Origin of the sequence: Saccharopolyspora shandongensis, assembly GCF_900106995.1 — a bacterium.
Taxonomy (GTDB): Bacteria; Actinomycetota; Actinomycetes; order Mycobacteriales; family Pseudonocardiaceae; genus Saccharopolyspora; species Saccharopolyspora shandongensis.
This window is the reverse complement of record NZ_FNOK01000064.1, coordinates 1-51,981: the sequence shown is the minus strand read 5'-3', so window position 1 is coordinate 51,981 and position 51,981 is coordinate 1. Positions and strand designations below refer to the sequence as shown.

51 protein-coding genes are annotated in these 51,981 nt (G+C 71.4%); 29 read left to right on the top strand and 22 right to left on the bottom strand.

Annotated features, from left to right (window positions below; genetic code table 11):
* Window positions 1–159: transposase (locus tag BLW84_RS50545; RefSeq protein WP_425441817.1), on the bottom strand; the 159-nt coding region annotated here is incomplete at its 3' end.
* A 181-nt stretch (window positions 160–340) separates the two neighbouring features.
* Between BLW84_RS50545 and BLW84_RS39540 the strand changes: the two genes are divergently transcribed.
* Window positions 341–679, top strand: a complete 339-nt coding sequence (locus BLW84_RS39540; RefSeq protein WP_093276568.1) for a transposase — start codon at window positions 341–343, stop codon at window positions 677–679.
* Between the two features lie 54 nt (window positions 680–733).
* Here BLW84_RS39540 and BLW84_RS39535 read toward each other — a convergent pair whose 3' ends face one another.
* From BLW84_RS39535 to BLW84_RS39505, 7 genes are all read right to left on the bottom strand, one after another.
* Window positions 734–1,606 (bottom strand): LysR family transcriptional regulator, encoded by an 873-nt coding sequence (locus BLW84_RS39535; protein ID WP_093276565.1) that lies wholly within the window; start codon window positions 1,604–1,606, stop codon window positions 734–736.
* Window positions 1,607–1,896: 290 nt separating this feature from the next.
* On the bottom strand, window positions 1,897–2,469 hold the full coding sequence (locus tag BLW84_RS39530; protein WP_245761702.1) for a GNAT family N-acetyltransferase: 573 nt from the start codon (window positions 2,467–2,469) through the stop codon (window positions 1,897–1,899).
* 58 nt (window positions 2,470–2,527) lie between these two features.
* Entirely contained in the window at window positions 2,528–3,673 is a 1,146-nt protein-coding gene (locus BLW84_RS39525) for an acyl-CoA dehydrogenase family protein (protein ID WP_093276563.1), read from the bottom strand.
* Window positions 3,674–3,850: 177 nt separating this feature from the next.
* Entirely contained in the window at window positions 3,851–4,987 is a 1,137-nt protein-coding gene (locus BLW84_RS39520; RefSeq protein WP_093276560.1) for a thiolase family protein, read from the bottom strand.
* Between the two features lie 114 nt (window positions 4,988–5,101).
* On the bottom strand, window positions 5,102–6,637 hold the full coding sequence (locus BLW84_RS39515) for an AMP-binding protein (RefSeq protein WP_093276558.1): 1,536 nt from the start codon (window positions 6,635–6,637) through the stop codon (window positions 5,102–5,104).
* 377 nt (window positions 6,638–7,014) lie between these two features.
* Window positions 7,015–8,325, bottom strand: a complete 1,311-nt coding sequence (locus BLW84_RS39510) for an MFS transporter (protein WP_245761701.1) — start codon at window positions 8,323–8,325, stop codon at window positions 7,015–7,017.
* Between the two features lie 179 nt (window positions 8,326–8,504).
* The gene (locus BLW84_RS39505; RefSeq protein WP_245761700.1) at window positions 8,505–9,797 is read right to left on the bottom strand and encodes an MFS transporter; all 1,293 of its coding nucleotides are present in this window, start codon (window positions 9,795–9,797) and stop codon (window positions 8,505–8,507) included.
* A 470-nt stretch (window positions 9,798–10,267) separates the two neighbouring features.
* Here BLW84_RS39505 and BLW84_RS39500 point away from each other — a divergent pair, with 470 nt between their 5' ends.
* From BLW84_RS39500 to BLW84_RS39490, 3 genes are read left to right on the top strand one after another with little or no spacing between them, the layout of a single operon-like run.
* Entirely contained in the window at window positions 10,268–11,416 is a 1,149-nt protein-coding gene (locus BLW84_RS39500) for a lytic transglycosylase domain-containing protein (protein ID WP_093276553.1), read from the top strand.
* A gap of 17 nt (window positions 11,417–11,433) precedes the next feature.
* Window positions 11,434–12,303 carry a helix-turn-helix domain-containing protein gene (locus tag BLW84_RS39495; protein ID WP_093276550.1) on the top strand — a complete coding sequence of 290 codons (870 nt, stop codon included), beginning with the start codon at window positions 11,434–11,436 and terminating at the stop codon, window positions 12,301–12,303.
* On the top strand, window positions 12,278–12,721 hold the full coding sequence (locus tag BLW84_RS39490) for an acyl-CoA thioesterase (protein WP_093276548.1): 444 nt from the start codon (window positions 12,278–12,280) through the stop codon (window positions 12,719–12,721). The genes BLW84_RS39495 and BLW84_RS39490 overlap by 26 nt, the downstream gene beginning before the upstream one ends.
* Window positions 12,722–12,817: 96 nt before the next feature.
* On the opposite strand, the gene BLW84_RS39485 is transcribed toward BLW84_RS39490, so the two are convergent.
* Together BLW84_RS39485 and BLW84_RS39480 are read right to left on the bottom strand one after the other, a co-directional pair.
* Window positions 12,818–13,513 (bottom strand): DUF2306 domain-containing protein, encoded by a 696-nt coding sequence (locus BLW84_RS39485; protein ID WP_093276545.1) that lies wholly within the window; start codon window positions 13,511–13,513, stop codon window positions 12,818–12,820.
* Between the two features lie 56 nt (window positions 13,514–13,569).
* A complete protein-coding gene (locus tag BLW84_RS39480; protein ID WP_093276542.1) occupies window positions 13,570–13,827 on the bottom strand; it encodes an SHOCT domain-containing protein in 258 nt (85 codons plus the stop codon).
* A gap of 238 nt (window positions 13,828–14,065) precedes the next feature.
* Between BLW84_RS39480 and BLW84_RS39475 the strand changes: the two genes are divergently transcribed.
* The 3 genes from BLW84_RS39475 to BLW84_RS39465 all read left to right on the top strand — a co-directional run bounded on the left by BLW84_RS39475 (window position 14,066) and on the right by BLW84_RS39465 (window position 17,020).
* Window positions 14,066–15,058: an NAD(P)-dependent oxidoreductase gene (locus BLW84_RS39475; protein ID WP_093276540.1), complete on the top strand. Its 993-nt coding sequence runs from the start codon at window positions 14,066–14,068 to the stop codon at window positions 15,056–15,058.
* On the top strand, window positions 15,055–16,047 hold the full coding sequence (locus BLW84_RS39470) for a DUF1015 family protein (protein ID WP_093276537.1): 993 nt from the start codon (window positions 15,055–15,057) through the stop codon (window positions 16,045–16,047). The genes BLW84_RS39475 and BLW84_RS39470 overlap by 4 nt, the downstream gene beginning before the upstream one ends.
* Before the next feature lie 232 nt (window positions 16,048–16,279).
* Window positions 16,280–17,020, top strand: a complete 741-nt coding sequence (locus tag BLW84_RS39465; protein WP_245761699.1) for an NPP1 family protein — start codon at window positions 16,280–16,282, stop codon at window positions 17,018–17,020.
* On the opposite strand, the gene BLW84_RS39460 is transcribed toward BLW84_RS39465, so the two are convergent.
* Both BLW84_RS39460 and BLW84_RS39455 read right to left on the bottom strand, forming a co-directional pair.
* Entirely contained in the window at window positions 17,021–17,866 is an 846-nt protein-coding gene (locus tag BLW84_RS39460) for an alpha/beta fold hydrolase (RefSeq protein WP_093276580.1), read from the bottom strand.
* A gap of 416 nt (window positions 17,867–18,282) precedes the next feature.
* Window positions 18,283–18,474: a hypothetical protein gene (locus BLW84_RS39455; protein ID WP_245761698.1), complete on the bottom strand. Its 192-nt coding sequence runs from the start codon at window positions 18,472–18,474 to the stop codon at window positions 18,283–18,285.
* 118 nt (window positions 18,475–18,592) lie between these two features.
* On the opposite strand from BLW84_RS39455, the gene BLW84_RS39450 reads away from it, so the two are divergent.
* Window positions 18,593–19,555, top strand: a complete 963-nt coding sequence (locus BLW84_RS39450; RefSeq protein ID WP_093276532.1) for a GlxA family transcriptional regulator — start codon at window positions 18,593–18,595, stop codon at window positions 19,553–19,555.
* A gap of 4 nt (window positions 19,556–19,559) precedes the next feature.
* Here BLW84_RS39450 and BLW84_RS39445 read toward each other — a convergent pair whose 3' ends face one another.
* From BLW84_RS39445 to BLW84_RS39425, 5 genes are all read right to left on the bottom strand, one after another.
* The gene (locus tag BLW84_RS39445) at window positions 19,560–19,943 is read right to left on the bottom strand and encodes a TraR/DksA family transcriptional regulator (RefSeq protein WP_093276530.1); all 384 of its coding nucleotides are present in this window, start codon (window positions 19,941–19,943) and stop codon (window positions 19,560–19,562) included.
* A gap of 41 nt (window positions 19,944–19,984) precedes the next feature.
* Window positions 19,985–21,001 carry a TerC family protein gene (locus BLW84_RS39440; protein WP_093276528.1) on the bottom strand — a complete coding sequence of 339 codons (1,017 nt, stop codon included), beginning with the start codon at window positions 20,999–21,001 and terminating at the stop codon, window positions 19,985–19,987.
* A gap of 311 nt (window positions 21,002–21,312) precedes the next feature.
* Window positions 21,313–21,996, bottom strand: coding sequence for a class I SAM-dependent methyltransferase (locus BLW84_RS39435; protein WP_093276525.1), 684 nt, complete (start codon window positions 21,994–21,996; stop codon window positions 21,313–21,315).
* Window positions 21,993–22,691, bottom strand: a complete 699-nt coding sequence (locus BLW84_RS39430) for a TIGR04282 family arsenosugar biosynthesis glycosyltransferase (RefSeq protein ID WP_177226948.1) — start codon at window positions 22,689–22,691, stop codon at window positions 21,993–21,995. Before BLW84_RS39430 ends, BLW84_RS39435 begins: the two co-directional genes overlap by 4 nt.
* Window positions 22,685–23,338, bottom strand: coding sequence for a glycosyltransferase family 2 protein (locus tag BLW84_RS39425; RefSeq protein ID WP_093276522.1), 654 nt, complete (start codon window positions 23,336–23,338; stop codon window positions 22,685–22,687). Before BLW84_RS39425 ends, BLW84_RS39430 begins: the two co-directional genes overlap by 7 nt.
* Before the next feature lie 143 nt (window positions 23,339–23,481).
* Here BLW84_RS39425 and BLW84_RS39420 point away from each other — a divergent pair, with 143 nt between their 5' ends.
* The 3 genes from BLW84_RS39420 to BLW84_RS39410 are packed head-to-tail and all read left to right on the top strand — an operon-like array spanning window position 23,482 to window position 26,588.
* Window positions 23,482–24,807, top strand: coding sequence for a hypothetical protein (locus BLW84_RS39420; protein ID WP_245761696.1), 1,326 nt, complete (start codon window positions 23,482–23,484; stop codon window positions 24,805–24,807).
* A 4-nt stretch (window positions 24,808–24,811) separates the two neighbouring features.
* Window positions 24,812–25,516, top strand: a complete 705-nt coding sequence (locus BLW84_RS39415; RefSeq protein WP_093276516.1) for a response regulator transcription factor — start codon at window positions 24,812–24,814, stop codon at window positions 25,514–25,516.
* Between the two features lie 43 nt (window positions 25,517–25,559).
* On the top strand, window positions 25,560–26,588 hold the full coding sequence (locus BLW84_RS39410) for a sensor histidine kinase (protein WP_093276512.1): 1,029 nt from the start codon (window positions 25,560–25,562) through the stop codon (window positions 26,586–26,588).
* Here BLW84_RS39410 and BLW84_RS50540 read toward each other — a convergent pair.
* Window positions 26,550–26,765: a hypothetical protein gene (locus BLW84_RS50540; RefSeq protein ID WP_093276509.1), complete on the bottom strand. Its 216-nt coding sequence runs from the start codon at window positions 26,763–26,765 to the stop codon at window positions 26,550–26,552. The genes BLW84_RS39410 and BLW84_RS50540 overlap by 39 nt on opposite strands.
* A 193-nt stretch (window positions 26,766–26,958) precedes the next feature.
* On the opposite strand from BLW84_RS50540, the gene BLW84_RS39400 reads away from it, so the two are divergent.
* Both BLW84_RS39400 and BLW84_RS39395 read left to right on the top strand, forming a co-directional pair.
* Entirely contained in the window at window positions 26,959–28,482 is a 1,524-nt protein-coding gene (locus tag BLW84_RS39400) for a molybdopterin-dependent oxidoreductase (RefSeq protein WP_093276507.1), read from the top strand.
* A gap of 107 nt (window positions 28,483–28,589) precedes the next feature.
* Complete coding sequence (locus BLW84_RS39395) at window positions 28,590–29,186, top strand: TetR/AcrR family transcriptional regulator (protein WP_093276504.1); 597 nt, start codon at window positions 28,590–28,592, stop codon at window positions 29,184–29,186.
* Between the two features lie 4 nt (window positions 29,187–29,190).
* Here the strand turns inward: BLW84_RS39395 and BLW84_RS39390 are convergent, their stop codons facing one another.
* Together BLW84_RS39390 and BLW84_RS39385 are read right to left on the bottom strand one after the other, a co-directional pair.
* Window positions 29,191–30,117 carry an alpha/beta hydrolase gene (locus tag BLW84_RS39390; RefSeq protein ID WP_093276503.1) on the bottom strand — a complete coding sequence of 309 codons (927 nt, stop codon included), beginning with the start codon at window positions 30,115–30,117 and terminating at the stop codon, window positions 29,191–29,193.
* Entirely contained in the window at window positions 30,117–31,052 is a 936-nt protein-coding gene (locus tag BLW84_RS39385) for an SDR family NAD(P)-dependent oxidoreductase (protein ID WP_093276501.1), read from the bottom strand. The genes BLW84_RS39390 and BLW84_RS39385 overlap by 1 nt, the downstream gene beginning before the upstream one ends.
* A 298-nt stretch (window positions 31,053–31,350) precedes the next feature.
* Between BLW84_RS39385 and BLW84_RS39380 the strand changes: the two genes are divergently transcribed.
* From BLW84_RS39380 to BLW84_RS48045, 4 genes are all read left to right on the top strand, one after another.
* On the top strand, window positions 31,351–33,288 hold the full coding sequence (locus BLW84_RS39380; RefSeq protein WP_093276499.1) for a flavin-containing monooxygenase: 1,938 nt from the start codon (window positions 31,351–31,353) through the stop codon (window positions 33,286–33,288).
* Window positions 33,289–33,335: 47 nt separating this feature from the next.
* Window positions 33,336–34,787 carry an MFS transporter gene (locus BLW84_RS39375; protein WP_093276496.1) on the top strand — a complete coding sequence of 484 codons (1,452 nt, stop codon included), beginning with the start codon at window positions 33,336–33,338 and terminating at the stop codon, window positions 34,785–34,787.
* A complete protein-coding gene (locus tag BLW84_RS39370; RefSeq protein ID WP_093276494.1) occupies window positions 34,784–35,788 on the top strand; it encodes an alpha/beta fold hydrolase in 1,005 nt (334 codons plus the stop codon). The genes BLW84_RS39375 and BLW84_RS39370 overlap by 4 nt, the downstream gene beginning before the upstream one ends.
* Before the next feature lie 255 nt (window positions 35,789–36,043).
* Window positions 36,044–36,199 carry a hypothetical protein gene (locus BLW84_RS48045; RefSeq protein WP_177226946.1) on the top strand — a complete coding sequence of 52 codons (156 nt, stop codon included), beginning with the start codon at window positions 36,044–36,046 and terminating at the stop codon, window positions 36,197–36,199.
* Window positions 36,200–36,322: 123 nt separating this feature from the next.
* On the opposite strand, the gene BLW84_RS39360 is transcribed toward BLW84_RS48045, so the two are convergent.
* The gene (locus BLW84_RS39360) at window positions 36,323–37,198 is read right to left on the bottom strand and encodes a CPBP family intramembrane glutamic endopeptidase (protein WP_177226945.1); all 876 of its coding nucleotides are present in this window, start codon (window positions 37,196–37,198) and stop codon (window positions 36,323–36,325) included.
* A gap of 45 nt (window positions 37,199–37,243) precedes the next feature.
* Between BLW84_RS39360 and BLW84_RS39355 the strand changes: the two genes are divergently transcribed.
* The 8 genes from BLW84_RS39355 (at window position 37,244) to BLW84_RS39320 (ending at window position 47,301) form a co-directional block, all read left to right on the top strand.
* Window positions 37,244–37,882, top strand: coding sequence for a TetR/AcrR family transcriptional regulator (locus tag BLW84_RS39355; RefSeq protein WP_093276491.1), 639 nt, complete (start codon window positions 37,244–37,246; stop codon window positions 37,880–37,882).
* A gap of 570 nt (window positions 37,883–38,452) precedes the next feature.
* Window positions 38,453–42,172: a nitrate reductase subunit alpha gene (locus BLW84_RS39350; RefSeq protein WP_177226944.1), complete on the top strand. Its 3,720-nt coding sequence runs from the start codon at window positions 38,453–38,455 to the stop codon at window positions 42,170–42,172.
* A 26-nt stretch (window positions 42,173–42,198) separates the two neighbouring features.
* Entirely contained in the window at window positions 42,199–43,767 is a 1,569-nt protein-coding gene (narH, locus tag BLW84_RS39345) for a nitrate reductase subunit beta (protein ID WP_093276489.1), read from the top strand.
* Complete coding sequence (gene narJ, locus BLW84_RS39340; RefSeq protein WP_093276486.1) at window positions 43,764–44,381, top strand: nitrate reductase molybdenum cofactor assembly chaperone; 618 nt, start codon at window positions 43,764–43,766, stop codon at window positions 44,379–44,381. Before narH ends, narJ begins: the two co-directional genes overlap by 4 nt.
* Window positions 44,378–45,109 (top strand): respiratory nitrate reductase subunit gamma, encoded by a 732-nt coding sequence (narI, locus tag BLW84_RS39335; protein WP_093276484.1) that lies wholly within the window; start codon window positions 44,378–44,380, stop codon window positions 45,107–45,109. The genes narJ and narI overlap by 4 nt, the downstream gene beginning before the upstream one ends.
* Window positions 45,110–45,114: 5 nt before the next feature.
* Window positions 45,115–46,047: a tellurite resistance/C4-dicarboxylate transporter family protein gene (locus tag BLW84_RS39330; protein WP_093276481.1), complete on the top strand. Its 933-nt coding sequence runs from the start codon at window positions 45,115–45,117 to the stop codon at window positions 46,045–46,047.
* 69 nt (window positions 46,048–46,116) lie between these two features.
* A complete protein-coding gene (locus BLW84_RS39325; protein WP_093276479.1) occupies window positions 46,117–46,956 on the top strand; it encodes an endonuclease/exonuclease/phosphatase family protein in 840 nt (279 codons plus the stop codon).
* A gap of 84 nt (window positions 46,957–47,040) precedes the next feature.
* Complete coding sequence (locus BLW84_RS39320; RefSeq protein ID WP_093276476.1) at window positions 47,041–47,301, top strand: hypothetical protein; 261 nt, start codon at window positions 47,041–47,043, stop codon at window positions 47,299–47,301.
* Here the strand turns inward: BLW84_RS39320 and BLW84_RS39315 are convergent.
* On the bottom strand, window positions 47,255–48,163 hold the full coding sequence (locus tag BLW84_RS39315; RefSeq protein WP_093276474.1) for a LysR family transcriptional regulator: 909 nt from the start codon (window positions 48,161–48,163) through the stop codon (window positions 47,255–47,257). The genes BLW84_RS39320 and BLW84_RS39315 overlap by 47 nt on opposite strands.
* A 73-nt stretch (window positions 48,164–48,236) precedes the next feature.
* On the opposite strand from BLW84_RS39315, the gene BLW84_RS39310 reads away from it, so the two are divergent.
* From BLW84_RS39310 to BLW84_RS46830, 4 genes are all read left to right on the top strand, one after another.
* Entirely contained in the window at window positions 48,237–49,160 is a 924-nt protein-coding gene (locus BLW84_RS39310; protein ID WP_093276570.1) for a DMT family transporter, read from the top strand.
* 184 nt (window positions 49,161–49,344) lie between these two features.
* A complete protein-coding gene (locus BLW84_RS39305) occupies window positions 49,345–50,232 on the top strand; it encodes an AAA family ATPase (RefSeq protein ID WP_093276471.1) in 888 nt (295 codons plus the stop codon).
* On the top strand, window positions 50,229–51,584 hold the full coding sequence (locus BLW84_RS39300; protein ID WP_093276469.1) for a vWA domain-containing protein: 1,356 nt from the start codon (window positions 50,229–50,231) through the stop codon (window positions 51,582–51,584). Before BLW84_RS39305 ends, BLW84_RS39300 begins: the two co-directional genes overlap by 4 nt.
* Before the next feature lie 146 nt (window positions 51,585–51,730).
* Window positions 51,731–51,981: transposase domain-containing protein (locus tag BLW84_RS46830; RefSeq protein ID WP_218157650.1), on the top strand; the 251-nt coding region annotated here is incomplete at its 3' end.

The window sequence follows — 51,981 nt, the reverse complement described above, 5'->3', positions numbered from 1 at the left end:
CGCCTTGAGTCTTTCGTTGGCACGCTTGAGTTCCGCGTTTTCGTTCCGCAACCTGCGAAGCTCTTCGGCCTCGCTGGTGGTCGGCCGGTCATCCCGCTGGCCACGATCGGCTTCATCCTGACGGATCCAGTTCCGCAACGCCTCGGGATGCACGCCCAGCTGTTCAGCCAGAACGCCGAATCACAGGCTTGGGATTCGACTCCCGATACAGACGCACCGCGCGTTCACGCAGCTCGTCGGGGTACTTCTTCGGTGCTGCCACAGATGACTCCCTTCAGGCCCATAGGACCATGCTTGGAAGCCTCCGAGCTAACGAGGGAACCTCACGCCCGCCTGGCACGTGCTCCACACGGCATCACTGCGCGGGCTTCGCCATGTCTGGGCCGATCAAGGCTACGAAGGCCCTCTGACCGGCCGCGACACCAAAACCATCCTCGGCCTGACGGTGGAGATCGTCTACCGCCAACCCGGCCAGAAAGGCTTCCAAGTCCTGCCCCGACGCTGGGTCATCGAACGCACCCTCGCCTGGATCAGCCGACGCCGACGCTGCGCCCGCGACTACGAACGCCTCCCCCAACACCACGCCACCATGGTCCACTGGGCCGCCATCATCCACATGACCCGCCGCCTCGCACGCCTACCACAACACCAACCACAAGATCCAAAACAGCCTCTATAGCAGCACCAAGTGCGCACGGGCCTAGGCCTGCGGAAACGCCTCCGGGCCGTGCGATCAGCGCGGGGTGCGGGCCATCCGGAGGAGCGCCCGCCCCGCCGGCGACAGCACCGTCGGGTCGTAGAGCACGCCGTACGGGAGGCTGATCGGCGGGTCGATCGCGCGCACCAGCGCGCCGCGCGCCGCCGCCTGCTCCGCCATCGGCCGCGCCAGGATCGTGCCGCCGACGCCCGCCAGCACGAACGGCAGCATGGACTCGCGGTGCTGCACGATCGCCGAGGGCCGGGTGCGCTTCCGGGCCGCGCTGAGGGCCTTCTCGATGGCGGTGCGGCCGGTGCTCTTGGGCACGATCACCAGCGGTAGGTCCGGCAGTTCGGTCAGCGGCAGCGGATCGCGTTCGGGCACCGCGGTGCCCGGCGGGAACACCAGCCAGTACTCGTGCTCGCCGAGCTCCTCCACCTGCAGGTCCGAGGAGTGGACCGGGAGGTTGGTGAACACGATCTCGCAGTGGCCCTCGCGGATCAGCGCCACGGCACCCTCCTCGTCACGGAGGTCGGCCAACCGCAGCGAGACGTTCGGGTAGCGCTTCCGGAACCGGCCGACCAGCTGCGCGACCGGGTGCACGGCCAGCGGAGCGGCCATGTGGATGTCGAGCCGACCGCGCGGCAGCCCCGCGGCGTCGACCATGGTCGCCTCGGCGGCGACGACATCGCGGAGGATCTGCCGCGCCGGCCCGACGAACGCCTGCCCCGCCGAGGTCAGCACCATGCCGCGGCCGATGCGGTGGAACAGGTCGACCCCGAGTTCCCGCTCCAGCCCGCGGATCGCCTGCGAGACGGTGGGTTGCGCCAGTTGCAGGGCGCTCGCCGCGGCGTTGATGCCCTTGTGATCGACGACCGCCAGGAAGTACTCCACCTGGTGCAATTCCACCCGGGCAGCTTAAGGGAAGGTTGCGGATGGTTTGCGTAGCGGTGCGGGTAGCGGAACCTCAAACGCCGCCTGGACTCCGGGATTCCCGGCTTTCGTATGACCAATACGCGGCGCTGGGGACTGGCCTCGCCCAGTAGCCCCGAAGGGCGGGCACAGCCCGAGAACCCGCGGCGGTGCGAGCTGGGTCCACACCGCATGCGGCTGACGCTGCATCCGAAACGAATTCCGCCTGTCAAAGCAGCGCGAACAGCGGGGTGTGTCCCGCGCCACTGCCGTCCGGTTTCGGCTGATCAGTCGGCTGCGGACGCGCTCGGACCGGCCGGGACCTCGAAGATGATCTCCAAGCCGTCCTCGTCGTCCCACTGCTCGCCGACCTCGGCGAAGCCGAATCCGGCGATCGTGGCCAGCGAAGCCGCGTTGTCCGGGCTGATCGTCGCGCGCACCGTTTCGACCGCCGGTTCGGCCGCCGCCCGGCGCAGCAGCTCGACCAGCATGGCTCGCGCGTATCCCCGGCGCCGGAACTCCGGCGCGACCGAATAGCCGATCTCCACCATGCCCGCCGCATCCGGCGGCCCGTGGAAGCCGCAGTGCCCGACGACCGAGCCGTCCGCCCCGACCACCGCGAAGCGCACCATCCAGCGCGCCCCGGCCGGATCTGCCGCCATCTGGCCGAGCCGCATCCGCCACAGCCACTTCGCCCGGTCCGTCACGAAGTACTCGGACAGCCCGACGCCGGCCGTGACGCCCGCTGCGGGCAGATCTCCGGCCAGCAATGCCGTCATCGACCTGTCCGCCAGCTCGACGAAGCGCACGCGCTGCTGCGCGGCGGGAAGCGGCTCGCGCCGGTCGGTTCGCTCGGTCACCGCCCGATGATCCCGGGGCGAGCCGCCCGGCGTCCAACGAATTGATCCGCGCCCGGCCTCACAGCCCCAGCGACTTGGCGATGATCGTCTTCATCACCTCGGTGGTGCCGCCGAAGATGCGGGTCACCCGGGCATCGGCGTACATGCGGGCGATCGGGTACTCCAGCATGTAGCCGTACCCGCCGTGCAGCTGCAGACAGCGGTCGATCACCCTGGACTGCAGTTCCGTGCAGTACACCTTGACCTTCGCCGCGTCCGCCGCGCCGAGCTCGCCCGCGTCGTGCTCGTCCAGCGCGCGCTCCAGCATCGCCCGCCCGGCCTCGATCTCCACCTCGCACCCGGCGAGCTCGAACTTGCTGTTCTGGAAGCTGGCCACCGGCTTGCCGAAGACCTTGCGCTCCTTCACGTACGCCACGGTGGTCCGCAGCGCCGCCTCCGCAGCCGCCTGCCCGGCGACCGCGATGCCCAGCCGCTCCTGCGGCAGGTTCGCGCTCAGGTACTCGAAGGCCCGGCCTTCCTCGCCGAGCAGGTTCGCCGCGGGCACCCGCACGTCGTCGAAGAACAATTCCGCGGTGTCCTGCGCCTTCAGCCCGATCTTGTCGAGATTGCGGCCGCGGCTGAACCCGGCCATGTCCCGCTCGACGACCAGCAGCGACAGGCCGTCCCGGCGGTTCTCGCCGTGCCCGGTGCGGGCCACCACGATCACCAGGTCGGCGTTGTGCCCGCCGGTGATGAACGTCTTGGCCCCGTTGAGCATGTAGTACTCGCCCTCGCGGGTGGCGGTGGTCGCCATGCCCGCCAGGTCCGATCCGGTGCCCGGCTCGGTCATGGCGATGGCGCTCATCAGCTCGCCGCCGGCCAGCCCGGGCAGCCAGCGCTTCTTCTGCTCCTCGTTGCAGATGTTGATGAAGTACGGCACGACCACGTTGGCGTGCACCGAGAAACCGCCCAGCGAAACCCCGGCGCGGGCGGTCTCCTCGGTGATGACCGCGTTGAACTTGAAGCTGCTCGTGCCCCCGCCGCCGTACTCCTCCGGCACCTGCAGGCCGAGCATGCCGATCTCGCCGGCCTTGTTGAACAGGTCCCTGGGCACCAGCCCGGCCTTCTCCCAGTCGGCGAAGTACGGCACGACCTCCTTGGCCAGGAATTCCCGGACGACCTCGCGGAACGCCTCGTGTTCCGCGTCGTAAGCGGTGCTGCGCATCCGCCCTCCTCCAGAATCTTCTTGTGCCCGAAGGGATTCCGGACACGGCTCGTGTTGGTCGTGAGCGGCGATTCCGGTTCTTGCCGGAACCACCGCTCACGAGGGGCAGCCGAACCTCGTGAGTGAAGATTCCGGTTCTCACCGGCATGAGCACTCACGAGCGGCAGCCTCGTCGAATCAGAGCAGTTCGAGGATGGTGGCGTTGGCCATGCCTCCGCCTTCGCACATCGTCTGCAGGCCGTAGCGGATCCCGTTGTCGCGCATGTGGTGGACCAGCCGGGTCATCAGGACCGCTCCCGAGCCGCCCAGCGGGTGGCCGACGGCGATCGCGCCGCCCACCGGGTTGAGGCGGGCCGGGTCCGCGCCGGTCTCGGCGAGCCACGCCAGCGGCACCGGGGCGAACGCCTCGTTGACCTCGAAGGCTCCGATGTCGTCGATGCTCAGCCCGGCCTTGCGCAGCGCCTTGTGGGTCGCCGGCCACGGGGCGGACAGCATCATGACCGGGTCGTCACCGGCCAGCACCACGGTGTGCACCCGCGCGATCGGCTTCAGCCCGCGCTCCTTGGCGATCTCGCTGGTGGTGATCAGCAGGGCGCCGGTGCCGTCGGAGATCTGCGAGGAGTTCCCGGCGTGGATGACGCCGTCCTCGCGGAACACGGTCTTCAGCTTGCCCAGCGTCTCCAGGGTTCCGCCGCGGCGGATGCCCTCGTCGGACTCCAGCACGCCCGGCAGCTTCGCGAGCTGGGCGTCCAGCGCGCCGGAGTCGACGGCCGCGGCCGCCTTGGCGTGCGAGGACAGCGAGTACTCGTCGAGCTGCTGGCGGGAGAAGCCCCACTTCTCGGCCACCATCTCGGCGCCGATGCCCTGGTTGAAGCCCTTGACGCCGTAGCGGTCGAGCACCGACTGCGCCATCGGCTTCTCCACGCCCTGCCGCGCGAAGCCCATCGGCACCCGGCTCATCGACTCCACGCCGCCGGCGACGGCGATGTCGTAGTACCCGGCGATGACGCCCGCGGCCGCGGCGTGCACCGCCTGCTGGCTCGATCCGCACTGCCGGTCCACCGAGGTCGCGGGCACCGACTCCGGCCATCCCGCGGCCAGCACCGCGGTGCGCGCGATGTTGCCGGCCTGCTCGCCGGCCTGGCTGACGCAGCCCCACACCACGTCGTCCACGTCGCGCGGCTCGATCCCGCCGCGTTCGACCAGCGCGGACAGCACGTGCGCGGACAGGTCGGCCGGGTGGATCCCGGCGAGCGCGCCGTTGCGCTTGCCCACCGGCGTGCGAACGGCCTCGACGATGACAGCGTCCCTCATGCGTTTCTCCTGTCTGGCACGCAGTTGCACACGGACGGTTCCCTCGTTCCGAATGAACCACCAAGCGCGGGGCGGGCGCAAAGATCGGGCGTGGAACGTTCGGATAGGCCGCGCCTATGCACCCCAGTAGGGGGCGCGGAGCTCGCGGCGCAGCAGCTTGCCGGTGTCGGTGCGGGGCAGCTGCGGGCTGAGCTCGATGCGGCGCGGCACCTTGAACCCGGCCAGCCGCTCGCGGCAGTGCGCGGTCAGCCGCTCGGCCAGGCCGTCGGCCGCCTCCGGCGCCGGCTGGACGATCGCCAGCACCGACTGGCCCCACTCCTCGTCGGGGATCCCGATCACGGCCACGTCCGCCACCTCGGGGTGCGCGAGCAGCGCCGCCTCGACCTCGGCCGGGTAGATGTTGACGCCGCCGGAGAGGATCAGGTCGGTGCGCCGATCGCAGAGGAACAGCCAGCCGTCGGCGTCGACGTAGCCGACGTCGCCGACGGTGATGAGGTCGCCGTGCCGTGCGGTGGCGGTCTTCTCCGGGTCCTTGAAGTACTCGATGCCGGAGATGCCGCTGCGGAAGTACACGGTGCCGATCTCCCCGGCGGGCAGCGGCTCGCCCTCCTCGTCCAGGACGTGGATCTCGGCTCCGGGCAAGGGAAAACCGACGGTGCCCGGCTTGGTCAGCCATTCGGCGGACCGCACCGCCGTGGCGGATCCCTCGGTGGCGCCGTAGAACTCGGTCAGCACCGGGCCCAGCCATTCGATGCAGCGGGTCTTGACGTCGACCGGGCACGGCGCGCCGGCGTGCACGACGCTTCGCAGGCTCGACGTGTCGTAGCGGTCGCGCACCTCAGCGGGCAGCCGCAGCAGGCGGTGCAGCACCGTCGGCACCGTGAACGTCGTGGTCACCCGGTGCTCGTCGACGAGCCGCAGGACCTCTTCCGGTTTCGCCCGTTCGCTGAGCACCACGGTGTGCCCGAAGTTCAGGCCGGTGAACGCGAAGGTGCCGGGCGCGGCGTGGTAGAGCGGCGAGAGCACGAGGTGCACGCCCGCGCCGGGCTCGATGTCGAGCCGTCCCATGAAGTCGAGGTGGTACTGCGACACGGCGGGCGGGCGGCCGGTCAGCGGGCGCCGCACGCCCTTCGGGCGCCCGGTGGTGCCGGAGGTGTAGAGCATGACTTCTCCACCGGTCCGCTCGTCGGGCGCGGTCCGCGGCTGTCCTTCGAACAGCTCCTCGTAGTCCCGCCAGCCCGGCGAACCGCCTACGGCGAACCGCAACTCCGCGGCCACCCCGGCGGCGTCCAGCGCCGGGCCGCACAGGTCGGTCAGCGAGGCGTCTACCACGACGAGCCCGGCCTCGCTGTTCTCCGCGATGTAGCCGATCTCCGCCGCCGCCAGGTGGTGGTTGATCGGCGTGAAGTACAGCCCGCACTGCCAGGTAGCCAGCCGCAGCTCGAAGTACGGCAGTCCATTGTGGATGACCGCGCCGACGCTGTCGCCGGGGCGCAGCCCCATCGCGCGCAGCGCGTGCGAGAGCTGGTTCGCCCGCTCGGCGAGCTCCGCGAAGCCGACCACGCGCCCGGTCGCGTCGATCACGGCGGGACGGCCCGGATCGGTCCGCGCGATGTTGAACACTCCCAGCTCGCCGACCGCGAGGGACATGCCTACCTCCCTGTGCCTCAACCATGAACCTCACCCGGGCCACCGGCCCGGACCTGCCGCAATTTCCATTGAAATCGAAGGTCTGATTTCCATTGAGCGTTTTTCATCCTGGTCGGCCCGCAGCCGCGGGTCGCAAAGCTGCACGTCGATGGGGTGCCGCATGCGCCGCAGGCGCATAGCCCACCTACGACACCTGCACCGCCGCGGGTTCTCAGAGGCTTCCTGGCGAGGACGGCCCCTCCGCCGTGTATTGGACATACATCAGGAGGGGCACCCACAGACCAGGGAGCCTCTGAGGTTCCGCCACCCGCACCGCCACGCAAAACGAGGTTGGAAAAACCTCACTGGAATTGCGGCAGGACCCCGTCGCGGAACGCTCAGCCGAGGATCCGGCGGGCGTCGCGCTCCGGGTCGACCAGCAGCGCCATCGCGATACCGCCGACGACCACGGCCAGCCCGAAGATCTGGAACGCCTGGGCGTACCCGGCGGCCGGGGTCGCCGCGGCGTCGACGAGGGCGCCGGTCAGCGCGGGCGCGAACAGCCCGGAAAGCGTCTGCAGCGCGAGGAAGAAGCCCAGCGCACCGGGCTGCTGCCGGGTCGGGCTGATCTGCGACACGACCGCGTTCATCACCGGCAGCGAGACGACCATGAACCCGTAGGCCACCACGACCACCGCCACCGCGGCCCACGCGCCGCCGATGTAGGGCAGCAGCGCCAGCAGGCCGCCGCCGATCAGCAGCGACACGGCCGGGATCAGACCGCGCTGCACCCGGGCGCTCGCGCCCCGCGAGATCATCCGGTCGGTGAGCCAGCCGGCCCCGATCATGCCGATCATGCCCGTGATGCTGGGCAGGCCGAACATGCTGCCCGCCTCCACCCGGCTGAACCCGAGCCCGGTCTCGAAGTACGACGGCAGCCAGGTGAGGATCACCGACACCATCCCGTAGACGGTGAACGTGCCGATCACGCCGCCGATGAAGCTGCGGCTGAGCGCGATGTGCCGGAACGGCACGCGGAGGCCGGTGTCGTCGCGCTGGGCAGCGGCCTTGCCGCGCGGCGTCGCGTACGGGCCCTCGCGGCCGATCAGCAGCCAGGCGCCGCACCAGACCACGCCGATCAGCGCCAGCACCAGGAAGGCCGCGCGCCAGCCCCAGGCGACCACGATCAGCGTGAGCAGCGGGGCGACCGCGATCTTGGCGATGGAGGCGCCGGAGTTCAGCCACGCGGCCGGCAGGCTGCGCTTCTCCTTGGGGAACCACTCGAACGCCCCGGCGCTGGCCATCGCGGTGGCCGGGCCTTCGGCGGCGCCGAGCGCGATGCGGCTGATCAGCAGTGCAGCGCCGGTCGCCGACAGCAGCACCGGCACCTGGGTGACCGACCACAGCACGGCCAGCCCGAGCAGCACCCACTTGGTCTTGACCTTGTTGGCCAGGAAGCCGACCGCGACGCCGCTGATGCTGTAGAGGAAGAAGAAGGCGCTGCCGATGAAGCCGATCTCGGCGCTGGTGAGGCCGAGCTCCGTCTTCAGGGGCTGGGCCACGATGCCCAGCACCGCCTTGTCCGCCCAGTTCACGATCATGAACAGGACGAGCATCGCGGTGATGGTCCACGCCATCCCCGGCCGGAAGGCCGGGCTTGCGGTGGGCGCGGCAGCTGTTGCGCTGCGCTCCAGGTTGCCAGCGGTCATGCGGGACCGTCCCTTCGTTGGAATGCCCGGTTCGGCGCGTTGAGCCCGCCGGCACGGCCATTCAACGAGAGCCCCATCACACGGTCAAAGATGCTTGCCTGAACGCATCGATAGGCCAGCACTATGGGCGCGGCCCGCGGTCGTGAGCGCTCCGAACCGAAGCGCTCACGACCGGCGGTTCAGCCGAGGATGCGCGCGGCGTCCCGGTCCGGGTTGACCAGCAGCATCGTCGCGATGCCGCCCACCATCACGGCGAGGCCGAAGACCTGGAACGCCAGCGCGAACCCCGCTCCCGGGCTGGCGGCCAGATCCACCAGGACGCCCGTCAGCGCCGGCGCGATGAGCCCGGACGACGTCTGCAGGGCCAGGAACACGCCCAGCGCACCGGCCTGCTGGCGCGGCGGGCAGATCTGCGACAGCGCCGCGTTCGCCAGCGGCAGCGACACCACGCCGATGCCGTAGCCGAGCACGACCGCCGAGATGGCCAGCACCGGCGAGCCGAGGTACGGGAGCAGCGCCAGCAGCCCGCCGCCGATCAGCAGCGCCACCGCGGGCACGATGCCGCGCTGCACGCGCGAGCTGGCGCCCGCCGACACCCGGCGGTCGCTGATCCACGAAACGCCCAGCATCGCGATCATCGAGGAAATGCTGGGCAGGCCGAACATGGCGCCCGCCTGCAGCCGGTCGATGCCGAGGCCCACCTCGAAGTACGACGGCAGCCAGGTGAGGATCACCGACACCATCCCGTACATGGTGAAGGTGCCGATGACGCCGCCGACGAAGGTGCCGGAGAGCACGATCTTGCGGAACGGGACCCGCTGCTGCAGCGCGGGATCCTCCGCTGCGGCGGACTGGGTCCGGTGCGCCGAGAACGGTCCCTCGCGCCCGATCAGCGCCCACGCCGCGCACCACACCACGCCGATCAGCGCCAGCGCGAGGAACGCCGCGCGCCAGCCCCACACCGCGACGATCAGGGCCAGCACCGGGGCGATCGCGATCTTGGCGATGGAGGCGCCGGAGGACAGCCACGCCGACGGGAAGCTGCGCTTCTCCTTCGGGAACCACTCGAACGCCCCGGCGTTGGCCATCGCGCCAGCCGGGCCTTCCGCCGCGCCGAGCCCGATCCGGCTGATCAGCAGCGTCACCGCGCTGGCCGACACCAGCACCGGCACCATCGTCAGCGACCACAACGCTGCCAGCGCGAGCAGCACCCACTTGGTCCGCACCCGGTTGCCGATGAACCCGACGGCGAGCCCGGTGATGCTGAACAGGAAGAAGAACGCGCTGCCGATGAAGCCGATCTGCGCCGAGGTCAGGCCCAGCTCTTCCTTCAGCGGCTGCGCGGCGATGCCGAACACCGTCTTGTCGGCCCAGTTGACCACGATGAACAGCACCAGCATGCCGGTGATCACCCAGGCCATCACCGGCCGGTACTCCGGCGGCGCGGCGGTACCGGGGGTCGTTTCATGCACTCTGTTTGCGGACATGCGCACGTGGTCCCTTCGGCGGAAGCGGATTGCGGTGCGGAATGCCGGGCGATGGTCGCGCGGCGGCACCGGAGGATCACTACCGCCGATTGAACGAGACGCACGTCACATGGTCAAGGAGCGGGGCGCTAACGCTCCGATAGGCAGCCACTATGGACAGTGGTGCCACCAATTCGGTGCGAAACCCCTTACCCGTCAACTTATTTCGCGGAACGAAGCAGTTCAAGAGTCTCGATGCATTCGACCGGAAACAAGCCTCGCGCGTCCACATGAGACGAATCATCGAAGCGAATCCGGTCGCGCGCCCGATCGGACGCCTCGTCGCTGAGCCGTTCGCCGCAACCTGTTGGTCGCCTGGAGTTCGTGGCCCGGACCTCTTCTGGTGGTTCACAATGTCATCACTTTCCGGAAGGGTCGGGCCCGGCATGGCCAGACCGGCATGGAGGTGACGGAAGTTGGGCCCGGACGCTCAAAGCCGCGGCGAGCGCTTCACGGCGGTGACGACCGGCCTGCTGGTCGCGCTGCTGCCGCTGCTGGCGATCAGCGGCGACGCCCTGATCGACCCGGCCGCCGGTCCCTCGCGGGCCGCCCCGGAACTCCCGCCGGACGTGGGAACCGACGGCCGACTGCCCGTCGACGACCGGCTCAGCCCGGAGTTCCTGGAAGAGGTGCGCACCGAGCAGGACCTGGCCGCGCACGCCGAACCGGCCGACCGGGTGCCGACCGGCCCGCAGGGCATCCCCGCCCCGGTGCTGGCCGCCTACCAGCGCGCCGAGCGGACGCTGGCGAGCACCGATCCGGGCTGCGGCCTGCATTGGTCGGTACTCGCCGGGATCGGGCGCATCGAGTCGCACCACGCCCGGTCCGGCCGGGTGGACGTCAACGGCCGGACGCTGTCGCCGATCCTGGGCCCGCAGCTGGCCGGCGGGCCCGGGGTCGCCGCCATCCGCGACACCGACGGCGGCCGGCTGGACGGCGACCGCGCGTGGGACCGCGCGGTCGGCCCGATGCAGTTCATCCCGTCCACGTGGCGCAGCCACGCCGCCGACGGCAACGGCGACGGAACCCGCGATCCGCACAACGTCTTCGACGCGACACTTGCATCGGGCCAATACCTGTGCAGCGGCGGCGGAAATCTGCGCGACCGAACGCAGCTGGCGGCCGCCGTGTTCCGCTACAACCACTCCGAGTCGTACGTCCGCTCGGTGCTCTCGTGGGCCGACGCCTACGCCCGCGGCGTCATGCCCACCCCGAGCGACACGACGACCCCGGGCGACCCCGTGCTGCTCGCGTTCAACCCGCCGCTCCCAGGCGCTCCCCCACCACCCGGCGCACCACTGCCGCCGGGCGCACCGCTGTCCGCCGCCGGAGCTCCGCCCGCCCCGGCGCCGCCGCCCTGGACACCGCCACCACCCCCACCACCAGGCACGACAGTGCCACCGCCTCCGTCCGAGCCGCCACCACCGCCACCGCCGTCATCGTCGGAGCCACCGCCGTCCGAGCCGCCACCGCCGTCCGAGCCACCGCCGACGAGCTCGGTGCCACCGCCGAGCAGCTCGCAACCGCCGCCCAGCGGCGAGTCGACCGCGCCGCCGAGCACGTAGCGGGGCATGCTGGGCGCATGGGAATCCCGCTGCGCCCCTGGGCGGCCCCGCCCGACGGAACCGGCACGCGGTGGTCGCACTACCACGAATTCGGCCCTGCGAAAGAAGTTTCGAGCATCGTCTCGCTCGGCTGGCAGGGATTCGCCGGGTGGGACCGGGAGTTGCAGATCCTCCCGGACGGCTGCGCCGACCTGGTGTGGGACGGGCGCAGCCTCGACGTGGTGATCACCGCCGGAGCCCCGGAACGCCGCTGGCTACCGGGAACCGCCCGGACGCTGGGCCTGCGGCTGCGCCGCGGCGGCGCTGGCTCGCTGCTGGGCCACAGACTTTTCGAGCTGCCAACCGGAACGACGAGGCTTGCCGACGTGTGGGGCCGGCGAGCGGGGCGCGCGGAAGAGCTGCTGGCGTCGTCGAAGTCCTTCGAGGCGCGGCGAAACGTGCTGGAGGCACTGGTCGCCGAGCGGCTGCGAGACGTCCAGCCGGACTCACGAGGCATCGCTGCGGCGCACGGTCTCGGTACGCCTGGGGCGAAACCTGCGGATGTCGCCCACGAGCTCGGCATCAGCGAACGAGGCCTTCGACGGCTCCTGCGGCGCGAAACCGGGTGCGGTCCCAAGCAACTGCAACGCATCCTCCGCTTCCAGCGGTTCCACCGCCGCCTGCCCGCGCTGGCGCGTGGACGCACGTCGCTGGCGGTCGTCGCCGCCGAGCTCGGCTACGCCGACCAGTCGCACCTGGGGCGCGAATGCCGCCTGCTGTCCGGCTCATCGCCCGCTGCGCTGATGCGCAGCTGGGCCCGGCAGGACGCGCTGGCCGAAAAGTTCCAGACGGCGCGGCCCGGGACGGCCAGGATCGGGCCCCGTGACAACCCGTTCCGAAACCGCTGAAGCCTTCCACATCGCCATCGCGGTCCGCAGCGACGACCTCGACGTCAACGGCCACGTGCGCGGCCCCGCGTACCTCGCCTACGGCGATCACGCCCGATGGGCCTGCCTCGCCGCCGCAGGTGTCGACCCCGAGCGACTGCGCGCCCGGCACGACGTGGGCCCGGTCAACCTGGAGACCACCGTCCGCTTCCACCGCGAACTGCGGCCGCTGGACCAGGTAGAGGTGACGTGCGCCTTCCGGTGGGGCGACGGCAAGACCTGCCGCGCCGTGCAAGAGCTCCGCGCCCAGGGCGGCGAGCTGGTCGCGGAGGTCGAAAGCACCTTCGGCCTCCTCGACCTGACCCGCCGCCGCCTGGTCGCCGACCCGGCGAGCTACTGGCGCGACATGACCACCCACCCGCGACTGCTAGGCCTGTGAACCGAAGCTGCCCAGAGCGAACGGACCGTTCGCCCCGATAGACGAGGCGAACAGGCCGTTCACTCCACCTCGGCGGTGTGCTGCCGCTGGTGCGGTTCATGCCCGTCGTGCTGTCTCGGGACTGACCTGCGGGGCTGGGACCGCGCGGGTTCTCTCCCGGCGGAGGAGGAATTCCACGATGGTCAGGTTGATGATCCAGCCCAGCCACTGGCCGATCGGGATCGTCATGTCCACCGCCGCCGGGACCGAGCCGCCGTACATCGCGTCGATGAACGGGAATTGGGCGAGCAGCAGCAGCGGCACCAGGATGCGCGATGTCACGGCCAGGAACGTCAGCGCGTAGTTGCGCATCATCCACGCCCGGTGGGCCGCGAAGTCGCGGCGTCGCGCCGCCCGGACCGCCAGCGCGCCCGTCACCAGCCAGCCGACCGCCGGGATGAGCAGGCCGACCCTGGTGAGGGCGTGCTCGGCCAGCAGCGCCACCGGGATGCCGGTCAGGCCCGCCGGCAACACCCCGGCCAGCAGGTAGGCCCGGCCGACCGCCCGGTGCAGCCGGCGCCGGGCTCGCAGCGCGGGGATGAACTGCAGCGGCCCGAGCACGAGCGCGACCGCCGCGGTGAAGATGTGCACGAGCAGCAGGATCCAGTGCGCTTCGCCGCGCACCTGGATCCGGCTCGCGTCCACGTCGAGGAGCACGTACGGCAAGGCCAGCGCGGTGCCGCCGACGACCGCGGTGGTCAGCAGCAGCCAGCCGCGCCGCGCCGATCTCCGCGCGCCCGATTTCGCCGTCATCGTTTCGCCTTCCGTCGAGGTGGCCGCCGGAACCCGGTCCCGGCGGCCACCGGAGATCAGCCCAGCCCGGTCAGCCGCTCGCGGTACTCGTCGGCGCCGATCTCCCCCTTGGCGAATCGCTCGGCCAGGATCTCCTTCGCCCGCTCGACGGCGGAGCGCTTCCGCGGCCGGCCGCGGACCGCCAGCCAGACCACCGTCGCGATCAGCGCGGCGACCAGCACCAGGAAGAACAGTCCGATCAGCCATCCCGGGCCGCCGTGCGGCCCGTGCCAGCCGGGATTCGGCCCCCACTGCACCAAGAACTCGGTCAACATCACTGCCACCTCCGAAATCGCTCCCGTTCGTCGGATCGAGTCTCGGCCCGGCGGGCGGTGCTGTCGTCGGTCACCGAGCGACACCCGGACTACCGCGCACGACGTAGCCGGCGTACGCAGCACCGCGGATCGGGTGTTGACGCCGCTTCTCCCCGGCGGTCACCATTGCGCCATGCGCAGCTCGATGCGCATTGAGGAACAGTCCCGACGCCGCTTCCGCCCAGGTGGGGAGTTGCCGATGAGGATCCTGCTCGCCGACGCGTTCCCGGCCGCGCAGCTCGCGGAGCTGGCCGACCACGGCCACGACTGCGACTACCGGCCGGATACCACCGCCGATCAGCTCCCCGACCGGCTCGACGGGTTCGACGCGCTCGTGGTCCGCAGCACCCGGGTTGCGGCCGCCGCGCTCGAACGCGCCGACGGTCTGCGGCTGGTCATCCGGGCGGGGGCCGGCACCAACACGATCGACTGCGCGGCGGCGTCCCGGCTCGGGATCCACGTCTGCAACGTGCCCGGGCGCAACGCCGCCGCGGTGGCCGAGCTCGCGTTCGCGCTGCTGCTGGCGCTGGATCGCAACATCTGCGACAACGTCACCGACCTGCGGGCCGGACGCTGGGACAAGAAGCGCTACTCGCGCGCACGCGGCATCCTCGGCCGCCGGGTCGGTGTCATCGGCCTCGGCCAGATCGGCCTGGCCTTCGCCGAACGCGCCGCGGCGTTCGGCATGGCGGTGCACGCCGTGGCCAAGCCCGGGCGCGCGCCGGAGACGCTGGAACGCGCGAACGCGATCGGCGTGCACTTCGTCGACGACCTGACCACCCTCGCCCGCACCTGCGACGTGCTCTCCCTGCACGCGCCCGCGACCGACGCCACGCGGCACCTGATCGACGCCGACCTGCTGGCGCACGTGCGGCCTGGCACGATCATCCTCAACACCGCGCGCGGGGAGCTCGTCGACGAGGAGGCGCTCATCGAGGCCATGGCGGACAAGGAAATCCGCGTCGGCGTCGACGTCTACGCGGACGAGCCGGCGACGAGCACCGGGCGCATCGAGTCCCGGCTGGCCCGGCATCCTAACGTCTACGGCACCCACCACATCGGGGCGTCCACCGAGCAGGCGCAGCAGGCGGTCGCCGCCGAGGTGGTGCGGATGGTGGACGCGTTCGAGTCGGGCACGGTGCTGCACTGCGTGAACCCGCAACCCGCAACGCATTCCGGCGAACGGTCGTGAACGCCACCCGGCGGGAAGACACCGGGATCACCGCCCGGCCGCCGCGCGTGCTGCTGCGCGGGAGCGGCGACCCCGGACCGGCGGTGGTGGTCTACCGGCTGGAATCCGGCCCGCACCGGCAGACCGGTGTCGTGGTCGAGGTGTCGATCGACGACTACCGCGGCGGCCGGATCCGCCGCCACGAAGCCACCCAGCCGGCCCGGGTGCGCGAGCTCGAAGAGCAGGCCGAGGCCACCGGGGTCGAGCGGATGCCGGTCATGCTCGTCCACAGAGGACACCTGCCGATCGCCGACCTCACCGCGGAGACCCCAACGGCGCGGATGCACGACGGGGGCGCCACGCACACGGTGTGGATCCGGCGCGACGAAGCGGGCGCGCGGGCGCTGTGCGACGAGATCGGCCGCATCGGCAACCTCTACATCGCCGACGGCCACCACCGGATGCTGGCCGCCGATCGCTACGCCGCCCGGCGCGGCCTCGGCTCCGGCCACCCGAGCGCCTTCACGCTCGCGGCGCTGTTCCCCAGCGACGAGATGCGCATCCTCGGCTACCACCGCTGTTTCGCCCTGGCGCCGGGCAGCACCGCGCGGGACGTGCTGGACCGCCTCGCCGAGCATCCGCTGACCGAGCGGATCGAGGAATCCCCGGCGGCGGACACGGAACCCGGCGTGGTGGCGATCGGCGTCGGCGACCGGTGGTACCGCCTGCGGCTGCGCGCCTCGGGCGTTCTCGACGCCTTCGCCATCGAGCAGGAGCTCCTGCCGAAGCTGCACGACCTCACCGCGGCCGAGGCCGACGCCGCGCCCGGTCGGCAGCACGCGGTGGAAACCTGCTGGTGCGACGGCCGGAACGCGTTCCGCCTGATCCCGCACCCGCCGACGATCGACCAGGTGCTGACCACCTCGGACGAGGGCCGGCCGATGCCGCCGAAGTCGACCTGGTTCGACCCGAAACCGACCGCACAGCTGTTCCGCCGCCCGCTCATCTGAGCGAGTTTCCGGGGCAGCACGGGCACATTTCCCTTTCCGGCGGGACACCGTACCGCGAAAACCCTGTCTGCACGGCGGATTCCGTACTACGATCACGCGCCGACCGCGTCGATCAGGAGGTTTCGCCGTGCTGGAGAACGCCGCGGAGGAAAGACCGCGAACGAAGCAAACCGCACGCCCGAACGGCGCACCGGCCGGGCGCCGAAGCCGTTTGCGACCGGGCAGGCGGTCGTTGACCGCCGCCGCCGGAGCCGCGCTGCTGGTCGTCGGGCTGCCGGGGACCGCCTACGCAGAACCGCCCGCCGCGCTGCCCGCGAGCTTCGAGGAGGCCGACGGCAAGTGGCAGCCGGCCTTCGACTACGACGGCGACGGCTGCTACCCCACGCCGGCGATCGGCCCCGACGGCTCGATCGCCGAGGGCCTGAAGCCCTCCGGCGCGCTCGACGGGAACTGCCACGACCAGTCCGACCTCGACAACACCAACTCGTACTCCCGCGCCAAGTGCGACGACAACGGCTGGTGCGCGTACCTCTACGACCTGTACTTCGAGAAGGACCAGGCCCTCGGCGGCGTGGACGACATCTTCGGCCACCGGCACGACATCGAGCACGTCGTGGTGTGGGTGCACAACGACGAGGCGACGTACGTGTCGACGTCGGCGCACGGCAACTACTCCACGCAACCCGGCTCCGAGGTCTCCTGGGAGGGCAGCCACCCCAAGATCGTCTACCACAAGGACGGCGCCAGCACGCACTGCTTCCGCCTGGCGGGCCGCGACGAGCAGCCGGAGAACCACTACGGGACCTGGCAGTACCCGGACCTGGTCAGCTGGAACAACTTCCCGCCCGGCATCCGGGACAAGCTGACCGGGGCCGACTTCGGTTCGGCCAGCCTGGCGATCAAGGACGGCGCCTTCGAGCAGAACCTCGAGAAGGCCAAGCCGGCCGAGATCGAGTTCAACGCCTACGAGTGATCATCGCGGCGGCTGGAGGACGGCCTCGGCGAGTGCGTCCGGGGCCTCTTCCGGGATCCAGTGGCTGACGCCTTCGAGCTGCACGAACCGATACGGCGCCGCCACGTGGTCGCCGCACCGCAGCGCCCCCGCCCGGCCCAGGGCGCCGTCCTCGGTGCTCCACACGTAGGTCGTCGGGACGGTCACGTCCCCGAGCTCCCGCATGTCGCCGCTCATCGCCCGGTACCAGTTCAAGGCGGCCGTCAACGCGCCCGGCTCGCTGAGCACCCGGACGTGCACGTCCACCAACTCCGTGGGAACCCCGTCGCTGAACACGGCGCGCAGCCGCTTCGCCCCGTCGGCCAGCAGCACCTGCTCGGCCTTGCCCTCCTGCCGGAAGAGCTTGATGTACTCGGAGCGGCGCTGCTGGTCGGCGTCGTTGCGCAGCGCCCAGCCGAAGGCGGCCGGGTGCGGCACGGACACCGCGGTCAGCGTGCGGACCCGGTCCGGGTGCCAGCCCGCGAGGTGCCAGGCCACCACCGAGCCCCAGTCGTGGCCGACGACGTCCACTTCGGACAGACCCAGCGCGTCGATGATGCCCACCGCGTCGGCGACCAGGTGGGCGACCCCGTACTGGTCGGCGCCGTCGGGCCGGGCGCCGGGCGAGTAGCCGCGCTGGTTCGGCGCGATCGTGCGCAACCCGGCCGCGACCAGCCGCGCCGAGACGAGGTCCCAGCTCCGCGCCGTCTCCGGGAAACCGTGCAGCAACAGCACCGGACGCGCCTGCGCGCCGCCGGCGAGGGCGACGTCGAAGGTCAGCGGTCCGACATCGATCCGTTCGCGCTTGCCCGAAACATCCTGCGTCATCAGCCGTCGCTCCGAGTCAGGTTCCGCATCCGAGGACACCAACATACCATCCGGTCGGTACACCTCGCCAGCGTCGCCGGCGCGACTGTCCACTAGGGACTCGACCGTGCTCCGTTCGGCTCGCGAGCGCTTTGGAGCGCTTATAGAGGCTGTTTTGGATGTGGTGCGAGGTGGTATCGCGGGGTTTTGTCTTTGAAGCGGCGCAGCCGCTTAGCCCACCCCTGCAGCCGGCACCGCCGCGGGTTCTCAGGGGGCTTCTCGCGAGGACAGCCCCGACGTGGTGAATTGGCATTCATGATGTCAGGGATCCCACAGCGAGAAGACGACAGCAACTCCCGCAGGGGGGCCGCCACCCGCACCGCCAGGCAAGATGAGTTTGAAAACAGGCACTAGCGCTCCAAAGCACTCACGAGCGCTCACCCCGGGAGCACTCCCCCGCGCAGTTCCCAGCGGCGGGTGAGCGGGTTTCTGACCCACCGGAGCTCGGCCTCCTGCTCCCACGGATGGAGCGCGTCGAGGTGACGCGCCCACAGCCGGTTCTGGACCGCGAAATACCGCCTGATCCCGGCGAGCCGGTTCGACTGCTTGTTGCGAAGTGGCGTGCTCATCGTGCTCATCCCCGCGAAGAGGTCCGGTCGATGGCACTCAGTTTCCGATGGACCAATTCCTGCCAACAGTGGCAGCGATGCCGTTGTGCCGCAAAATCCTGCCAGCTATCGTTCGGGCATGCTGCGTTCCGTGGCAGCGGTCGTCCTGGACGGCGCCGCTCCGTTCGAACTCGGCGTGCTGTGCGAGGTCTTCGGCCTCGACCGCACCGCCGACGGGGTCCCACCGATCGAGTTCCGGGTGTGCGGGCAGCGCCCGGGAGAGCCGCTGAGCACGTCGGTGGGGATGAACATCGTCCCCGGGCACGGGCTCGAAGGGCTGGACGGGGCCGACGTCGTCGCGGTCCCGGCGGGCCGGATCCGGGACGTCTACCCGGCGGAAGTGCTTGCGGGCCTGCGAGATGCCGCCGGCCGTGGCGCCACCGTTCTCTCGGTGTGCTCCGGCGCGTTCATGCTCGGCGCGGCCGGGCTCCTCGACGATCGGCCCTGCACGACGCACTGGTACTACGCGGCCGAATTCCGCCGCAGGTTCCCGACCGCCCGGCTCGACCCGGACGTGCTCTACGTCGACGACGGGAACGTCGTGACCAGCGCGGGCACCGCCGCCGGGATCGACGCGTGCCTGCACCTGGTGCGCCGTGAGCTCGGCTCGGCCGCGGCGATGAAGATCGCCCGCCGGATGGTCGTCCCGCCGCAGCGCGACGGCGGGCAGCGCCAGTTCATCGACCTGCCGGTGCCCGAATGCTCCGGCGACAGCCTGCAACCGCTGCTGAACTGGCTGCAGGAGAGCCTGGACGACGAGCACACCATCGCCAGCCTCGCCGGACGGGCGCAGATGTCGCAGCGCACCTTCGCGCGGCGATTCGTCGCCGAGACCGGGACGACCCCGAACCAGTGGCTGGCCACCCAGCGGGTGCTGCACGCCCGGCGGCTCTTGGAGGACACGGAGCTCGGCATCGACCAGATCGCGCGCGAGTGCGGGTTCAGCACGGCCGCGCTGCTGCGCCACCACTTCCGCCGCATCGTCGGCGTCACGCCGCGCGACTACCGCCGGACCTTCTCCCGGCCCGCCGAGGTGGGTTGAGCGCTCAGCGGCGGGTGGCGCAGGAGATGCAGGTCGTCGCCGCAGGCAGCGCCTCCAAGCGCTCCGGCGCGATCGGATTCCCGCATCGCGCGCACACCCCGTAGGTGCCTTTGTCCAGGCGCGCCGCGGCCCGGTCCAGCTCGTCGAGCTCGTGGCGGGCGTCCGCGAGCAAGCCCTGCACCTGGGCGCGCTCGTACGCGAGCGTCGCGCCCTCCGGATCGTGCTCGTCGTCGGTGCCGGTCCACGTCGAGACCTCGCCGATGGACTCCAGGTGGCGCTCCAGGGACTCGACGCGCGCCAGCGCGCTGGCACGTTCCTCGGCCAGCAACTCCCGCGCCGTCCGCGGCCCTGGCGGGGACGGCGCGTCCTGCGACGTCCGCTTGCTCATAACGAGGTGAACGCCGCCACCCGCCCGCCTATTCCGCCAGGTCAGGCGTTGCGGTCGCCGCTGTGCACCGGCTCCAGGGCCTCGGTGGCCTCCGCCGGCGCCTTCGCCACCGAACGGGAGCGGAGCAGGCTCGCCACGGTCGTCACCGCCAGGGTGAGCACGATGAAGCCGAGCGAGGCGGCGATGCCGATGTCCGGAACGGCGAAGCGGATCTCGTCGATGTGCGAGCCGTGCAGCGCCTCGACGATCAGCTTCAGCCCGATGAAGCCGAGGACCACCGCGAGGCCGTAGCTGAGGTAGACCAGGCGGTCCAGCAGCCCACCGATGACGAAGTAGAGCTGCCGCAGCCCCATCAGCGCGAAGGCGTTCGCGGTGAAGATGATGAAGCCGTCCTTGGTGAGCCCGAAGATCGCGGGCATCGAGTCGAGCGCGAAGATGACGTTGGCCAGCCCGAGCGCGGTGACGACCACGATCATCGGGGTGAACATCCGCCTCCCGTCGACTCGGGTGGTCAGCTTGCCGCCGTCGTAGGAGTCGGACGTGGGCAGCACCCGTTGCAGCGCGCGGGTGATCGCGTTGTCCGGTTCCTCGGGCTCGTCGCCGGCACCGTCCCTGGCGACCTTGATCGCGGTGTAGATGAGGAACGCGCCGAAGATGTAGAAGACCCAGTTGAAGGCGCTGAGGGCGGCGACGCCGGCGGCGATGCACACGCCGCGCAGCACCAGCGAGAGCACGATGCCGATGAACAGCACGCGGTGCTGGTGCTCCTTCGGCACGGCGAACCGCGACATGATGATGACGAACACGAAGAGGTTGTCGACCGAGAGGCTGTACTCGGTCACGTAACCGGCGAAGAACTCCGCGCCGCTGGTGGGCCCGGCGAAGACGAACAGGATCGCGCCGAAGACGGCCGCGAGGGCGACGTAGCCGGCGACCCACAGGCTCGCCTCCCGCACCCCGACCGCGTGCGGGCGACGGCCGACGAACACCAGGTCACCCACGATGAGAACGGCCAGCGCCGCCAGGGTCGCGATCCACACCCATACCGGGAAGTTCATCGGCAGGTCACCTCCGTGCGCCAACGCGTGCCGGGGCCGGCCGTGATCCCAGCCCCGGGCGATTTGCATGCAGTATACTGTATGGCTTTGATAGCGAATCGGATCATCGGGAGAATTCGCCGCAGGCAACGGAAGAACTGCCCGATCGGAGCAGAACGCCCCATCGGACAAGGAGAATTCGAACCAACGGAACCATTCGGCCAACTCGGCGCGATTCCGACATTCAACTGCATACCCGTCTAATTTCCTTGTGCACAAAGGACAAATGGCCGATCCGTACCGGGGGATCATCGACACCCGCACGGACGACGTCAACGTTGGCCCGGCCACACCACCCGTCGCCCCGGGGGCCCGGCTCCCGCGGATGCCGGCGGCCACGCGCGGGAATCCAGCGCTGCGAACCACCTCCCGCAGCGTTCGACCAGGTGATGCAGTTCGAAACAGGTCGCGGCGGCCAACCGGCCGATCACGTCCGCTCCCACGATCGCCCAGCGGAACGCGGGACCGCACCCGCCGGTGTGCGCGACCCGACCGGTGCCCCGCCACAGCCCGGTGCCCGGCGGTTCGACCTCCACCCAGGCACGTCCGCCGGTCCGCAACAGCTGGTGCACCCGGCGGAGCAGCGCCCGCGGATCGCCGCCGATGCCGATGTTGCCGTCGACGAGCAGCGCCTCGCGCCAGTTGCCTTCGCCGGGGACCGGGTGGAACACGTCTCGGCACAGCGCCACGGCGTTCCGGCTGGCCGTGAGGCGGACGGCGAGTCGGGAGGTGTCGATGCCGAGCGCCACCACCCCGCTGCCGGTGAGCGCCGACGTGAGCCGCCCCGGGCCGCAGCCGATGTCGAGCGTCGGGCCCCGGCACGTGCGCAGCAGGTACCGATCGGCGGCGTCCGGCGCCGCGGACCAGCGTTGCCCGGGCAGCGACCGGGCGACGCCGTCACTGGTCAGCAAGGTGCAGCTGCCGCGAAGCAAGGCGACGTCGAACTCACCGCTCATCGGAGGCAGTCCCCCGACGCGCCACCGGCACGGGAAGCGCGCACGGGAAGGCTTGCGGCGAAACGGGAATTCGGCACCGAATCCGCAACGCGCCAGGCGTCCTCCATGGTGTCCACATCGGCCAGTCGCGGCGACGCGGCCACGCGCAGGCCCGCGGCGCGCAGCGCGGCCAAGGTTCGCGCCCCCGTGTCGGCGCGAGACGTGGGCACCCCGCGCAGCAGTCGCGCATCGGCGGCGGACCGGAAACCGGCCACCCACCAGCCGCCGTCCTCGGCCAGGCCGAGTGCCGCGTCCGCGCTGCCGAGCGCCTGGCACACCTCGGTGAGCAGCGCGGGCGTCACTTGCGGTGTGTCCATCCCGATCTGCACGACCGAGAGGCCAGGATGCGCGGCTGCGGTGTCGGCGTGCGCGGCGGCCAACCGCGCGGGGAAACCGTCGCCGCGTTGACCGAGCACTGTCCAGCCGCGCAATGCAGTGCGCAGCTGGGCCGAACCGGTGGCCGCTGCCAGATCCCCGGACATCGCGATCACCGGCCGGACGCCGGGAGTGCTCCGCACGGCGTCCAATGTGTCCAGCAGGCTCGCGGCGGCGATACGAGCCGCTTCGGCAGGCGTCGCCGGCGGGCACAACCGCGTCTTGACCAGGCCCGGCACGGGAGCTTTCGCCACCACGAGGAGCGCCGTCCGGCTCACCACAGCACCCCCGCCATGTCGCGGACCGCGCGAACCGTGCCGAGCACCGAGCCGGAGACCTTCGACCGGGTTCCGCACGTGCGAGGCCGGTACGCCACGTCCAGCTCGCACACCCGCCAGTTCGCCTCCGCCGCCTTGCACAGCAGTTCGAGCGGATATCCGAAGGCGCGGTCGGTGATGCCGAGCCGCACCAGGTCGATTCGCCTGGCGGCGCGGATCGGGGCGATGTCGTGGACCGGCAGGCCCCGGCGCCGCAGCAACCCGGCGATCACCGCGTTCCCGGTCCTCGCATGCCACGGCCACGCTTCGGCCGACACCGGAACCCGCCGGCCGACCGCCAGGTCCGCCTTCCCCTGGCGCACTACGGCGACCAGCGATGGCAGCACGCCCGGGTCCAACGAGCCGTCGCAGTCCAAGAAGCAGACGAACTCCGAGGTCGCGGCCGTCAACCCGGCGTGCACGGCAGCGCCGTAACCGCGCCGGGGCTCCCGGACCACCACCGCGCCGTGCGCCGCCGCGACCTCGGCCGAGCCGTCGGTGGAACCGTTGTCCACCACCAGCGGGCGGAATCCTGGCGGCATCGCGGCGAGCACCCCTGGCAGCGCGGCCGCCTCGTCCAAGCACGGCAGCACCACGTCCACATCGTCCATGCCAGCCAGTGAAACTCACCGCCGATGACTCGGAAACTCGTGCCGGGCTTAAGGAATCATTACGTTCGAGAAGTTCTTACGAGGTTCTGACGGATCGCACCGACGAGTTGGCCGACGAGTCCGACGGGATTACCTTGGCAGTGGTGCGACTCCTTCCCCGACGCGCCGAAGCACGGCCGGTGCGCGCCGATCTGATCGCGTTCGCCATCGCCATCACCGCGATCGCGGCAGCGGCGGTGGCCGGCTTCCTGCTCAACGGAGCGGGCGCTCCGCTGTACGCCGACGCGGCGCCGCTGTTCGGGTACTGGCTACCCCGCACCGGTCCGGGCACACCTCTCGCGCTGGCCACCGCGGGCGCCGTCGTCGCCTGGGGCCCCGCATTCGCCGCGCGCTTGCCCTGGGGCAGGCTGCTTGCGACCGCCTACTTCACCGCTGTGCTGTGGACCTTCTCGCTGGCGATGGTCGACGGCTGGCAGGACGGCATCGCCGGCCGGCTCGCGGACTGGACGGAGTACCTGCACGACGTCCCGCGCGTGACCGACATCGGCGGCATGCTCGGCTCGTTCACCGAGCACATCCTCGCCGGGCAACCCGGTTCCTGGACGGTCCACGTTTCCGGCCATCCGCCGGGTGTTCTGCTGTGCTACGTCTGGCTGGCGCGGATCGGCCTCGGCGGCGGCGCGTGGGCCGCCGCCGTGACGGTGCTCATCGGCGCGCTCGCGGCCGTGGCGGTGCCGGCCACCGTGCGGGCCCTGGCCGGAGTCGCAGCCGCCCGGGCGGTCGTGCCGTTCGTGGTCCTGTTCCCGGGCGCGGTGTGGGCCGGTGTTTCGGCCGATGGGATGTTCGCCGGGATCGCGGCCACCGGAGTGGCACTGCTCGCCATCGCATCGGTGCGGGCCGGGCCGACGGCCTGGCTCTCCGCGGTCCTCGCCGGTGTCCTGCTCGGGTTCGGACTGTTCCTGAGCTACGGCCTGGTGCTGATGTTCCCGTTCGTGTGCGTGGTGCTGCTGCGCACCCGCGATATCCGGGCGTTCCTGCTCGCGGCGGTCGGCGCCGCCTGCGTCGTCGCGGCATTCGCGCTGCACGGGTTCTGGTGGCTGGACGGCTACCATCTGGTCATCCAGCGCTACCAGCAGGGCGACTTCGCCCAGCGACCGTACGGCTACTGGGTGGGCGGCAACATCGCCGCGCTGCTGATCTCGGTCGGCCCGCTGGCCGCGGTGGCGACGCGGCGGGCGGTCGTGGACCGGGGCGCGGCGGCGTGGCTGGTGCTGGCCGCCGCGACGGCCGTCCTGGCCGCTGACGTCTCCGGGCTGAGCAAGGCCGAGGTGGAACGGATCTGGCTGCCGTTCGCGGTGTGGTTCGCTGTCGGGGCCGCGTTCCTGCCGACCCGGCACCACCGCTGGTGGCTGGCCGGGCAGGCGGCGACCGCGCTGGCGGTGAACCACTTGATCGCGACGAACTGGTGAGCCGATGAAGCACGAGGCCGAGGCGCGACGGGTGCTCGTCGTCGACGACGACCACGCCGTCCGCGACGTGCTGCGCAGATATCTGGAACGCTCCGGCTACGAGGTCGACCTCGCCGAGGACGGCGAGACGGCGCTTCGGCTGTTCGCCGAGCGGGAACCGGATCTGGTGGTGCTCGACCTGATGTTGCCCGGCGTCGGCGGGCTGGAGGTGTGCCGCCGGGTGCGGGATCGCGGCCAGGTCCCGGTGGTGATGCTGACCGCGCAGGGCGAGGAATCCGACCGCGTCCTCGGGTTGGAGATCGGCGCCGACGACTACGTCGTCAAGCCGTTCAGCCCGCGCGAGCTGGTGCTGCGCGTCGGTTCCGTGCTGCGCCGCTCCCGCACCGCGCCCGCCGGTGCCCGCGAATCCCTGGTCGACGGCGCGCTGCGGCTGGAGCTGGAGGCGCGGCGAGGCACTCTGAACGGGGTCGAGCTGGCGTTGACCGGCCGCGAATTCGACCTGCTGGCGTTCCTGCTGCGCAACCCGGGCCGGGCCTTCACCCGGCCGGAGCTGCTGGAAGCGGTGTGGGGCTGGAACTTCGGCGACCACTCGACCGTGACCGTCCACATGAGACGACTGCGGGAGAAGATCGAGCCGGACCCGGCGCGCCCCGACCGGATCAGCACGGTCTGGGGCGTCGGCTACCGGTACGACGCGGAGGACTCGTGAGCGGCAACGGCGGCCGCCCGCCACGGATCGGGGCGGATTCGCGATGGACGTGATCACCGAGCTCACCCACGTCGCGCCGTACGCGATCGGCCTGTCGCTGCCGGTGGCGCTGACCGGCGCCGGCCTGCTCTACGCGCTGCGGCACCGCTCCCTGGCCACGACGTTGACGGTGCTGGTGCTGACCCCGCTGCTGGCCACGTTGGCCGGGGTCCTCGGCGTCACCGGGTTCATGTTCGGCCCGCAGCTGACGACCGCCGTCGTGATCTGCACGGCGGTCGCCGTCGTCACCGTGCCGGTCGCGGTGCTGCTGGGACGCAGCATCGCCCGGCGCAGCGTGTGGGAGCGGGAGGCCCGGGCCAGGGAACGGACCGCCGAGGAGTCGCGCCGCGAGCTGGTCGCGTGGATCAGCCACGACCTGCGCACCCCGTTGGCGGGCATCCGCGCCATGGCCGAGGCGCTGGCGGACGGTGTGGTCGACGAACCGGCGGAGGTGTGCGACTACGCCACCCGCATCCGTGGCGAAACCGAACGTCTGTCCGGCATGGTCGAGGACCTCTTCGAGCTGTCCCGCATCACCGCGGGAGCAGTGCGGCTGGATCTCTCCGCCGCCCCGCTGCAAGACGTCGTCAGCGAAGCGGTCGCGGCGGAGAACCCGCTGGCGCGGCGCCGGGGAATCCGGCTGCGGACCGACACCGACGTCTGGCCGGTGGTGGCCGGCAGCGATCCGGAACTCGCCCGGGTGGTGCGGAATCTGCTGTCGAACGCGATCCGCCACACCCCGCCAGGCGGCTCGGTGGTGCTGACCGCGGGCAGCGACGGCTCGCAGGCGTTGTTCCGGGTGGACGACGCCTGCGGCGGGATCGCGCCCGAAGACCTGACGCGGGTCTTCGACGTGGCGTTCCGGGGCAGCCAGGCGCGCCGGGACGAGGCGGGTGCCGGGCTCGGCCTGGCGATCGCGCGCGGGCTCGTGCAGGCGCACCAGGGGACGATCACGGCCCGCAACCACGGGCCCGGCTGCCGCTTCGAGGTCCGGCTACCGCTCGCCCCTGCCGAACGCTGCCGGCTCGCGTAGCGGCGCGTGCGCGAAAGCACGCACGCCGTCGGCGAAATCGACCGACGCCCGGAATCCCAGCACCCGCGCCGCCTTCTCCGGATCCGCCACGAACCGGTGCCGCGAGCGGGGTTCGGTGCCGTGCGCCTGCGGCAGGAACGCGTCGAGCAGCACGACTTCGTGCCCGCGGTCGGCCACGGCCTCCGCGATGGCCGCTCCGATGAACCCGGCCCCGCCGGTTATCAGAATTCGCGCGCCTCGACGGTAAGGCCGACCGGCGCCGACCGGCGGGTCGAACGCCGCGACGTCATGATTCCGTCAGATCTTGCCATTGTCTTACGGGGTTGGACGACCACTAGCGATGGCGGCCCGCGCGGCGTCGAATGGGGGCATGACCTCGCTACCGGTCTCACGGCCGCGCGCTGCCGCGATCGGCCTGCTCGCCACCGCCGCCGCGCTCGGCGCGGGACACCTCGTCGCGGGCCTGGCCGCCGTCCCGTCGCCGTTCGTCTCGGTGGGCGGCGCGCTGATCGACCTGACGCCGGAGCCGCTGAAGGAACTGGCCATCGCGCTGTTCGGCACCGGCGACAAGCTGGCGCTGCAGACCGGGATGGCCCTCGTCATCGCGGTGCTTGCGGCCCTGGCCGGGCTGCTGTCCCGGCGGCGCTGGTGGCCGGGCGCGGTCCTGATCGGCCTGTTCGGGTTGGCCGGGGTGGCCGCGGCGATGTCCCGGCCGGAGGGCGGCGTGCTCGCGGCGCTGACGTCCGCGGTCGTCGGCGTCGTCGGGTTCCGGTGGCTGCACCGGGTCGCGCAGCCCGGTGCCGAGGCTCCGGGCGAGGTGGACACGAGCCGGCGGAAGTTCCTGATCACTTCGTCGCTGGTGGTCCTCGGCGCGGGCGCCGCCGGAATCGTCGGCGGCATCCTGCAGCGCGGTGCGGACGTGATCTCCTCGCGGCTCGCGGCCGCCGCGCGCATCCCGAAGGTCCCGGAGCCGCCCATCCCGCCCGGCGCGGACTTCGTCGTCTCCGGGACCCCGACTTTCCTGACGCCGAACCGGGATTTCTACCGGATCGACACGGCACTGGCGGTTCCGCAGCTCCGCGCCGAGGACTGGCGGCTGCGGCTGCACGGCATGGTGCAGCGCGAGCTGGAGCTGACCTACGACGAGCTGCTGCAGCGCCGGGTGGAGGCCCGCCCGATCACGCTCACCTGCGTGTCCAACGAGGTCGGCGGCCCGCTGATCTCCACGGCGACGTTCGTCGGCGTGCCGGTGCGCGACCTCCTGCTGGAGGCCGGGGTGCGGCCCGGCGCCCAGCAGCTGTTCACCACCAGCGTCGACGGCTACACGGCGGGCACGCCGCTGGACGTGCTGCTCGAACCGGACCGGGGCGCGCTGCTGGCCGTCGGCATGAACGGCGAGCCGCTGCCCACCGAGCACGGCTTCCCGGTCCGCATGGTCGTTCCCGGGCTGTACGGCTACGTGTCGGCGACCAAGTGGCTGGTGGACGCCGAGGTCACCACCTTCGCCCGGCAGCACTACTGGGAGCGGCGCGGCTGGGCCCGGCAGGCGCCGATCAAGACCGAGTCCCGCATCGACCGCCCCCGCGCGGGGGCGACGGTGCCCGCCGGTCCGGTGGTGCTGGCCGGGATCGCCTGGGCGCAGCACACCGGCATCGACCGGGTGGAGGTCCGCGCCGACGGCGGCGAGTGGCAGCCCGCCGAGCTCGCCACCGACGTCAGCCGCGACACCTGGCGGATGTGGCGCGCCACGCTGGACCTCCCGCCCGGCGATCACGTCGTGGAGTGCCGGGCGACCGACCGGAGCGGCAAGCCGCAGACGCCGGAGCACCGCTCCGTCATCCCGGACGGCGCAACCGGTTGGCACGCCGTGGAATTCACCTGCACCGCACCATGACCTCGATGCCGTCGCACGGGCCGGTCCTTCACCGGCATCGCCCGGTACCTCGACGACCCGCCTGCGGGCACCGGCGCCCCGCGAATCCGGGATACTAGACTCGGAGTATGGATTCCAGACCCGAGCGGCGTCCTTCCCTGCGCGAGCAGCAGAAGCGCCAGACGAGGGCGACCATGCTCGACGCCGCCGCCGAGCTGATCGGCCAGCGGGGCTTCCGCGAGACCACGATCGACGACATCGCGAAGGCAGTGGGGGCGAGCCGGGCGACGTTGTACTCGTACTTCCCGAGCAAGGACATGATCGTCCGCGAGATCGTCATCGAGATGTGGGACCGCGCGGAGTCGCTCTACCGCGACTTCGGGGCGCTCGAGGAGTGGTCCCGGGCGAGCATCGGCGGGTGGGTCGAGCACGTCGTCGCCACCTGGGAGCACAGCCGTGACCGGTTGCGGGTGCAGAGCTCCGGGCTGGTGCGCTACGACGAGTTCTACCTCGACTACCACCACCGCTTCGTCACGGCGCTCACCGCGAACGCGGACCAGTGGCAGCGCTTCGACGACGCCGACGTGCAAACCCGCGCGCTGCTGCTGATCAGCGGTCTGGAGCTGTTCCTCAACACCTGGCTGGTGCGGGGCTGGCCCGCCGACCGGGCCGGCGCGATCGACACGATCACCGACGTCTGGTGCGCGGCGCTGCTCGTCGACTGAGGCCTCAGCGCCCGAGCTTGGCGCGCATCAGGCCGCCGATCTCGGCCAGCGCGAGCCGGGCCCGGGCGTGGTGGTCGGCGTGCATCAGGAACCCGTGGGCCACGCCCGGGTAGCGCAGCAGCGCCACCTGGACGCCGGCGTCGCGCAGCCGCAGTCCGTACTCCTCCGCGCCGTCGCGGCTGGGGTCGTGCGAGGCGGTGACGACGATGGCGTCCGGGAGGCCGGACAGGTCGGCGGCGAGGCTGGGCACGCCGTAGGGGTGGTCGCGGCTCGGGTCGTCCCCCAGGTAGAGGTTCTTGGTCCAGGCGAAGTCGCCCGCGGTGATGATCGGCCCGTCGGCGTGCTCCAGGACCGAGGGCCGGGTGTCGTCGCGGTCGATACCGGCGTACAGGTGCAACTGGAAGACCAGCGGGACGCCGCCCTCGTCACGGGTCTGCAGCGCGACACCGGCCGCCAGGGTCGCGCCGGCGCTGTCGCCGGCGACTGCCACACGGGTGGGGTCGACACCGAGTTCGGCCGCGGTGTCGCCGATCCACTGCACGGCGGCGTACGCCTCCTCCGTGGCCACCGGGTACGGGTGCTCGGGGGCGAGCCGGTAGTCGACGCTCACCACCACGGCGCCGGACGCCTCCGCCAGGAATCGGGCGAGGATGTCGAAGTCGTCGATGCTGCCGATGACCATGCCGCCGCCGTGGAAGTAGGCGACGGCGGGCAGGGCGTCCGCGCCGGTCGGCCAGTAGATCCGCAGCCGCAAGGGTCCGTGCGGGCCGGCGATCACCCGGTCCTCGACGCGGTGCATCCGCGGCCCGGGGCGGCGCGGTAGCCCGGCGAGCGCCGTGCGCGCGGCACTCACGCCCGCGACGTGCATCGGCACCCAGTTCTCGTTCCGGCCCGCCAGGTAGGCGGCGACATCGGGATCGAGCGACACCATCACGCGCCCACCTTCCCGGTCACGTCAGGGGCGATCCGGATCGCTTCCCAGTCCGCCCGCGTCGCCGGTCCCATTCGGCCGACGAACGCGTCGAGCTGCGCCCACAGCGAGCCCGCGACCACCATCTGCCCGGGCGCCAGCACCTGGTCGATCAGCGCGGGCCAGGCCTCGGGCACGTGGTCGGCCGCCTGCGCTCCCGGCGTCTCGGCCTGGACCACGCGGGTGACCAGGCCGCCACCGACGGCGAAGGCCTCGCCGGTGAGGGTCGTGTCGCCGTGCAGGAGGTACGCCGCGAAGGCGGCCACGGCCTCCGGCGGGAAGTGGGTGGCGATGAAGTCCGCGAAGCCGGGCTGCTCGATGCCCGCCGTCGAGCGGGTCCACGCGGCGGGCAGGATCGTGTTGGCCCGCACGCCGACCGGCCTGCCGAGGATGGCCTGGGTGCGAGTGAGCGACAGGATGCCGCCCTTGGCCGCGGCGTACCCGGGCATCGCCGGCGCGCCGTAGCTGCCGTTGGAGGAGATGTTCAGGATCCTCCCGGCCCCGGTGGCGGCGAGGTGCGGCCAGGCGGCCTCGCTGATCCGGTGCGCGCCGCGCAGGTGCACGTCGACCTGGGTGTCGAAGTCGCCACCGGCGCCGGCGTTGTTGATCACGATGTCGAGCCGGCCGAAGGCGTCGACGGCGGCCTGCACGATCTGCGGGGCCGCCGCCACGACGTCGCCCGTCACGCCGACGGCGGTGCCGCCCTCCGCCTCGATGATCCGCACCGCCTCGTCGGTGCCGGGCGGATTGGCCGAGCCGGCCCAGTCGCGGCCGAGGTCGTTGACCACGACCCGGCAACCGCGCGCGGCCAGCAGCCGGGCGTAGGCGAGCCCGAGGCCGAACGTGGACACACCGGTGACCAGGGCGACCTGGTCGTCGAAGCGCAGTTGATCCATGGCGGCAGGACCTTTCTCGAGGACGGCGTCGCGCCGGATGCAGCGTTCGGCGAGGGGAATGGCGGCGACCGTAATCGACCGCGCCGCGCCTTGGATAGACCCGAAGACGGTATTTCGAACTTTCAATCCGAAAACCGAGACGAGAGTCTAGACAGAGCCCACCAGACCGCTTAGTGTCCTGGCTCACACCGTCGCCCGACCCCGGTCTCCGGGCGTCCGACGGGATCCCCCGACCCATCTCGCCGGCGCGGACCAGCTCCGCCGCGGCAGCCCGTCATGCCCTCTGCGAGGAGTCGCCTTGTCCGCATTCGCCCCTGCCCTCGCCTCATCCGGCTCGCCCGACGTCGATGCCGACGAGCTGCGCGCGCACCTGCGCCGGGCCGACTCCGCGGTGCTGCTGGCCGTGCTGGCCCAGGTCACCGGAGACGCGTCGGTGCTCGACGAGTTCGGCGGCGCGATCACCCACGTGCCGGACCCGCCCGAGATGGCGGGCCGCACCGACCCCGACACCGCTGCAGCCATCGTCGACCGGTTGGTCGCGGCGCTGACCGCCGACCGGGAGCCGGGCGACGCGAGCGGCCCGGCCCCCGACGACCTGGCGTTCTTCACCCGGCTGGTGCCGGTCGCGATGGGCGCGACACCGGGCCCGGAGTACTACCCGATGTTGTTGGAACAAGGGGGTTTCCACACCGCCCTGCCGGTGGTGCCGCGCACCGAGCCGCTACCGGAGGCGATCGACCTCGCGATCATCGGTGGCGGCCTGGCCGGCATCGCGGCCGCGCTCACCGCGCGGCGGGAGGGCGTCCCGTACCGGATCTACGAGCGCAACGACGACATCGGCGGCACCTGGCTGACCCAGACCTACCCCGGCGTCGGCGTCGACACGCCGTCCTCGTACTACTCGCTGTCCGCCGAGATCAACCCCGACTGGTCGAGCTACTACCCCAGGGGCGGCGAGTACCAGGAGTACCTGCGCGAGGTCGTCGGCCGGCACGGCATCCGGGAGCACGTCGCGTTCGGCACCGAGGTCGAGGCCCTGACCTGGGACGACGACGCCGCCCGCTGGCGGATCCGGGTGCGCGACGCCGACGGCACCCGCGTCGAGGACGCAGCGGTGGTGCTGACCGCGGCGGGCTACCTCAACCGGCCGCAGTTCCCGAAGGCGCCCGGACGCGACCGCTTCCGGGGCCTCAGCGTCCACTCCGGCGAGTGGCACCCGGGGCTCGACCTCACCGGCAAGCGGGTCGCCGTCATCGGCGCCGGTTGCACCGCGGCCCAGATCGTCGACGCGATCGCCGACGACGTCGCGCACCTCACCCTGTTCCAGCGCCAGCCGCACTGGGTGGCGCCGCGCAAGCGCGACAGCGACGACGTTCCCGAGCACCACCGCTGGCTCGGCAGGCACGTGCCGTTCTACGCGAACTGGTTGCGACTCAAGGCGTTCTGGGGCTCCGCCGACAACGGCTACCCGGTCGTCATCGTCGACCCCGAGTGGGCCGCCACCCACCGGTCGATCTCGCGGGCCAACGACATCCTGCTCCAGGACTGCCTGGCCTACATCGACCGCACCTTCGGCGCGGGCTCGGAACTCGCGGCCAAGGTGACCCCGGACTTCGCGCCGTTCGGCAAGCGGATCATCCGGGACCCCGGCGGCTACTACGACGCGCTCACCCGCGACCACGTCGACGTCGTCGCGGCCGAACCCGCGGAGATCACCGAGCACGGCATCCGCACTCCCGGCGGCGACCTGGTCGAGGTCGACGTCATCGTCTACGCCACCGGGTTCCACCTCGACTTCCTGTCCGGCCTGGACATCCGGGGGCGGGACGGCGTCCGGCTGGTCGACGAGTGGGCCGGCAACGACCCCCGTTCCTACCGGGGCGGCACCGTGCCCGGATTCCCCAACCTGTTCGTCGCCAACGCGCCCAACGCGAACCCCAGCCACGGCGCGGGCAACAACTTCGGCATCGAGGTCACCGTCCACTACCTGTTCGAGTGCCTGCACCTGCTCGCCGAGCGAGGCGCCCGGTCGCTGGAACCGACGCGCGCCGCCTACGAGGAGTACGTCGCCCGCATCGACGCCGACATGGAGCGCACCGTCTGGCGGCACACCCCGACGGCGCACACCTACTACCGCAACGCGCAGGGCCGGGTGATCCTCGCCTGCCCGTGGCGGCTGGTCGACGTCTGGACCGAGCACCGCCGGCCCGACGCCGCGCACTTCACCCTCCGCTGACCCCCGAGCCGATCTCGAACCGGGCCACCCAACGAAAGCGAGTCCCCATGTCCGTCTCGGCCTCCGGCGGTACAAGACGTCCCGCCACCGTCGCGGATCCCGACGGCCGTCCCACCCGCTACTGGGTCGGCGTGCTGCTGATCCTGCTGCTGCTCACCGAGCAGTCCGCCCTCGGCTTCTCCCTGATTGCGCCCGCCCTGCCCCAGGTCGCCGCCGAGTTCCCCGGCAGCCAGGTGGTCTGGGTGATGACGGCCTTCACCCTGTCCGGCGCGGTCGCCTCGCCCATCATCGGCAAGCTGGCCGACCGCTACGGCAAGAAGCGGATGCTCGTCGTCACCGCCGCCGTGGGCGCCCTGGGCGCATTGATCTCGGCGACGGCGCCGACGTTCGAAATCCTGGTGGCCGGCCGGTTCCTCGCGGGCATCGCCTTCGCCTGCATGGCCCTGGGCTACACGCTGATCCGGGACACGTTCCCGGTTCGGCTGCAGTCGATCTCGATCAGCATCGCCAACACCGGCGTCGGTGCGGTCGGCGTCGGCTCCCTGCTGGTGGCCGGTTTGCTCATCGACCGCTTCGGCATGCGTTCGGTGTTCTGGTTCGCGTTCGGCTTCTGCGCCCTCGGCGCCCTGCTCGCGGCGCTGTTCGTGCGGGAGACTCCGATCCGCACCCCCGCGCGGATCGACTGGCTCGGCGCGGCGCTGGTCACCGCGAGCATGTTCGTCGTCATGTTCGGCCTCTCCCGGGGCAAGGTGTGGGGCCTGTTCGACTCGCGGACGCTGACCTTCGTCGCCATCGGGCTGGTCGGCTTCGCCATCTGGGTGTGGTGGGAGCGCCGGACGCCGGAGCCGCTGATCCGGCTGGACCTGTTCACCAACCCGGGCCTGCGCTACACCGTCATCGCCGGCGGCATCGCCTACGGCGCCACGACACTGCTCGCCACCCTGATGCCGATGCTTCTGCAGGCGCCGCAGAGCACGTCGTACGGCTTCGGGCTCTCGGCGCCCCAGATGGCGGGGTGGCTGCTGCCCGGACAGCTCGCGATCGTCGCCAGCGGGTTCATCGCCGGTGCCACCGCGCGCTCGCTCGGCTTCCGCAACCACCTCACCCTCGGCGCGGCGGCGATCGCGGTGGCGGCCGCCGTGCTCGCCACGGTGCCCTCCGCGCCGACCGTGATGGTGCTGATCTGGGTGGTTTTCGGCCTCGGCTGCATGATCTACGCCGCCGTCCCGAACCTCGCGCTGCTGGCCCTGCCCGAGACGGAGCGCGCCGTCGGGTCGAGCTTCGTCGGCGTCGCCCAGACCATGTCCGGCACGCTGATCTCGACGATCGGCTTCACCGTGCTGGCGCACTTCGTGCTCGCCTCCGGTCCGACCGGTGTCGTCTACGAGGAGGCCGGCTTCAGGGGCGCGTTCCTGGTCGCCGCCGTCGCCGCGGCGATCGGCGCGGTCGCCTCGCTCGCGGTGCCCCGCGCCCTGCAGCGCCGGAGCGCGGACCGATGACCGGGGCAGCGGAGACCAGGCCCGGCCTGCTGCCGGCACCGCGATTCGTCGACACCAACGGCGTCCGCCTCGCCGTCTACGAGGCGAAACCGGAACGAGCCGCCCGGGACGTCTGCGTCGTGCTCTGCCACGGCTTCCCGGAGCTGGCCGCCTCCTGGCGACACCAGCTCCAGCCGCTGGCGGACGCCGGATTCCACGTGCTCGCGCCCGACCTGCGCGGCTACGGCCGCTCGACCGGGCCGGCCGACCCGACGGCGTACAGCATCGCGGAGACCACGACCGATGTCGCCGGCCTGATCGCGGACGCGGGCTACGACCGCGCGGTGGTGGTCGGCCACGACTTCGGCGGCATGATCTCGTGGTGGATGCCGCACCTGCATCCCGAGCGCGTGGCCGGCGTCATCACGCTCAACACGCCGTTCGGGTACTCCCGGGAGGACCCGCTGGAGAAGTACCTGGAGGCCTACGGGCCGCGCAACTACGTCGCGCACTTCCAGACCCCGGAGCTGCAGGCGCTCATGGAGCGCGACCCGGCGCGGACGCTCCGGTTCTTCTTCCGCCGTGACACCGGCGCCGGCACCACCCTCTCGCGCACCGGCCGACACGATGCGGAGTCAATGAGCTACAGCCACCTGCTCGCCGACGACGAGGCCACCTGGCCCGGCGAGGTGCTGGTCGGCGACGAGGAACTCGACTACTACGCCGAAGCCTTCGCGCGCACGGGGTTCGGCGGACCGCTGGGCTGGTACCGCAGCATCCCGGGGAACTGGCGCGTGCAGTCCGAGGTGTTCCCGGACGGCGCCATCGCGAAGCTGACCGTGCCGGCGCTGATGATCGCCGCTCGCCGGGACGCGATCTGCCACCCGGACCTGAGCGACAACCTGCTCCAATACGTCGAAACCCTCGAGCGCCGCATGCTCGACACCGGCCACTGGACGCAGCAGGAGGATCCGGCGGGCACCAACGAAGTCCTCCTGGAGTGGCTCACCCGCCACTTCTGAACCGGCACCCCACGGGTGAACGCGCGGCACCGGACGGCGAGACCGACCGGTGCCGCGCGCCAGGTTTCCAACGAGCTCTCACGGCACCGCAGCAGCGCGTCACGACCTGCACCCCACGCCGCGACGAAAAGTGGTGCGCTACAACAGAAGAACGGCCCGAACCGCCGCGGAAGACGCCCGCGTCACCAACGTCGCGACCCCATACGGCTAGGCCAGGAGCTCCCGGGCTAGCGCTCCACCCCACCACTGCTCGACTTGACCGGGCGGCCATCCGCGTTCCGCGGTGAGCGTGGTGTAGACGTCAACGTTGCACAGGGCTCCGTAGACGTCGACGGCGGCCTGCGGGACGGCTGGATCGTCCTCTACGGCGTAGAGCTCGTCCGCTTCGCCCCGGCTCGCGTTCCCGCCTGACCTGCCAGGCGGGTGACACCTCCGGCGCACACCCGCACCCGCCAATCCATTGTGGACGGCATGGGAGTCCCGCCGGAAGCGCCGCCGGCGGGAATCCGTTCGCCCACGCGCGGTTTCGCGCCGTCAGAGCAGCCCGAGCAGGATCGGGGCGGCGTTGGTGGCGCCGTGGACGACCAGGAGCGGCCACATCAGTCGGTACTTGCTCCACAGGTAGCCGAGGAAAAGCCCCAGGACGCCTTGGTTGACGACGACCGAGGCGAGATCGACGCCCAGCTCGCCGTTGCCCTGGATGGCGACGTGCCACACCGCCCAGAGCAGCGACGCGAGCACGATGGCGGGCCAGCGCCCGAGCAGGAACTCCCACCTGGTCTGCAGCCACCGCCGGTAGAAGATCTCTTCGAGGAGGCTGTTGATCAGGAAGACCACCACCATCGTGACGATCAGCGTGACGGGATCGACGGTGAACGCCAGGTCGCTCCGCGGCAGCGCCAGCGGGCCCGCGTAGCTGAGCGCGAACCAGGTCACCACCGGGATCAGCGGACCCCAGTGCCGCCACGACCCGGGCCCTTGGAGCGCCGACGTCCGAGCCGCGCCCTTGCGGCGCAGCAGCCAGAAGGTCACCGCCGGAACCCCGAGCAACAGCAACAGCTTCAGCGCCGTGTGAGCCGGTTCGCCGCCCCCGGCCGACCACAGCAGCACGGCGAAGAGGACCGCCGCCGCCGTGAGGACCGACGCCTCGACGCGGACCGCCTTGCCCGCGGGCAGGACGACCGGCTCGCGTCGGAGATCCGGCGACACGAGGCGGACGAGCACGATGCCGACGAGCGCCGGAATCCAGCGGTGCCACAGCGGAATGGTGTCATCGTGGTCGGCGGAGTACCTGATGCCCGTGTTGCCGGTCAGGAACAGCAGGGCGATGGCCCCGGCGAACACGGCCAGCCCGGCGAGGAGCACGACCGTTCCACCGGGCGCGCTCGCTCGCCGCAGTTTATTTAGCACATCCGTACTGTAACGGTTATCGCACAGCCGTGTTATAAAAAGGGCATGCCGAAGCTCGTCGACCACGACCAGCGGCGCGCCGAACTCGCCCGCGCCGCGTGGGCCGTGATCAGCCGCGACGGCATCGAGGGCGCCACGGTGCGGAAGGTCGCCGACGAGGCGGGCGTTTCCGTCGGCGGGCTGCGGCACTACTTCGACAGCCAGCGGGGACTGCTCCGCTTCGCGGCGGAAGCGGTGGCCACCAACGCCGGCGCACGCCTCGCCGAGCACATGCGCGCCGAGCGGCCCGGCATGCGGCGGGCCCAGCTGCTGCTGGAGGAGTTCCTCCCGCTCGACGAAGAGCGACGAGTGGAGGCGGACGTGTGGTCGGCCTGCCTGATGCGGGCGCGCGTCGACCACTCGCTCGACGGGCTGCGCAAGACCGCCTGGGACGGCGAACGGCACGTCTGCCGGATCGCAGTCGCGGACTGCTGCGCCGCGCCGCTCCCGGCCGCCATCGGCGACGAGCTCCCCGACGCCCGGCTGGAGCAGCTGGCCAGGCGCCTGCACATCTTCGTGGACGGCATGACGCTGCAGGCGGCGACCTATCCGCGCGAGCTCCCGGCCGACGAGGTGCGCCGCCTGCTCCGCGCGGAGCTGGAGCTCGTTTCCCGCTCCGCGAAGCAGCGGCCCCGGAAGGGCTGAGCGACCGCCGGCCTCCGGCACTCGCGGCCACCTCTGTCCACATCGGACTACTGCCGAGCAGACCCGGCCCACCGAACGGATCAACCCCACTGCGCCGACCGAGTGGCGCCGCGGAAGCGCGTCCGGACACCGCCGCGACCCGCGATCAGGCCCGCCCCGGCCGACTCCTCCGATTGATCGACGACTAATGGTGGTTCACTTGACCCGAATAGCGGGCGACCGGTAGATCAAAAGGACACGCCGCCGATATCGAACCCGGCAAAATTCCTTCAAGGATTTCTAAAATAGAGTAAAAGATATCTGGTGTATACCAGAAACAGATCACCCGATAGTACGAAACCGCAGCTAATAGAGCCTTGAATGGCATACCAATTCGCCGACAAATTGAACAAAAGAAATTCGATAACCGCAGTCGCGCAAATCGGTCAGCGAGAGTTTTTCGCAATTAATTCATGTGAAGTTTCCCATACTTAATGACGATGCGCGGCGGATAGCGCGACCCTAGGTTGTGATCGCGGATCAACGCGGTATTCGCCGCGACGTTTCTCCGTGAGACCGGGAGAAGTGACCATGTGCGCAGCACCGATCCGGGATGCCGAAGGAGCACCCGGACGATTCCCCGAAGACCGGGCGGGAGGCACCGCCGGTGACGCACTGCTGAGGCTCGGCCGCCTGGTGTCCAAAGCGGACACCTCCGCGGACCTGCGTGCGGTGTACCGCAGCGGCGGCCGCGAGGGCGACGCCTTCTACCGCGACCGGTGGAGCCACGACAAAGTGGTGCCCTCCACGCACGGCGTGAACTGCACCGGCTCCTGCCGGTGGAACGTGTACGTCAAGGACGGCATCATCACCTGGGAGGCGCAGGACACCGACTACCCGAGCGTCGGCCCGGACCGGCCCGAGTACGAGCCGCGCGGCTGCCCGCGCGGCGCTTCGTTCTCGTGGTACTCCTACTCCCCCACCCGCATCCGCTACCCGCACGCCCGCGGCGTGCTGGTGGAGATGTACCGCCAGGCCCGGCGGGAGACCGGCGATCCGGTCGCCGCCTGGAAGTCCATAGTGGATGATCCGGAGCTGAGAGCGCGATACCAGCGGGCGCGCGGCAAGGGCGGGCTGGTCCGCATCACCTGGGACGAGGCGGTCGAGATGATCGCCGCCGCGCACGTGCACACGATCGCCGCGCACGGCCCGGACCGGATCGCCGGGTTCTCCCCGATCCCGGCGATGTCGATGGTCTCGCACGCGGTCGGCTCGCGGTTCATGGCGCTGATCGGCGCACCGATGCTGTCGTTCTACGACTGGTACGCCGACCTGCCGGTCGCCTCGCCGCAGGTGTTCGGCGACCAGACCGACGTGCCCGAGTCCGCGGACTGGTGGGACGCCGCCTACCTGATGATGTGGGGCTCCAACGTCCCGGTGACCCGCACCCCGGACGCGCACTTCATGACCGAAGCCCGCTACCGGGGCCAGAAGGTCGTGGTCGTCTCGCCCGACTACGCCGACAACACCAAGTTCGCCGACGAATGGCTCGCGCCGCACCCCGGCACCGACGCGGCGCTGGCGGTGGCGATGGGCCACGTGGTGCTCAAGGAGTTCTTCGTCGACGACCCGACGCCGTTGTTCACCGACTACGTGCGGCGCTACACCGATCTGCCGTTCCTGGTCAGCCTCGTCGAGCGCGGCGGCGGGCTCGTGCCGGGCAAGTTCGTCACCGCCGCCGACCTCGGCCGCGAAGGCAGCCACGAGGAGTGGAAGACGGTGCTCCTCGACGACGCGACCGGCGACCCCATGGTGCCCAACGGCTCCATGGGATTCCGCTGGAACGACGGCGAAACCGGGCAGTGGAACCTCGACCTCGGCAGCGTGGCACCGCGGCTGAGCCTGCACGGCCACGACGCCGAAGCGGTCGAGGTGATGCTGCCCCGCTTCGACGCCCCGGACGGCACCGGCGCGGCGGTCACCCGCGGCGTCCCGGCGACCCGGCTGCGCCCGGACGGCCCGCTGGTGACGACGGTCTTCGACCTGCTGCTCGCGCAGTACGGGGTCGGCCGCGAGGGTCTGCCCGGCAGCTGGCCGTCCGGCTACGACGACGCCGACCAGCCCGGCACGCCCGCCTGGCAGGAGCAGATCACCTCGGTGCCCGCTGCGCGGGCGACGCGGATCGCCCGCGAGTTCGCCGACACCGCGATCCGCTCCAAGGGCCGGTGCATGATCCTCATGGGCGCGGGCACCAACCACTGGTTCCACTCCGACGAGGTGTACCGGACGTTCCTGACCCTGCTGATGCTCACCGGCTGCCAGGGCCGCAACGGCGGCGGCTGGGCGCACTACGTCGGCCAGGAGAAGGTCCGGCCGCTGACCGGCTGGGCCACGCTGGCGTCCGCGGCGGACTGGCAGCGTCCGCCCCGCCAGATGATCGGCACCGCCTGGTTCTACCTGCACACGGGGCAGTGGCGCTACGACGGGCTCACCGGGGACGCGCTCGCCTGGCCCGGCGCAGCCGGGACGCTCGCCGGTGCGACGGCCGCCGACTGCCTCGCCCGCTCGACGCGCGCGGGCTGGATGCCCTCCTACCCCACCTTCGACCGCAATCCGCTGGACCTCGCCGACGAGGCCGAGGCCGCCGGGCTCGAACCCGTCGAGCACGTCGTGCGCGAGCTGCGGGAGGGCCGGCTCGGTTTCGCGGGAGAGGACCCTGACGCGCCGGCGAACTGGCCGCGGGTGCTGACGGTGTGGCGCTCCAACCTGCTGGGCTCGTCGGCCAAGGGCAACGAGTTCTTCCTCAAGCACCTGCTGGGCACCGACGCGGCGCCGCGCTCGACGGAGCCCGAACAGCCGCCCGCCGAGGTGCACCGCGCCGAGGCGGCCGAGGGCAAGCTGGACCTGCTGCTGTCGCTGGACTTCCGGATGACCAGCACCACGCTGTTCTCCGACGTCGTGCTGCCCGCCGCCACCTGGTACGAGAAGCACGACCTGTCCTCGACGGACATGCACCCGTACGTGCACTCCTTCAACGCCGCCGTCGACCCGCCGTGGCAGTGCCGCACCGACTTCGACGCGTTCCACGCCATCGCCGCGAGGTTCAGCGAGCTCGCCGAACTGCACCTCGGCGTCCGGCGGGACGTGGTGGCGACCGCGCTCGGCCACGACACCCCGGGCGAGGCGGCGCAACCCGGCGGCGTGCTGCGCGACTGGCGCAGCGGCGACGTCGACCCGGTTCCCGGCCGCACCATGCCGACGCTCACCGTCGTCGAGCGCGATTATCCCGCGGTGGCCGCGAAACTCGGCGCGGTCGGCCCGCTGCTGGACAAGCTCGGCACCACGACCAAGGGCTACACCGTCGAGGTCGGCCCGGAGCTGGCGTGGCTGGCCGAGTCCAACGGGGTCGCGGTCGGCGGACCGGCCGCCGGGCGCCCGCGGCTGGACACCGACCGCCGGGCCGCCGACGCCATCCTCGCGCTGTCCGGCACCACCAACGGCCGGCTCGCCAACGAGGGCTTCCGGGCGCTGGAAGAGCGGGTCGGCCGCGACCTGACGCACCTCTCGACCCACCACACCGGACACCGGGTGACCTTCGCCGACACCAGGTCCCGGCCGGTGCCGGTGGTCACCAGCCCGGAGTGGTCCGGCGACGAGTCCGGCGGGCGGCGCTACTCGCCGTTCACCATCAACGTCGAGCAGCTCAAGCCCTGGCACACCCTCACCGGCCGCCAGCACTTCTTCCTGGACCACGACTGGATGGCCGAGCTCGGCGAGCAGTTACCGCTGTACCGGCCGCCGCTGGACCTGCACCGCCTGGCCGGCGAACCGCGGCTCGGCCCGGACGGCACCGCGGAGGTGGTGGTGCGGTACCTGACGCCGCACTCGAAGTGGTCGATCCACAGCGAGTACCAGGACAACCCGATCATGCTGACGCTGTCCCGCGGCGGGCCGACGTTCTGGATGAGCCCGGCGGACGCCGCCGCCATCGGAGTCGCCGACAACGACTGGGTGGAGGCCGTCAACCGCAACGGCGTCGTGGTCGCCCGCGCGGTCGTGTCGCACCGGATGCCCACCGGCACCGTGTTCATGTACCACGCGCAAGACCGCACGGTGAACGTGCCGAAGAGCGAGACCACCGGCCGGCGCGGCGGCATCCACAACTCGCTGACCCGCGTGCAGATCAAGCCGACGCACCTCATCGGCGGCTACGCGCAGCAGTCCTTCGCGCTGAACTACCACGGGCCCACCGGGAACCAGCGCGACGAGATCACCGTCATCCGCCGCCGCAACCAGGCGGTGGAGTACTGACGCGGGAGCGTCGAAAAGGAGTACTGATGCGCGTCATGGCACAACTGGCCATGGTGATGAACCTGGACAAGTGCATCGGCTGCCACACCTGCTCGGTCACCTGCAAGCAGACCTGGACCAACCGGGATGGCGTCGAGTACGTCTGGTTCAACAACGTCGAAACCCGCCCCGGGCAAGGGTATCCGCGCCGCTACGAGGACCAGCGGCAGTGGCGCGGCGGCTGGGAGCTCGACCGCCGCGGCCGGCTGAAGCTGCGCGGCGGCGGGCGGCTGCGCAAGCTCGCGACGCTGTTCGCCAACCCGGACCTGCCGGAGCTCGACGACTACTACCAGCCCTGGACCTACGACTACCGGATGCTGCTCGAAGCGCCGCTGGGCGACGACATCCCGGTGGCCCGCCCCAACTCGGCGATCACCGGGCGCCCGACGAACGTCCGATGGGGACCGAACTGGGAGGACTCGCTGGGCGGCACGCCCGAGCACGGCGAGGCGGATCCGGTGGTGGCGAAGCTGCGCGACGAGCTGGGCACCCGCATCCGGTTCGAGTTCGAGCAGTCGTTCCTGTTCTACCTGCCGCGGATCTGCGAGCACTGCCTCAACCCGTCCTGCGTCGCCTCCTGCCCGTCGGGCGCGATGTACAAGCGCGCCGAGGACGGCATCGTGCTCGTCGACCAGGACCGCTGCCGCGGCTGGCGGATGTGCGTTTCCGGCTGCCCGTACAAGAAGGTCTACTTCAACCACAAGACCGGCAAGGCCGAGAAGTGCACCTTCTGCTACCCGCGGATCGAGGTCGGCCAGCCGACGATCTGCTCGGAGACCTGCGTCGGCCGGCTGCGCTACATCGGCGTGCTGCTCTACGACGCGGACCGGGTCGGCGAGGCGGCGGCGGTGACCGACGAGCACCGGCTCTACCCGGCGCAGCGCGACCTCTTCCTCGACCCGAACGACCCGGAGGTGGCGGCGGCGGCCGAGCGGGCGGGCATCCCGCACGACTGGGTCGAGGCGGCCCGGCGCTCCCCGGTCTACGACCTGATCTGCCGCTACCGGGTCGCGCTGCCGCTGCACCCGGAATACCGCACCATGCCGATGGTCTGGTACATCCCGCCGCTGTCGCCGGTGGTGGACGCAGTCGCCGAGACCGGGTTCGACGGCGAGGACGCTGGGAACCTCTTCGGCGCCATCGACGCGCTGCGCATCCCGATCGAGTACCTGGCCGAGCTGTTCACCGCGGGCGACATCGGCCCGGTGCGCGACTCCCTGCGGAAGCTCGCGGCGATGCGCGGCTACATGCGCTCGGTGAACCTGGACGAGCCGCCGGACGAGGGTCCGGTCCGGGCGGCCGGGCTGGACACCGCGGAGCTGCGGTCGATGTACCGGCTGCTGGCCATCGCGAAGTACGACGACCGCTACGTCATCCCGACCGCGGGGATCGGCGACGCGCACGAGCTGGAAGCGCTGGCGACGACGTGCAGCCTGGACACCGACGGCGGCCCCGGCATGGGCGGCCTGCGCTCGGGCAGCACCGACCTGGTCGTGTGGGATGAGGGCGGGCGCCCGGAGGGCATGTTCCCGACGCTGCGCGGGGAGAAGTCGTGAGGCGCCGCCGGCTGGACGCCCGGTCGCGCGCGCTGGTGCGCCAGATCGCCGCGTGGTGCCTGCACTACCCCGACCCCGAGCTGGCGCGGCGGATGGGCCTGCTGCGGGAATCCCTCGGCGAGATCGCCGGAACCGACCCGGCGCAGCACCTCCGCCACACCCTGGATCACCTCGCGGGAACGCCGGCGCAGGAGGCCGAGCAGCACTACGTCGAGGTGTTCGACGTCAGCCCCCGCCGCGGCCTGTACCTGACCTGGTACGTGCACGGCGACACCCGGTTGCGCGGTGGCGCGCTGGCCGAGCTGGCGGGCCTCTACCGCGCGCACGGCTACCGCGTCGGCGGCGGTGAGCTGCCGGACTACCTGCCCGCGCTGCTGGAGTTCTCGGCCGCCGAGCGGCGCGAAGGCGAGCGCCTGCTCGGCCGGTTCCGGCCGGCGATCGAGGTGCTGCACCGCAAGTTGGACGAGCTCGGCACGCCCTACGCCGCGGCCGTGCGGGCAGTGCTCGACGTCGTGCCCCAGCAGCGCGAACGCGACGCCGTTCCCGCGCAACCGCCGACCGAGCAGGTCGGCCTGCAGCCCTTTTCGCTCACCCTCCAGGAAGGCCGCCGATGACCAGCCCGATCGATGTGGTGCTGTGGGCCGTGCTGCCGTACGTCGTGCTCGCCGTGTTCGTCGGCGGCGCGGTGTGGCGGTACCGGTACGACAAGTTCGGCTGGACCACCCGGTCCAGCCAGCTGCACGAGTCCCGCCTGCTGCGGATCGGCAGCCCGTTGTTCCACTACGGACTGCTGTTCGTCGTCGGCGGGCACGTGCTCGGCCTGGTGGTGCCGAAGTGGCTCACCGAGCTGTTCGGCGTGACGGAGTCGAACTACCACCTGGTGTCGCTGGGCATGGGCACCTTCGCGGGCTGCGCGGCGCTGGCCGGGCTGCTGGTCCTGCTGTGGCGGCGGCGGCGCAACCCCGCGGTGCGCGCCGCGACCAGCCGCAGCGACCTGTTCACCTACACCGCTTTGACGGCCACGATCTGCCTCGGCCTGTGGACGACCGTGATCGACAACGGCGTCCGCGGCCCGTACGACTACCGCGAGACGATCGGGCCGTGGTTCCGCGGGATCTTCCTGCTGCAGCCGCACCCGGAGCTGATGGCGCACGCCCCGCTGGACTACCGGCTGCACGCGCTGCTCGGCCTCGCCCTGTTCGCGCTGTGGCCGTTCGGCCGGCTCGTGCACGCCTTCAGCGCGCCGGTGCACTACCTGTTCCGTCCCTACGTGGTCTACCGCAGCCGCAGCGGCGACCGCGTGGGCACCAGGCAGGCGCCGCGCGGCTGGCAGCGGCTGTAGCGCGGATGATCTGGCAGCGCGTGCCGCCCGAATCCGGCGCGGCGGTGATGGGCCTCGGGGTGATGTCGGTCGCCGGGCACCTGGCGGGATTCCCGGTGCTGTCGGCGGTGCTGCTCGTGGTGGCCGCGGTGCTGTGGGCACTGCTGGGCGCGGCGTTCCTGGCGCGGCTGGTCTTCGACAACGAGCGCTGGAGGTCGGAGGCCGGCCGCCCAGGTGCCCTGACGGGCGTAGCCGGGACGGGTGTCCTCGGCCTGGCCCTGGTCCTGCACGGCTGGTCCACCGGCTGGATCTTCCTCGTGCTGACGGCGCTGCTGTGGCTGGGGCTGATGCCCCGGGTACTGCGCGGCCTGGCCACCCCGACGGTCGGCGTGAGCTTCCTGGTCTGCGTCGGCACGCAGTCGCTGGCGGTGCTGGCCGGTCAGCTGGCCGCCGACGCGCGATCTCCGTTCCTGCTCGCGGTTTGCGCGATCTCGGCGGCGGTCGGCCTGGCGCTCTACGTCCTGGTGCTCATCCGGTTCGACTTCCGGCAGGTGGCCCGCGGAGCGGGTGACCACTGGGTCGCGGGCGGGGCGCTCGCGATCAGCACGGTGGCGGTCGCCAAGCTGCACTCCGCGGTGCGCGCGCTGGCCGCACCGGCCGAGCTCGCCACCGCGGTGCGCGCGATCGGCATAGCGCTCTGGGCGATCACCATGTGCTGGTACGTGGTGCTGGCGGTGGCGGAACTGCTCGCGCCGCGCCTGCGCTACGACTTCCGCCGCTGGGCGACGGTCTTCCCGCTCGGCATGACGTGCACGGCGAGCTTCGGCACGGCGGCGGCGACGGGCATGGTGTGGATGGCCGACGCGGCCCGGCTCCTCCTGTGGCCGGCCCTGCTGGTCCTCTGCCTAACGGCCTGGGGAACCATCCACCACCTCACGACCCCGAAACCCAGCCCGTGATCGGTGCTCTTCGGTTCGGCAAGGCGGAATCTACGACAGCGTCACCGGCGGCTCGTATGCTGCCGGCTCGTGACCTCCTCTCGCCGGAGCAATGTCGTCATCGCCCTCGCCGCCGCGCTGATCTCGCTGCTGCCGCACGCCGCGCAGGCCTCGCCCCACCGCGGCATCGACGTCCTCGACTTCAACATCCACACCGGCATCGGTGCCGACGGGCGGCTCGACCTGGCCCGCACCGCCGAGGTCATCGCCGGTGCGGACGTCGTCGGCCTGCAGGAGGTCGACGTGCACTGGGCCGCTCGCAGCGGGTACGCCGACCAGGTCGCGCAGCTGGCCCGGATGACCGGCATGCACTCCTACTTCGCGCCCATCTACGACCTCGATCCGGAGCCCGGGCGCACCGAGCGCCGCCGGTACGGCGTCGCGCTGCTGAGCCGGTTCCCCATCATCCGGGCCGAGAACCACGAGATCACCCGGCTCTCCACGGTGGATCCCGAGCCGGTACCGAAGCCGATGCCCGGCTTCGCCGAAGCCGTCCTCGCGACTCCCGGCGGGCCGACCCACGTCTACGTGACGCACCTCGACTACCGGCCCGATCCGGCCGTCCGGCGGACGCAGGTCGCCGAGACGATCCGCATCCTGGACCAGGATCCGCCGCACGCCCGGCAGCTCCTGCTCGGCGACTTCAACGCCGGCCCCAACGCGCCGGAGCTTGCGCCGCTGCTGGCGCGCATGCGGGACGGCTGGGCCGCTGCGAACGGACCGGGCGGCGGGCTGACGTTCCCCGCCCCGGCTCCCGAGAAGAGGATCGACTACGTGACCTTCGGCGGGCGGCTGCGTGCGACCCGCGCCGAGGTGCCCGACACGCAGGCCTCTGATCACCGGCCGGTGTTCGTGACCATCGAGGGATAGGCCTTCCTACTCTTCCTGCCCGGCCGCGGCGGTTGGGAGACTCTGCTCCCGAACGCAGACGACGTCGGGAGGGAGCTGGGGGCGATGTCCGACGTGCGTTTCGAACTCAACTACCGGGAGCGCGCCGCGCTTCGGGCGGTGGCTGCGGGCAGGGTGGAGATCACCTGCAGCTGCGAGCCCGATCTGTTCATCGACGGCGTGGCCTTCTGCGATCAGCAGACGGCGCACCTGCTCGTGCACGAGGGCCTGATGCGCCCTGCCGCGCGGGGCGAGCCCGGCCAGCTGGTGGCCGCCGAACTCACCGGGCCTGGGATGGAGAGGCTCGGTATGGCTGTTCCAGGGTGAGCGCGTGGAGCAGTTCGACGGTGCGCTCGGCCGCCGGATGCTCCGCGATCGACTTCTTGACCGCCACGCTGATCCGCCGCATCGGGGTCGGTGACACCACGGGCACAGAGCGCAGCCCGGTGGGCAGGTTCCCGATGCCCAGGCAGGGGATCACGGTGATGCCGATTCCTGTTGTCACGAAGGGGATCGCGGTCGGGTAGTCGTGCGTCTCCACGACGAACCGCGGGGCGAACCCGGCCTCCGCGCAGGCCGCGAGGAGCACCTGGCGGCAGGCTCCCTCGACGATGTCGTTGTCGACCCAGCTCCGCTCCGCCAGCTCCGCCAGCGGCACCTCGGCGCGCTGCGCGAGCGGGTCGTCGTCGCGGACGACCGCGAGGTACGGGTCGTCGATGAGCCAGTGCACGTCGACCAGCTGGGAATGCTCGGTGTCCGGGTACTCGACGAAGATGTCGATGTCGGGTTCCGCGTCGACGATGTCGGTCATCCGCAGGTCGAGCCGCAGCTCCGGGAACTCGGTGCGCAGCGCGACCACGAGCGCGGGCAGCCAGGTCGCGCCGGCGGAACCGAAGTAGCCGATCGAGAGGCTGCCGACGCGGCCGGCGCGCAGATCGCCGACGACGCCTTCGACCCTGCTCAGGGCCTGGAACAGCGGTTCCGACTCGGTCGCGAGCGTGCGGCCGGCCTCGGTCGGTTCGATGCCCCGGCCGACCCTCTCGAACAGCCGGAGCCCGGTCTCGCGCTGCAGCGAGGCGAGCTGCTGGCTGACCGCCGATGGCGTGTAGCCGAGCGCCTCCGCGCTCGCGCGGATCGATCCCGTTGCGACAACCGCCCGCAGCACGCGGAGCCGGGGTACGTCTAGCATCCCTCAACTGTACAGGTGAGCTTAATCATCGTACAGAACTAATCGCTTGTCCTTGCCAATCGGGCTCGCGACGATAGCTGGCGTGACCGGACAGCTCCAGACCTCCGAAACCGCCCCGGCCAGGGCAGAACGTGGCAAGGCGGCCGCGGCCGTCATCGTGACCGTGCTGCTGTGGGCGTCGGCGTTCGTCGCCATCCGCGGCATCGGCGAAACCCTCTCCCCCGCACCGATGGCATTGATCCGGATCGCGGTCGCCGCCGCCTCGCTGACGATCCTGGTGCTGGTCCGGTACCGCGGCTCCGCACCGGTGCCCCGCAACCGCCGCACGCTGACGCTGATCGCGGTGTACGCGGTGCTGTGGCTCGCCGGGTACACGGTCGTCCTCAACGCCGCCGAGCGGCACATCGACGCGGGAACCGCCGCGCTGCTGGTGAACATCGCGCCCCTGCTGATCGCGTTCGGCGCGGGCCTGTTCCTCGGCGAGGGCTATCCCAAGGCGCTCGTCGCCGGCTCCGTGGTGGCGCTGGGCGGCCTGTCGATCATCGCGCTGGGCTCCTCCGGCGAGCGGGACTGGCTCGGCGTGGTGCTCTGCGTGCTGGCCGCCGTCCTGTACGCGGCGGGGGTGCTCATCCAGAAGGCCGCGCTGCGCGGCGGGGTGGACGGCACGATCGCGATCTGGCTCGGTTGCCTCATCGCCACCGCGGCGCTCCTGCCGTGGACCCCGCAGTTGATCGCCGAACTCCAGGCGGCGCCCGTCGGCGCGATCCTCGCGTCCGTCTACTTGGGACTGTTCCCGACCGCGATCGGCTTCACGACGTGGGCCTACGCGCTGCACCGGATGCCGGCGGGCCGGCTCAGCACCGCGAGCTACGCCGTACCGGTGGTGTCGATCCTGCTGTCCTGGCTGCTGCTGGCGGAGATCCCGACGGTCTACGGCCTGATCGGCGGAGCGATCTGCCTCGTCGGAGTCGCCATCGCCCGCCGTTCCGGCAACTAACGCCGGTTTCGCGCGAAACCGGCGGCCTTCGTGAGGGCGTGACGCCGGTTTCGCGCGAAACCGCCGACGCAACCGCGCCGCGTCTGGTGACGCACATCCGCGTTGACAAAGTGACGCCATCTGAGCAACTGTTCAGCACGGTGGGTCCCGGGCACGCCGGGCCGGGTGGACGGGAGTTTGCGGCATGACCGATGGCGGCGCACCAACGGCCGGGACCGGATTGTTCTCGTCCGTGGACGACGTGTCCGCGAAGCTGGCCGAGGCCGGCTACCTCGCTTCGACCGCCGTCGCCACCACCGTGTTCCTGGCCGACCGGCTCGGCAAGCCGCTGCTGGTGGAGGGCCCGGCCGGGGTCGGCAAGACCGAGCTGGCCAAGGCCGTCGCGCAGGTCGGCGGCGCTCGCCTGGTCCGGCTGCAGTGCTACGAGGGTGTCGACGAGGCCCGCGCGCTCTACGAGTGGAACCACGCCAAGCAGCTGCTGCGGATCACCGCCGGGCGCGACGAGACCTGGGACGAGGCGCGCACCGACATCTTCAGCGAGGAGTTCCTGCTCGCCCGGCCGCTGCTGACCGCCATCCGCAGCGACGAGCCGACGGTGCTGCTGATCGACGAGACCGACAAGGCCGATGTCGAGGTGGAAGGGCTGCTGCTGGAGGTGCTCAGCGACTTCCAGGTCACGGTGCCCGAACTGGGCACGATCACCGCGGCGCGCCGCCCGTTCGTGGTGCTCACCTCCAACGCGACCCGCGAGCTCTCGGAGGCGCTGCGCCGCCGCTGCCTGTTCCTGCACATCGACTTCCCCGACGCCGAGCTGGAGCAGCGGATCGTCCGGCTGAAGGTGCCCGGCCTCGACGACGCGCTGGCCGATTCGCTGGTCGAGGTGGTCGGCGCGCTGCGCGGGATGGAGCTGCGGAAGGCGCCGTCGGTGGCCGAGACCATCGACTGGGCCCGCACGCTGCTCGCCCTCGGCGCCGACAGCCTGGACGAGGCGATCGTCCGCGACAGCCTCGGCGTGATCCTCAAGCACCAGGACGACGTCCGCAAGGCCGCCGAGAAGCTGACCGTGGGATGACCGAGCCGATCAACGGCCTCCCCGAGCGGCTGACCGGGCTCGCCCAGGCGCTGCGGTCCCACGGGATCCGCATCGGGCCGGGCGAAACCGTCGATGCCGCCGCCGCGCTGGACGTGCTCGGCCTGGCCGACCGGGAGCGCATCCGCGAGGGCCTCGCCGCCGCGCTGCTGCGCACCGACCGCCAGCGCGCGGTGTTCGACGCGACCTTCGACCTCTACTTCCCGCTCGGCGTCGGCCGTCCCGAAGGCACCGGGGACGAGCAGGATCTGGAGCAGCGGCTCGTCGAGGCGCTCGCCGCCAACGACCGGTCGGCGCTGACCCAGCTCGCCGGCGAGGCGGTGGACGCGCTCGGCCGGTTCGGCTCCGGCGACGGGCCGCAGGGCTGGTCCGCGCACCAAACGCTCGACCGGCTGCAGCCGCAGACGCTGCTGGCGCGCGTGCTCGCCGCGATGCGGGCCGGCGAGGCCGCCGACTTCACCGACCGGCTCGACCGGGACGAGATCCGCCGGCGCATCGAGGACTTCCGCAACCGGGTGCGCACCGATGCCCGGCGCCGCTCGGCCGAACTGCGCGGCACGGAGCAGATCGCGAAGCACGCCATCGCGCCCAGCGCCGACCAGATCGACTTCCTCAACGCCGGGCGCGAGCAGCTCGCCGACCTGCGCCGCGCGGTGCAACCGTTGGCCCGCAAGCTCGCCACCCGGCTCGCGGCGCGCCGCAGGCAGGCCGCTCGCGGCCGGATCGACCTGCGCCGGACGCTGCGCCGTTCGCTGTCCACCGGAGGCGTGCCGCTGCACCCGGCCTACCAGCGGCGCCGGCCCGGGCGACCGGAAATCGTGCTGCTGTGCGACGTTTCCGGCTCCGTGGCCGGCTTCGCGAACTTCACGATGCTGCTGGTCCAGGCGCTGCACGACCAGTTCAGCAAGGTCCGGGTGTTCGCCTTCGTCAACCGCACCGACGAGGTGACCGGCCTGATCACCGGCGGCTCGGCCGACCCGGTGGAGCTCGGCCGCCGCATCCTCACCGAGGCGGCGGTGACCGGCTGGCACGACAGCAGCGACTACGGGGCCGCCCTGGGCGAGTTCGCCGAACGCCACCTGGACGCGGTCGGCCCGCGCACCTCGGTGCTGGTCCTCGGCGATGCCCGCACCAACGGCTGGGATCCGAACCTGGCCGCGCTGGGGCAGGTCATCGACCGGGCGCGCCGGGTGTTCTGGCTCAACCCCGAGCCGACGGCCCGCTGGTCGACCGGCGATTCGGCGGCCCACGCCTATGCCGGGGTCGTCGAGATGCACCAGTGCCGCAACGCCCGCCGCCTCAGCGAACTGGTCGCCCGCCTGCTCCCGGTCTGAACGACCGCATTGGAGGTGGCGGTGTGGGCCGTTCGCCTTTGAAGCGGCGCAGCCGCTTAGCCCCAATGCCGGTCGTTTAGGTCATCGCGTGGCCGGTAGCCTGCGTGCTTGTGGATCTTGAGGTAGGGGCGGGCGCGGGTGTCAGCGTGGCCGATCAGGCTGCCATCGGTGTGCTGACCCGAACGTTCCCTGTGGAATTGGTCGATCGAGTTATTGATCAGTATTGGCGTAGAGAACAGCGGACTCGCGCACTGCCTGCCCGGCTGATGTTCTACTTCACGCTTGCCTTGTGCCTGTTTCCGCACGAGTCCTACCGGTCGGCAATGAAGATCCTCATGTCGGTGTTCGGGCGGGGCGGGCAGGGTTATCGGGTGCCCACGACCGGGTCGATCGGAGC

What these genes read in the sequence shown, in the direction of transcription:
- BLW84_RS39525 (WP_093276563.1), bottom strand. Translation starts at nt 3,673, where the DNA reads ATGCGCAGCACCGCTTACGACGCGGAACACGAGGCGTTCCGCGAGGTC.
- BLW84_RS39520 (WP_093276560.1), bottom strand. Translation starts at nt 4,987, where the DNA reads ATGAGGGACGCTGTCATCGTCGAGGCCGTTCGCACGCCGGTGGGCAAG.
- BLW84_RS39515 (WP_093276558.1), bottom strand. Translation starts at nt 6,637, where the DNA reads ATGTCCCTCGCGGTCGGCGAGCTGGGAGTGTTCAACATCGCGCGGACC.
- BLW84_RS39510 (WP_245761701.1), bottom strand. Translation starts at nt 8,325, where the DNA reads ATGACCGCTGGCAACCTGGAGCGCAGCGCAACAGCTGCCGCGCCCACC.
- BLW84_RS39495 (WP_093276550.1), top strand. Translation starts at nt 11,434, where the DNA reads ATGGGAATCCCGCTGCGCCCCTGGGCGGCCCCGCCCGACGGAACCGGC.
- BLW84_RS39485 (WP_093276545.1), bottom strand. Translation starts at nt 13,513, where the DNA reads ATGACGGCGAAATCGGGCGCGCGGAGATCGGCGCGGCGCGGCTGGCTG.
- BLW84_RS39480 (WP_093276542.1), bottom strand. Translation starts at nt 13,827, where the DNA reads ATGTTGACCGAGTTCTTGGTGCAGTGGGGGCCGAATCCCGGCTGGCAC.
- BLW84_RS39475 (WP_093276540.1), top strand. Translation starts at nt 14,066, where the DNA reads ATGAGGATCCTGCTCGCCGACGCGTTCCCGGCCGCGCAGCTCGCGGAG.
- BLW84_RS39460 (WP_093276580.1), bottom strand. Translation starts at nt 17,866, where the DNA reads ATGACGCAGGATGTTTCGGGCAAGCGCGAACGGATCGATGTCGGACCG.
- BLW84_RS39455 (WP_245761698.1), bottom strand. Translation starts at nt 18,474, where the DNA reads ATGAGCACGCCACTTCGCAACAAGCAGTCGAACCGGCTCGCCGGGATC.
- BLW84_RS39450 (WP_093276532.1), top strand. Translation starts at nt 18,593, where the DNA reads ATGCTGCGTTCCGTGGCAGCGGTCGTCCTGGACGGCGCCGCTCCGTTC.
- BLW84_RS39445 (WP_093276530.1), bottom strand. Translation starts at nt 19,943, where the DNA reads ATGAGCAAGCGGACGTCGCAGGACGCGCCGTCCCCGCCAGGGCCGCGG.
- BLW84_RS39440 (WP_093276528.1), bottom strand. Translation starts at nt 21,001, where the DNA reads ATGAACTTCCCGGTATGGGTGTGGATCGCGACCCTGGCGGCGCTGGCC.
- BLW84_RS39435 (WP_093276525.1), bottom strand. Translation starts at nt 21,996, where the DNA reads ATGAGCGGTGAGTTCGACGTCGCCTTGCTTCGCGGCAGCTGCACCTTG.
- BLW84_RS39425 (WP_093276522.1), bottom strand. Translation starts at nt 23,338, where the DNA reads ATGGACGATGTGGACGTGGTGCTGCCGTGCTTGGACGAGGCGGCCGCG.
- BLW84_RS39415 (WP_093276516.1), top strand. Translation starts at nt 24,812, where the DNA reads ATGAAGCACGAGGCCGAGGCGCGACGGGTGCTCGTCGTCGACGACGAC.
- BLW84_RS39410 (WP_093276512.1), top strand. Translation starts at nt 25,560, where the DNA reads ATGGACGTGATCACCGAGCTCACCCACGTCGCGCCGTACGCGATCGGC.
- BLW84_RS39400 (WP_093276507.1), top strand. Translation starts at nt 26,959, where the DNA reads ATGACCTCGCTACCGGTCTCACGGCCGCGCGCTGCCGCGATCGGCCTG.
- BLW84_RS39395 (WP_093276504.1), top strand. Translation starts at nt 28,590, where the DNA reads ATGGATTCCAGACCCGAGCGGCGTCCTTCCCTGCGCGAGCAGCAGAAG.
- BLW84_RS39390 (WP_093276503.1), bottom strand. Translation starts at nt 30,117, where the DNA reads ATGGTGTCGCTCGATCCCGATGTCGCCGCCTACCTGGCGGGCCGGAAC.
- BLW84_RS39385 (WP_093276501.1), bottom strand. Translation starts at nt 31,052, where the DNA reads ATGGATCAACTGCGCTTCGACGACCAGGTCGCCCTGGTCACCGGTGTG.
- BLW84_RS39375 (WP_093276496.1), top strand. Translation starts at nt 33,336, where the DNA reads ATGTCCGTCTCGGCCTCCGGCGGTACAAGACGTCCCGCCACCGTCGCG.
- BLW84_RS39370 (WP_093276494.1), top strand. Translation starts at nt 34,784, where the DNA reads ATGACCGGGGCAGCGGAGACCAGGCCCGGCCTGCTGCCGGCACCGCGA.
- BLW84_RS39355 (WP_093276491.1), top strand. Translation starts at nt 37,244, where the DNA reads ATGCCGAAGCTCGTCGACCACGACCAGCGGCGCGCCGAACTCGCCCGC.
- BLW84_RS39350 (WP_177226944.1), top strand. Translation starts at nt 38,453, where the DNA reads ATGTGCGCAGCACCGATCCGGGATGCCGAAGGAGCACCCGGACGATTC.
- narH (WP_093276489.1), top strand. Translation starts at nt 42,199, where the DNA reads ATGCGCGTCATGGCACAACTGGCCATGGTGATGAACCTGGACAAGTGC.
- narI (WP_093276484.1), top strand. Translation starts at nt 44,378, where the DNA reads ATGACCAGCCCGATCGATGTGGTGCTGTGGGCCGTGCTGCCGTACGTC.
- BLW84_RS39330 (WP_093276481.1), top strand. Translation starts at nt 45,115, where the DNA reads ATGATCTGGCAGCGCGTGCCGCCCGAATCCGGCGCGGCGGTGATGGGC.
- BLW84_RS39320 (WP_093276476.1), top strand. Translation starts at nt 47,041, where the DNA reads ATGTCCGACGTGCGTTTCGAACTCAACTACCGGGAGCGCGCCGCGCTT.
- BLW84_RS39315 (WP_093276474.1), bottom strand. Translation starts at nt 48,163, where the DNA reads ATGCTAGACGTACCCCGGCTCCGCGTGCTGCGGGCGGTTGTCGCAACG.
- BLW84_RS39305 (WP_093276471.1), top strand. Translation starts at nt 49,345, where the DNA reads ATGACCGATGGCGGCGCACCAACGGCCGGGACCGGATTGTTCTCGTCC.
- BLW84_RS39300 (WP_093276469.1), top strand. Translation starts at nt 50,229, where the DNA reads ATGACCGAGCCGATCAACGGCCTCCCCGAGCGGCTGACCGGGCTCGCC.